This is a genomic window from Roseovarius sp. D0-M9, from assembly GCF_037083805.1.
Classification (GTDB): domain Bacteria; phylum Pseudomonadota; class Alphaproteobacteria; order Rhodobacterales; family Rhodobacteraceae; genus Roseovarius.
In genome coordinates this window covers 1-54,367 of sequence record NZ_JBAPKZ010000026.1, presented here as the reverse complement: position 1 = coordinate 54,367, position 54,367 = coordinate 1, and the positions used below count along the sequence as shown (strand labels likewise).

58 protein-coding genes and 2 pseudogenes (1 of these 60 cut by a window edge) are annotated in these 54,367 nt (G+C 63.5%); 27 read left to right on the top strand and 33 right to left on the bottom strand.

Features of this window, described 5'->3' with window-relative positions; all coding sequences use genetic code 11:
• Positions 1 to 527: the 3' portion of a sulfotransferase family 2 domain-containing protein gene (locus tag V8352_RS15875; RefSeq protein WP_336425278.1), read on the top strand. 121 nt of this gene lie to the left of the window's left edge; 527 of the gene's 648 nt are visible here — the last part of the coding sequence; its start codon lies beyond the left edge, outside the window; its stop codon occupies positions 525 to 527.
• A gap of 194 nt (positions 528 to 721) precedes the next feature.
• Complete coding sequence (locus tag V8352_RS15870; protein WP_336425277.1) at positions 722 to 1,357, top strand: Hint domain-containing protein; 636 nt, start codon at positions 722 to 724, stop codon at positions 1,355 to 1,357.
• Here V8352_RS15870 and V8352_RS15865 read toward each other — a convergent pair.
• The 3 genes from V8352_RS15865 to V8352_RS15855 all read right to left on the bottom strand — a co-directional run bounded on the left by V8352_RS15865 (position 1,318) and on the right by V8352_RS15855 (position 2,784).
• Positions 1,318 to 1,953, bottom strand: a complete 636-nt coding sequence (locus tag V8352_RS15865) for a glutathione S-transferase family protein (RefSeq protein ID WP_336425276.1) — start codon at positions 1,951 to 1,953, stop codon at positions 1,318 to 1,320. The two genes, V8352_RS15870 and V8352_RS15865, sit on opposite strands and share 40 nt — an antisense overlap.
• 104 nt (positions 1,954 to 2,057) lie before the next feature.
• Positions 2,058 to 2,270: a hypothetical protein gene (locus V8352_RS15860; protein WP_336425275.1), complete on the bottom strand. Its 213-nt coding sequence runs from the start codon at positions 2,268 to 2,270 to the stop codon at positions 2,058 to 2,060.
• A gap of 112 nt (positions 2,271 to 2,382) precedes the next feature.
• Entirely contained in the window at positions 2,383 to 2,784 is a 402-nt protein-coding gene (locus V8352_RS15855) for a MerR family transcriptional regulator (protein WP_336425274.1), read from the bottom strand.
• Positions 2,785 to 3,008: 224 nt separating this feature from the next.
• Between V8352_RS15855 and V8352_RS15850 the strand changes: the two genes are divergently transcribed.
• Positions 3,009 to 4,328, top strand: a complete 1,320-nt coding sequence (locus V8352_RS15850; protein WP_336425273.1) for an MATE family efflux transporter — start codon at positions 3,009 to 3,011, stop codon at positions 4,326 to 4,328.
• Positions 4,329 to 4,406: 78 nt separating this feature from the next.
• Here V8352_RS15850 and V8352_RS15845 read toward each other — a convergent pair whose 3' ends face one another.
• Genes V8352_RS15845 through V8352_RS15830 form a run of 4 tightly spaced genes read right to left on the bottom strand, consistent with a single transcriptional unit; the run spans position 4,407 to position 7,768 of the window.
• Positions 4,407 to 6,026: a hypothetical protein gene (locus tag V8352_RS15845; RefSeq protein ID WP_336425272.1), complete on the bottom strand. Its 1,620-nt coding sequence runs from the start codon at positions 6,024 to 6,026 to the stop codon at positions 4,407 to 4,409.
• A gap of 7 nt (positions 6,027 to 6,033) precedes the next feature.
• The gene (arsC, locus tag V8352_RS15840; RefSeq protein ID WP_336425271.1) at positions 6,034 to 6,384 is read right to left on the bottom strand and encodes an arsenate reductase (glutaredoxin); all 351 of its coding nucleotides are present in this window, start codon (positions 6,382 to 6,384) and stop codon (positions 6,034 to 6,036) included.
• Positions 6,375 to 7,433: a quinone-dependent dihydroorotate dehydrogenase gene (locus tag V8352_RS15835; protein WP_336425270.1), complete on the bottom strand. Its 1,059-nt coding sequence runs from the start codon at positions 7,431 to 7,433 to the stop codon at positions 6,375 to 6,377. The genes arsC and V8352_RS15835 overlap by 10 nt, the downstream gene beginning before the upstream one ends.
• Positions 7,430 to 7,768 carry a DUF952 domain-containing protein gene (locus V8352_RS15830; RefSeq protein ID WP_336425269.1) on the bottom strand — a complete coding sequence of 113 codons (339 nt, stop codon included), beginning with the start codon at positions 7,766 to 7,768 and terminating at the stop codon, positions 7,430 to 7,432. Before V8352_RS15830 ends, V8352_RS15835 begins: the two co-directional genes overlap by 4 nt.
• 169 nt (positions 7,769 to 7,937) lie before the next feature.
• On the opposite strand from V8352_RS15830, the gene V8352_RS15825 reads away from it, so the two are divergent.
• Complete coding sequence (locus V8352_RS15825; protein WP_336425268.1) at positions 7,938 to 9,161, top strand: class I SAM-dependent methyltransferase; 1,224 nt, start codon at positions 7,938 to 7,940, stop codon at positions 9,159 to 9,161.
• Positions 9,162 to 9,173: 12 nt separating this feature from the next.
• On the opposite strand, the gene V8352_RS15820 is transcribed toward V8352_RS15825, so the two are convergent.
• The 3 genes from V8352_RS15820 to V8352_RS15810 are packed head-to-tail and all read right to left on the bottom strand — an operon-like array spanning position 9,174 to position 11,281.
• Positions 9,174 to 9,710 (bottom strand): adenine phosphoribosyltransferase, encoded by a 537-nt coding sequence (locus V8352_RS15820; protein WP_336425267.1) that lies wholly within the window; start codon positions 9,708 to 9,710, stop codon positions 9,174 to 9,176.
• A 17-nt stretch (positions 9,711 to 9,727) separates the two neighbouring features.
• Positions 9,728 to 10,357 (bottom strand): LysE family translocator, encoded by a 630-nt coding sequence (locus V8352_RS15815; protein WP_336425266.1) that lies wholly within the window; start codon positions 10,355 to 10,357, stop codon positions 9,728 to 9,730.
• A gap of 24 nt (positions 10,358 to 10,381) precedes the next feature.
• Positions 10,382 to 11,281, bottom strand: a complete 900-nt coding sequence (locus V8352_RS15810) for an S-methyl-5'-thioadenosine phosphorylase (RefSeq protein WP_336425265.1) — start codon at positions 11,279 to 11,281, stop codon at positions 10,382 to 10,384.
• 183 nt (positions 11,282 to 11,464) lie between these two features.
• Between V8352_RS15810 and V8352_RS15805 the strand changes: the two genes are divergently transcribed.
• Positions 11,465 to 11,947 carry a GNAT family N-acetyltransferase gene (locus tag V8352_RS15805; protein ID WP_336425264.1) on the top strand — a complete coding sequence of 161 codons (483 nt, stop codon included), beginning with the start codon at positions 11,465 to 11,467 and terminating at the stop codon, positions 11,945 to 11,947.
• Positions 11,948 to 11,981: 34 nt separating this feature from the next.
• Positions 11,982 to 12,749 carry an EcsC family protein gene (locus V8352_RS15800; protein WP_336425286.1) on the top strand — a complete coding sequence of 256 codons (768 nt, stop codon included), beginning with the start codon at positions 11,982 to 11,984 and terminating at the stop codon, positions 12,747 to 12,749.
• Between the two features lie 35 nt (positions 12,750 to 12,784).
• Here V8352_RS15800 and ptsP read toward each other — a convergent pair whose 3' ends face one another.
• From ptsP to V8352_RS15775, 5 genes are all read right to left on the bottom strand, one after another.
• Positions 12,785 to 15,028, bottom strand: a complete 2,244-nt coding sequence (gene ptsP / locus V8352_RS15795) for a phosphoenolpyruvate--protein phosphotransferase (protein ID WP_336425263.1) — start codon at positions 15,026 to 15,028, stop codon at positions 12,785 to 12,787.
• A 50-nt stretch (positions 15,029 to 15,078) separates the two neighbouring features.
• A complete protein-coding gene (locus V8352_RS15790; protein ID WP_336425262.1) occupies positions 15,079 to 16,317 on the bottom strand; it encodes an aspartate kinase in 1,239 nt (412 codons plus the stop codon).
• A 193-nt stretch (positions 16,318 to 16,510) separates the two neighbouring features.
• A complete protein-coding gene (locus V8352_RS15785; RefSeq protein ID WP_336425261.1) occupies positions 16,511 to 16,939 on the bottom strand; it encodes an ACT domain-containing protein in 429 nt (142 codons plus the stop codon).
• Between the two features lie 81 nt (positions 16,940 to 17,020).
• Positions 17,021 to 17,458, bottom strand: a complete 438-nt coding sequence (locus V8352_RS15780; protein ID WP_336425260.1) for a DUF1178 family protein — start codon at positions 17,456 to 17,458, stop codon at positions 17,021 to 17,023.
• Positions 17,459 to 17,580: 122 nt separating this feature from the next.
• Positions 17,581 to 18,042, bottom strand: coding sequence for an NUDIX hydrolase (locus V8352_RS15775; protein ID WP_336425285.1), 462 nt, complete (start codon positions 18,040 to 18,042; stop codon positions 17,581 to 17,583).
• Positions 18,043 to 18,259: 217 nt separating this feature from the next.
• Here V8352_RS15775 and modA point away from each other — a divergent pair, with 217 nt between their 5' ends.
• The 3 genes from modA to modC are packed head-to-tail and all read left to right on the top strand — an operon-like array spanning position 18,260 to position 20,834.
• A complete protein-coding gene (gene modA / locus V8352_RS15770; protein WP_336425259.1) occupies positions 18,260 to 19,033 on the top strand; it encodes a molybdate ABC transporter substrate-binding protein in 774 nt (257 codons plus the stop codon).
• Complete coding sequence (gene modB / locus V8352_RS15765) at positions 19,033 to 19,716, top strand: molybdate ABC transporter permease subunit (RefSeq protein WP_336425258.1); 684 nt, start codon at positions 19,033 to 19,035, stop codon at positions 19,714 to 19,716. Before modA ends, modB begins: the two co-directional genes overlap by 1 nt.
• Complete coding sequence (gene modC, locus V8352_RS15760; RefSeq protein WP_336425257.1) at positions 19,713 to 20,834, top strand: molybdenum ABC transporter ATP-binding protein; 1,122 nt, start codon at positions 19,713 to 19,715, stop codon at positions 20,832 to 20,834. The genes modB and modC overlap by 4 nt, the downstream gene beginning before the upstream one ends.
• Before the next feature lie 75 nt (positions 20,835 to 20,909).
• On the opposite strand, the gene V8352_RS15755 is transcribed toward modC, so the two are convergent.
• The 6 genes from V8352_RS15755 to V8352_RS15730 all read right to left on the bottom strand — a co-directional run bounded on the left by V8352_RS15755 (position 20,910) and on the right by V8352_RS15730 (position 26,478).
• Positions 20,910 to 21,893, bottom strand: coding sequence for an ABC transporter ATP-binding protein (locus tag V8352_RS15755; protein ID WP_336425256.1), 984 nt, complete (start codon positions 21,891 to 21,893; stop codon positions 20,910 to 20,912).
• Entirely contained in the window at positions 21,890 to 22,888 is a 999-nt protein-coding gene (locus V8352_RS15750) for an ABC transporter ATP-binding protein (protein ID WP_336425255.1), read from the bottom strand. Before V8352_RS15750 ends, V8352_RS15755 begins: the two co-directional genes overlap by 4 nt.
• The gene (locus V8352_RS15745) at positions 22,888 to 23,796 is read right to left on the bottom strand and encodes an ABC transporter permease (RefSeq protein ID WP_336425254.1); all 909 of its coding nucleotides are present in this window, start codon (positions 23,794 to 23,796) and stop codon (positions 22,888 to 22,890) included. The genes V8352_RS15750 and V8352_RS15745 overlap by 1 nt, the downstream gene beginning before the upstream one ends.
• Positions 23,793 to 24,779, bottom strand: coding sequence for an ABC transporter permease (locus V8352_RS15740; protein WP_336425253.1), 987 nt, complete (start codon positions 24,777 to 24,779; stop codon positions 23,793 to 23,795). The genes V8352_RS15745 and V8352_RS15740 overlap by 4 nt, the downstream gene beginning before the upstream one ends.
• Before the next feature lie 155 nt (positions 24,780 to 24,934).
• The gene (locus V8352_RS15735) at positions 24,935 to 26,332 is read right to left on the bottom strand and encodes an ABC transporter substrate-binding protein (protein ID WP_336425252.1); all 1,398 of its coding nucleotides are present in this window, start codon (positions 26,330 to 26,332) and stop codon (positions 24,935 to 24,937) included.
• A complete protein-coding gene (locus tag V8352_RS15730; protein ID WP_336425251.1) occupies positions 26,323 to 26,478 on the bottom strand; it encodes a hypothetical protein in 156 nt (51 codons plus the stop codon). Before V8352_RS15730 ends, V8352_RS15735 begins: the two co-directional genes overlap by 10 nt.
• Before the next feature lie 306 nt (positions 26,479 to 26,784).
• Between V8352_RS15730 and V8352_RS15725 the strand changes: the two genes are divergently transcribed.
• From V8352_RS15725 to V8352_RS15700, 6 genes are all read left to right on the top strand, one after another.
• Positions 26,785 to 28,395 (top strand): ABC transporter permease, encoded by a 1,611-nt coding sequence (locus V8352_RS15725; protein ID WP_336425284.1) that lies wholly within the window; start codon positions 26,785 to 26,787, stop codon positions 28,393 to 28,395.
• A 207-nt stretch (positions 28,396 to 28,602) separates the two neighbouring features.
• A complete protein-coding gene (locus V8352_RS15720) occupies positions 28,603 to 29,244 on the top strand; it encodes an ATP-dependent Clp protease proteolytic subunit (RefSeq protein WP_336425250.1) in 642 nt (213 codons plus the stop codon).
• A 134-nt stretch (positions 29,245 to 29,378) separates the two neighbouring features.
• Positions 29,379 to 30,647, top strand: a complete 1,269-nt coding sequence (gene clpX, locus V8352_RS15715) for an ATP-dependent Clp protease ATP-binding subunit ClpX (protein ID WP_336425249.1) — start codon at positions 29,379 to 29,381, stop codon at positions 30,645 to 30,647.
• Between the two features lie 173 nt (positions 30,648 to 30,820).
• Positions 30,821 to 31,204 carry an NADH:ubiquinone oxidoreductase subunit NDUFA12 gene (locus V8352_RS15710; RefSeq protein WP_336425248.1) on the top strand — a complete coding sequence of 128 codons (384 nt, stop codon included), beginning with the start codon at positions 30,821 to 30,823 and terminating at the stop codon, positions 31,202 to 31,204.
• Between the two features lie 28 nt (positions 31,205 to 31,232).
• Complete coding sequence (mlaD, locus tag V8352_RS15705) at positions 31,233 to 31,694, top strand: outer membrane lipid asymmetry maintenance protein MlaD (RefSeq protein WP_336425247.1); 462 nt, start codon at positions 31,233 to 31,235, stop codon at positions 31,692 to 31,694.
• On the top strand, positions 31,694 to 32,047 hold the full coding sequence (locus tag V8352_RS15700) for a DUF2155 domain-containing protein (RefSeq protein WP_336425283.1): 354 nt from the start codon (positions 31,694 to 31,696) through the stop codon (positions 32,045 to 32,047). Before mlaD ends, V8352_RS15700 begins: the two co-directional genes overlap by 1 nt.
• On the opposite strand, the gene aat is transcribed toward V8352_RS15700, so the two are convergent.
• The 3 genes from aat to accB all read right to left on the bottom strand — a co-directional run bounded on the left by aat (position 32,002) and on the right by accB (position 34,612).
• Positions 32,002 to 32,661, bottom strand: coding sequence for a leucyl/phenylalanyl-tRNA--protein transferase (aat, locus tag V8352_RS15695; protein WP_336425246.1), 660 nt, complete (start codon positions 32,659 to 32,661; stop codon positions 32,002 to 32,004). The genes V8352_RS15700 and aat overlap by 46 nt on opposite strands.
• 100 nt (positions 32,662 to 32,761) lie before the next feature.
• Entirely contained in the window at positions 32,762 to 34,111 is a 1,350-nt protein-coding gene (gene accC / locus V8352_RS15690; RefSeq protein WP_336425245.1) for an acetyl-CoA carboxylase biotin carboxylase subunit, read from the bottom strand.
• Positions 34,112 to 34,120: 9 nt separating this feature from the next.
• Positions 34,121 to 34,612, bottom strand: coding sequence for an acetyl-CoA carboxylase biotin carboxyl carrier protein (gene accB, locus V8352_RS15685; protein WP_336425244.1), 492 nt, complete (start codon positions 34,610 to 34,612; stop codon positions 34,121 to 34,123).
• Between the two features lie 225 nt (positions 34,613 to 34,837).
• Here accB and queC point away from each other — a divergent pair, with 225 nt between their 5' ends.
• The 4 genes from queC to queF are packed head-to-tail and all read left to right on the top strand — an operon-like array spanning position 34,838 to position 37,096.
• Complete coding sequence (gene queC / locus V8352_RS15680; RefSeq protein ID WP_336425243.1) at positions 34,838 to 35,533, top strand: 7-cyano-7-deazaguanine synthase QueC; 696 nt, start codon at positions 34,838 to 34,840, stop codon at positions 35,531 to 35,533.
• A gap of 3 nt (positions 35,534 to 35,536) precedes the next feature.
• Complete coding sequence (locus tag V8352_RS15675; RefSeq protein WP_336425242.1) at positions 35,537 to 35,893, top strand: 6-pyruvoyl trahydropterin synthase family protein; 357 nt, start codon at positions 35,537 to 35,539, stop codon at positions 35,891 to 35,893.
• Positions 35,872 to 36,612 (top strand): 7-carboxy-7-deazaguanine synthase QueE, encoded by a 741-nt coding sequence (gene queE, locus V8352_RS15670; RefSeq protein WP_442971047.1) that lies wholly within the window; start codon positions 35,872 to 35,874, stop codon positions 36,610 to 36,612. Before V8352_RS15675 ends, queE begins: the two co-directional genes overlap by 22 nt.
• A 19-nt stretch (positions 36,613 to 36,631) precedes the next feature.
• The gene (queF, locus tag V8352_RS15665) at positions 36,632 to 37,096 is read left to right on the top strand and encodes a preQ(1) synthase (protein ID WP_336425240.1); all 465 of its coding nucleotides are present in this window, start codon (positions 36,632 to 36,634) and stop codon (positions 37,094 to 37,096) included.
• Between the two features lie 80 nt (positions 37,097 to 37,176).
• Here queF and acs read toward each other — a convergent pair whose 3' ends face one another.
• The 7 genes and pseudogenes from acs to V8352_RS15635 form a co-directional block, all read right to left on the bottom strand.
• Positions 37,177 to 39,126, bottom strand: a complete 1,950-nt coding sequence (gene acs, locus V8352_RS15660) for an acetate--CoA ligase (RefSeq protein WP_336425239.1) — start codon at positions 39,124 to 39,126, stop codon at positions 37,177 to 37,179.
• Positions 39,127 to 39,196: 70 nt separating this feature from the next.
• Positions 39,197 to 39,952, bottom strand: coding sequence for an ABC transporter ATP-binding protein (locus V8352_RS15655; RefSeq protein ID WP_336425238.1), 756 nt, complete (start codon positions 39,950 to 39,952; stop codon positions 39,197 to 39,199).
• Between the two features lie 62 nt (positions 39,953 to 40,014).
• Positions 40,015 to 40,149: a hypothetical protein gene (locus V8352_RS21995; RefSeq protein WP_442971049.1), complete on the bottom strand. Its 135-nt coding sequence runs from the start codon at positions 40,147 to 40,149 to the stop codon at positions 40,015 to 40,017.
• A 105-nt stretch (positions 40,150 to 40,254) separates the two neighbouring features.
• Positions 40,255 to 40,773, bottom strand: a pseudogene (locus tag V8352_RS15650) (ABC transporter ATP-binding protein); the annotation flags it as partial.
• Positions 40,774 to 40,785: 12 nt separating this feature from the next.
• Positions 40,786 to 41,979 carry a branched-chain amino acid ABC transporter permease gene (locus tag V8352_RS15645; protein ID WP_336425236.1) on the bottom strand — a complete coding sequence of 398 codons (1,194 nt, stop codon included), beginning with the start codon at positions 41,977 to 41,979 and terminating at the stop codon, positions 40,786 to 40,788.
• 4 nt (positions 41,980 to 41,983) lie between these two features.
• Positions 41,984 to 43,015, bottom strand: a complete 1,032-nt coding sequence (locus V8352_RS15640) for a branched-chain amino acid ABC transporter permease (protein ID WP_336425235.1) — start codon at positions 43,013 to 43,015, stop codon at positions 41,984 to 41,986.
• Positions 43,016 to 43,143: 128 nt separating this feature from the next.
• On the bottom strand, positions 43,144 to 44,517 hold the full coding sequence (locus V8352_RS15635) for a substrate-binding protein (protein WP_336425234.1): 1,374 nt from the start codon (positions 44,515 to 44,517) through the stop codon (positions 43,144 to 43,146).
• A 197-nt stretch (positions 44,518 to 44,714) separates the two neighbouring features.
• On the opposite strand from V8352_RS15635, the gene V8352_RS15630 reads away from it, so the two are divergent.
• The 5 genes from V8352_RS15630 to V8352_RS15610 all read left to right on the top strand — a co-directional run bounded on the left by V8352_RS15630 (position 44,715) and on the right by V8352_RS15610 (position 51,091).
• Positions 44,715 to 46,145, top strand: a complete 1,431-nt coding sequence (locus V8352_RS15630) for a short-chain fatty acyl-CoA regulator family protein (protein ID WP_336425233.1) — start codon at positions 44,715 to 44,717, stop codon at positions 46,143 to 46,145.
• A gap of 149 nt (positions 46,146 to 46,294) precedes the next feature.
• Complete coding sequence (locus V8352_RS15625; protein WP_336425232.1) at positions 46,295 to 46,666, top strand: response regulator transcription factor; 372 nt, start codon at positions 46,295 to 46,297, stop codon at positions 46,664 to 46,666.
• A 53-nt stretch (positions 46,667 to 46,719) separates the two neighbouring features.
• Complete coding sequence (locus V8352_RS15620) at positions 46,720 to 47,154, top strand: hypothetical protein (RefSeq protein ID WP_336425231.1); 435 nt, start codon at positions 46,720 to 46,722, stop codon at positions 47,152 to 47,154.
• A complete protein-coding gene (locus tag V8352_RS15615) occupies positions 47,154 to 49,844 on the top strand; it encodes an ATP-binding protein (protein WP_336425230.1) in 2,691 nt (896 codons plus the stop codon). The genes V8352_RS15620 and V8352_RS15615 overlap by 1 nt, the downstream gene beginning before the upstream one ends.
• A gap of 104 nt (positions 49,845 to 49,948) precedes the next feature.
• Positions 49,949 to 51,091, top strand: coding sequence for a FliM/FliN family flagellar motor switch protein (locus tag V8352_RS15610; RefSeq protein WP_336425229.1), 1,143 nt, complete (start codon positions 49,949 to 49,951; stop codon positions 51,089 to 51,091).
• Between the two features lie 114 nt (positions 51,092 to 51,205).
• Here the strand turns inward: V8352_RS15610 and V8352_RS15605 are convergent, their stop codons facing one another.
• Positions 51,206 to 51,421, bottom strand: coding sequence for a hypothetical protein (locus V8352_RS15605; protein WP_336425228.1), 216 nt, complete (start codon positions 51,419 to 51,421; stop codon positions 51,206 to 51,208).
• Between the two features lie 142 nt (positions 51,422 to 51,563).
• Between V8352_RS15605 and V8352_RS15600 the strand changes: the two genes are divergently transcribed.
• The 3 genes and pseudogenes from V8352_RS15600 (at position 51,564) to V8352_RS21985 (ending at position 53,578) form a co-directional block, all read left to right on the top strand.
• On the top strand, positions 51,564 to 51,824 hold the full coding sequence (locus V8352_RS15600) for a DUF2312 domain-containing protein (protein ID WP_336425227.1): 261 nt from the start codon (positions 51,564 to 51,566) through the stop codon (positions 51,822 to 51,824).
• A 1,142-nt stretch (positions 51,825 to 52,966) separates the two neighbouring features.
• A pseudogene (locus V8352_RS21990) lies at positions 52,967 to 53,356 on the top strand (PAS domain S-box protein); the annotation flags it as partial.
• Positions 53,357 to 53,374: 18 nt separating this feature from the next.
• The gene (locus V8352_RS21985; RefSeq protein ID WP_442971048.1) at positions 53,375 to 53,578 is read left to right on the top strand and encodes a PAS domain S-box protein; all 204 of its coding nucleotides are present in this window, start codon (positions 53,375 to 53,377) and stop codon (positions 53,576 to 53,578) included.
• Positions 53,579 to 53,592: 14 nt separating this feature from the next.
• Here V8352_RS21985 and V8352_RS15590 read toward each other — a convergent pair.
• Positions 53,593 to 54,367, bottom strand: a 775-nt coding sequence (locus V8352_RS15590) for a LysR substrate-binding domain-containing protein (RefSeq protein WP_336425225.1), incomplete at its 5' end; no start/stop codon positions are given.

Here is a 54,367-nt window from a genome sequence, read left to right as displayed (position 1 = left end):
CCAAGGCGCTGCGGCGGCGCGGGCGCCTGAAAGGCCTGCGGGCAAAGGGCCCACTGTGGAAGCACGCCAGCCTTGATGACATCGAGGGCGTCATGCCGCCTGAATGGATGCATCGGGCTTTTGTCTTTACCATTGTCCGCAACCCGTGGGATCGGCTGGTCAGCTATTACCACTGGCTGCGGGTGCAATCATTCGATCACCCCGCCGTCCGGGCGGCGCACGGCCACGGCTTTGCCGACTTCCTCGCGCTCCCCGAGATGCAGGCGTCAATCCGGGCTTTCCCCTACGGGCGGTATGTTCAGGCCAAGGGGCAGGACCGCTGCTGCCTCTTTATCCGGCTGGAGCGCTTTGCCGAGGATGCTGTGCCGCTGTGGGATCATCTGGGTTTCCAGCTGGCGCTGCCGCATCTCAATGCCTCGCAGCGCAGCGCGGACTATGCTGAATACTACGGCGCCGGGACGCGCCGCCTCGTCGAATCGCTTTGTGGCGAGGATATCGACAGGTTTGGATACCGGTTCGGCGCCTGAGCAAACGCACTGCCTCGTGCATAATCCGCGCATTGGGCCATGATGGTTCTCGATTGCGCCACAATGCCGCGCGCGCGCCGTCATAAGAACTGCAAGGTGCCGAAAAAACCGTGTTAACCTTGCCGCTCGCATGGCCGTCCATGGGGGGGCGTGCGTTCTGGTTTCTGAAAACCCTGCCGTTTGGGAAAGATGCGATGTTTCGATGGCTCGGCAATGACGTGGAGGCTGCGCCGGAGGTGGCCGCGGGCGTCGGCCAGACGGGACTCGCGGGGTCTGTGCGTGTGGCTGGCCCGTCGGGATGGCGCGCGGTGCGGGCTGTCGCGCCCGGCGATCTGGTGCTCACCTTTGATGCCGGGATGCAGCGCGTCGAAGAGATCCTGAGCGAGCCTGCCTGGCCGGGCCGCGGCCCCTGCCCTCACGCGCTCTGGCCAGTCGAGGTGCCAGCGGGCGCGCTGGGCAATCGCGAGGTCATGCATGTTGCACCCGACCAGCCCATCCTGATCGAAAGCGATGTGGCCGAGGCGTTGACCGGCGATCCCTTTGCGCTGGTGCCCGCGCGGGCCCTTGTGGACGCGCATGGCATCCACCGCGCGCCTCCGGCTGAAGGGGCCGAGGTCGTGACCCTTACCTTCGCGGCCGAGCAGATCGTCTTTGCCGGGGGCGGCGCGATGCTGCATTGCCCCGCAACGGCCTGCGACCTGCTTGAGGCGGGCGGCCGCGCGCCGCGCTACCCGCTTCTTGGGGGCCACGATGCGGCGCGCGCGGTGCAACAGCTTGATCGCGAGGCGGCTCAGGCGCGGTCGGCGGGGCTACCGGGCATCAAGTCATAGGGATGCTTCCAACCCGGCAATGCTTCGATCCGCGCCAGCCAGCGGTCGATGCTGGGCCACTCGGCGCGCTCGAACCCGAAGGGTTCGGGATAGAACAGATAGCCGCAGCAGCTGAAATCGGCGTGGGTTGGACCCTCTCCGACGATCCAGTCGCGCCCGGCCAGATGGGCGTCCAGTACGGCGTAGGCGGCGCTGAGCCGCCCTTGGGCAAAGGCGATCACATCGGCGTTCCGCTTGGCAGCGGGCAGGAAGTTCATCAAGAAGCGTGTCATGCCGGCCTGACTGCTCAGCTTGTGATTGTCCCACAGCACCCAGCGCATGACATCGCGCGCCTCGGCGGCAGTCGCGCCGCCGAATTTGCCAGACTTGTCCGTGATATGCATCTGGATGATGCCCGACTGCGTGATCACCTGATCGCCATCCACCAGCACCGGCACCTCGCCCATCGGGTTCAGATTGCGAAAGGCTTCGGTGCGCGTCTCGCCGTTGAAGAAATCGACATAGACCGGCTTCCAGTCGAGTCCGCTGAGCGCGAGCGGAAGCGCCGCCTTGTAGGCATTGCCGGACTCGCCCATGCAGTAAAGCTGAAGTGTCATGCGGATCCCTCTTCATTGGCCCGGCGTGGGCCCCTCATCGGCCATGACGCTGAACCGGAGGGCCGGGGGTGTCAAGGCAAGGGTCTTTGGCGCAGGCGCCCCGATCAGCGCTTGCGCGCGTCGAGTTCTGAATTGAAGAGGCGCAGGCGATGGCCGAAGGTATCCTCGTCGATCACGCTGTCGAAATTCTCGAACAGGAATGACAGCGCCTCGCCCTCGTCCAGCCCAGCCTCCTGCGCAAGACGGCGCAGACGGCGATAGCCGTCCTCGGTCATCGCGACGTTAAAGCGCCGCGTCATGCGAAAGCGTTTGGGCATCGGCGGGCTCCTTGGGGCGCGGTTCAGGCGGAATTCGCGGATCAGCCTGCCAATCCGCCCGGCCACCATAGCCCGCGCCCGCAGCGCGCGTCACCCCCTTCGCGCGCTCTGCCTATTCGGCCGCGTGCTGGGCTGCCTCGCGCTCGGTCACCATGCGGGCGACCCAATCCATCTGGGTGCGCAAATCCTCGATGGCACTGTCCAACTCAGCGCGCTGGCGGATCATGTCCTCCAGACGCTCGGACGCCAGTTCCTGCGTGCGCAGCATCTGGCTGTATTGCTGATCGCCCGCGTCATAGAGATCAAGCAGCTGACGAATCTGCTCGAGCGAGAATCCAAAGCGCTTGCCGCGCAGGATCAGCTTGAGCCTGGCGCGGTCGCGCCGGGTGAACAGACGCTTCTGGCCCTGCCTGATGGGGGCAAGCAACTCTTTCGCTTCGTAAAATCGCAATGTGCGCGGCGTAACCTCATAGGTATCGCACATTTCGCGGATGGTCATTGTCTCGCTTGTCATATGGGTGCGCGTCCGTCTTATTTCATTTGTACCGCGAGATAATATACCCAGCGTCAGATGCAACCTGCCGCCGTGCGCTGCGGCGAACCCGGCGTCACTTTTCCGTGTGTGCGCCCGTCCACGGGGGCTTGCACGTCACGTTTGCCGAGCCAATAAGAGGGCATGATGCCAACCTGCCCTGCCTTCCGCCACATGCCCTCCTGCGCGCCAGGCGGCCAGCGCCGATGATCGGCGCGGCTCACATCCGGCTGACGCATCGGCGTGTGATGCACATTGCATGGCCCATCGTGCTGTCGAATGCCACTGTGCCGCTTCTCGGCCTCGTTGATACCGGCGTGATCGGCCAGTTGGGCGAGGCGGCGCCGATCGGTGCCGTGGGCATTGGCGCGGTGATCCTGACGGCGATCTATTGGATGTTCGGGTTTTTGCGCATGGGCACCAGTGGCCTGACGGCGCAGGCGCGCGGCGCAGGCGATCGCGCCGAAGTGGCCGCGATGCTGACCCGCGCGCTGCTGATCGGGGGGGCTGGCGGGGCGCTGGTGCTGCTGGTCCATGTGCCGCTCTTTGCCGGGGCCTTTGCCATTGCGCCGGCCAGCGCCGAGGTCGAGCGCCTTGCGCAGGATTACATGGGTATCCGCGTCTGGAGCGCGCCTGCCATGATCGCCCTTTTCGGCATGACTGGATGGCTGATTGCGATGGAGCGGACGGGGGCCGTCCTTGTTATCCAACTTGTGATGAACGGGCTCAACGTCGCGCTGAATTTCTGGCTGGTTCTGGGCCTCGGGTGGGGCGTCGAGGGGGTGGCGTGGGCAAGTTTCGTGGCGGAATGGGCGGGGCTGATCGCCGCGTTCATCCTGTGCCGCGATGCGTTTCGCGTGCCTGACTGGTGCAACTGGGCGCTTGTCTTCGATATGGCGCGGCTGCGCCGCATGGCCGCGGTCAATACCGACATCCTGCTCCGCTCGGCCATGCTCGAACTGGTGCTACTGTCCTTTGTCTTTCTGGGCAGCGATCTGGGCGATGTGACACTGGCGGCCAATCAGGTGCTGGTGCAATTCTTGCATGTCAGCAGCTACATCATGGATGGCTTTGCCTTTGCCGCCGAGGCGCTGGTGGGTCAGGCCGTGGGCGCGCGGGCACGCGGCGCGGTCCGGCGCGCGTCGATCCTGACCAGCGAATGGGGTCTGGGGGCGGGCGCGGCTCTGGCGGTGTGCTTTGCGCTGTTTGGCGGCCCTGCGATAGACATGCTGGCCGCTGACGAGGGGGTGCGCGCGGCGGCGCGCACCTATCTGCCCTATATGGTGGCCGCGCCGCTTTTTGGCGCTGCGGCATGGATGCTGGACGGCATTTTCATCGGCGCGACCCGCACGCGCGATATGCGCAACATGATGGCGCTATCCCTCTTGGTCTATGGCGCCTCGGTCGTGGCGCTTGTGCCGCTTCTTGGCAATCACGGCCTCTGGATCGCGCTTCTCATCAGCTTTGCGGTGCGCGGCGTGACGCTGGGCGCGCGCTATCCCGCGCTGGAGCGGGCGGCAGGCTGAAGGCGAGGTGCGCGCATCGTTTTATATGGGGCAGCGCGCTCGGCCAAAGGCCGTGATCCGGGTTTTTGGCGGAGCGATTTAGTCGCTGGTGCGGATGCGCGAGCGCTGGACCAGCCAGATCGTCGTCAGCGGCAGCGCCACGGTCAGCACGCCCACCGTAATCAGAAGCAATCCCAGCTCGCTGTAATCGGCAGGCACGGTAATGTCGCCGGTCTCCGGGTCCGTCACCTCGCGCGTGACCAGAAAGACCTCGTTGAGGTATTTCGTCCCCAGCGCCGAGGCAGACAGGGCGAGATTACTGAATGAGGCCATGACAGCAAAGAACGTCGCCTTGAGGTTATCCGGCGCGTTGCGCGCGATCCACGCCAGCATCGGGATGAGGGCGATCTGGCTCAGCGGGCTTTCGGCGGCGGTATCCAGCACGGCGATGAAACGCGCATCGACAATGCCGAAGGTCAGCGGCGCCGTGATGTTCTGGATGCCATAGTAGAGCGCGATGTTCGGCAGCACCAGGATGCCCGAGATGATCGTCAGCGTCAGATAGACACGCGTCAGGCGGCGTTCGGCCATGTAGGGCCGCAAGACCAGCATCGCCACCAGCGTCAGAACTGCCGCGATCAGCCCCAGCACGGACAGGAACTGCGCATCAAAGCCGAGCCCGTCGATCACGAACCACGTGGCACCGGGCCCCGGCAGGGGCACCGCGCGAAAGACAAAGACGATCAGCGCGGTCCCCACCAGCATCCGCGCTTGCGACTGGCTCAGCGATTGCATCAATTGCCGCATCAAGAAGATCACGATGGCCATTGATCCGGCAAAAACGATCTCTTGGGCGAAAGGCACCTTGAGCAATCCGACCCCGAGCGACAGCACGACGAAGGCACCGCCGCCGATGAAATACCACGGGTTCACTTGCGTCGGCGGGCCGGGACGCGCGATCAGATGCGCGGTATCCTGGCCCAGCGCCTCGGCGCGCGCGATGGCGCGGCGGCGCTGCCACGCGGCCAAGATTACCCCCGAAACCGAGATGACCGGCACGATCATGGCGATGGCGTAGATGCGCGCATAGACATCCGCTTTCATCGCTTGCGGCAGATCCTCGACCCCGGCAAAGACGGTAATGTTGATCGCCGACACGATCAACGTCCCGCCGATCAACGCGATGCGGCCCAGCGTCTGCATCGTGGTGTGAAGCGCGCGGGACGTATGCTCGTCCAGCGGCTGGCCGGCGGCGTCGTGCGTCGGCACCGCCTCGACCGACATGGCATCGGCCACCGCGTCCTGAAGCACGAGGCCGCAGGGCATCAGCAGCGTCGCGCCGACGAACCACGCCTCGACCGGCATGATCGTGGCCATCGCCTCAGGGCTGGTGACGAGCAGGTACATCACGCTCAGGCTGCACGCGGCCAGCGCGGCGCCCAGCCAGACCAGCAATGCCTTCCATCGCCAGATGATGTCCACCAAGTGCCCCAGTGGCATCTTCAGCGCCCAAGGCAGCCCCGCCCAAAAGCCGAGCCCGGCGAGGAAGGCCGCTGAGAGGCCAAGGTATTCCTTGACGAAGAACGTGCCGACAATGCCGGTGATGGTCGAGACGCCGTAAGCCAGATAGACCATCAGCGGCGGCAGGTAGGACCACCGCATCTGCCGCGCAAGATCAAAGAGCGTGGCGTCGATCCATCTGGCGACGGGTGCGATCATCGCGGCCTCACATATCCAGAAGGCGCAGCACCGCCTCGGGCGGGCGGCCGAGCACGGCGCGCGTGTCCGTCATGGCAAGGGGCCGCTCGATCAGGATCGGATGCGCGGCCATCGCGGCGAAAAGGGCATCATCGCTTGCGTCACTGGTCAGCCCCGCCGCCTTGAACGCGGCCTCGCCGCTGCGCACCATGGCGATCACTGGCCCGCCCAAAAGTGCATGTGTGCCGCGCAACTCTGCCTCGCTGGGGGCGTCCTCCAGATAGCGGCGCAGGGTCAGCGCGCCGCGTGCCTCCAGAAGCGCGAGCGCCGCGCGTGATTTTGAGCAGCGTGGATTATGCCAAAGCGTTATCACAGCCATTCCGCGCGCCCCGTCCCCACGGCCTCGGCCACATTGGCAAAACCGTCCGCCTCCAGCAATCGGTCCAGCCCCCGTGCGATGCGCGGCACCAAGCCAAGCCCCTCGTAGACCAGCGCCGAATATAGCTGCACGGCGGATGCGCCTGCGCGGATCTTGGCATAGGCATCCTCGGGCGAGGCCACGCCGCCGACGCCGATCAGGGGCATCTTACCATCCGTCAACAGCGAGAGGCGGGCCAGAACGCGGGTCGACCGCTCAAAGAGCGGCGCGCCCGACAGCCCGCCGGCCTCGCCCCTATGCGCACTGGTCAGACCACAGCGGTCAAGCGTCGTATTGGTGGCGATGATCCCGGCCAAACCCGTGCTGCGCGCCACCTCGGCAATTTCGCCCAGCGCCGCATCATCAAGGTCCGGCGCGATTTTCAGAAAGACGGGGATGGGTTTCTCCAGCCAGTTGCGCGCCTCCATGACCCCGACCAGAAGCGCACGCAGCGCGGCGCCCCCCTGCAGATCGCGCAGCTTTTCGGTATTGGGGCTAGACACGTTTACCGTGGCAAAATCCAGATGACGCCCGCAATGCGCCAGCACGCGGGCAAAATCCTCGGCCCGGTCGTCGCTGTCCTTGTTGGCACCAAGGTTCAGGCCGACCACCGCGCGCTCGGGCCGCTGCGCCAGCCGCGCTGCCGCCGCCTCCATCCCAAGGTTGTTGAAGCCGAACCGGTTGATGACGGCGCGGTCCTCGGGCAGGCGAAACAGGCGCGGACGCGGATTGCCCACCTGTGCGCGCGGCGTCACCGCACCCACTTCGATCATGCCAAAGCCTGCGCGTGCGAGCGGCGCCAGCGCCTCGGTGTTCTTGTCAAACCCCGCGGCCAGCCCGACGGGATTGTCCAGCCGCAACCCCGCCACCTCGCAGGCAAGGCGCGGCGATGTCACACGGCCCGGCAGCGGCACCAGCCCGCTGCGCAGCGCCCTCAGGGCCAGCCCATGCGCGCGTTCGGGGTCGAGGCGGCGCAACAGGGCCAGGCCCATCCTCTCGGCCCCGCTCATTCGGCGCCTGCCGGAAACTGGTGCGCGCCATCCTTCAGCGGCAAGGGCTGTGCCCAGGCCACATCCGACAGGCGCAATTCACGGTAGAGATGCGGAAAGAGGGCGCCGCCCCGCGACGGCTCCCACTTCAGCGCATCGCCCAGCCGGTCGCCTTCTATGCCCAGCAGAAAGAGACCATCCGCTTGGGCAAAATGTTTGGCCGCCGTCTCGGGCGCCTGCTCGGGCGTCGACAGGTGCACATAACCATCGGCCACATCCACCGGCGCGCCCGCGCTGGTGCCGTCCCGGCGCAAGGCCGTCCACTCGTCTGCGCGAAATATCTTGTAGAGTATCATGCCTCCCTGATGCCGCGCTCCGCCGCCTTGGTCAAGCAATCCCGCAGGGGGCGCCACCCCCGGCTTTCATTGTTCTGGAAATACTCATTCCACAGCCTGCGGCGCGCGCAACCTTTGCAGGATGCGCGAAATCGGCCATACCCGATACATCATCATGAGGGCGCCCACCATGAGCCAGGTCAAATCGCAATACGAGGCCTATCCTTATCCCGCGCGCGACCCGGCGGACGAGGCCAAAAGGCTCATCACCGGCTCGCCTTCGCACCCGCTCGAGATCGACCATTTTCTCTTTTCAGGCGCGCGCGACTGGTCGCGGCCCCTGCGTGTTCTTGTCGCGGGTGGTGGCACGGGGGACGGGCTGATCCAGCTTGCGCAGATGATGACCCAGATGCGGCGCCCCCATGAGATCACATATGTCGACCTCAGCTCCGCCTCGCGCCGCATCGCCGAGGCGCGCGCCAAGGCACGGGGACTTGGCGGCATCCGCTTCGTCACGGGCTCCTTGCTGGATGCGCCCGATCTGGGGGCCTTCGACTACATCGACTGCTGCGGCGTGCTCCATCACTTGGCTGATCCGGCGGCCGGGTTTGCCGCGCTTCACGCGGCGCTTGCGCCCGAGGTGTGCGAGGCGGGTGGTGGCCTTGGCTTCATGGTCTATGCGCCGCATGGGCGCGCGGGCGTCTATCCGTTGCAGGCCGCCTTCGGCGCGCTTTTCGAGGGGCTGGCGCCCGAAGCGCGGCTGACTGCGGCGCGCGCGCTGGTGGCGCAGCTTCCCGGCGGGCATCCCTTTGCACGCAACCCCAACCTGGGCGATCACAAGGACAGCGATGCGGGCTTTTACGATCTGCTGCTGCATTCGCAGGACCGCGCGTTCGACGTGACCGAGCTTCTTGAGGTGCTGGCGCAGAGCGGCTGGGCGCTGGGCGGCTTTACCATCCCCGCGCTCTACGATCTGTCGCGCATCATGGGCGCGGCGGGGCAGGCCATGCCCGAGCATCTGGACCCGGCCCAGCAGATGGTGGTGGCCGAGCGTCTGCGTGGCACGATCAAGACCCATGTCGCCTATGCCCTGCCCAAGGGCTCGCATCATGCGCCGCCCACGGGACGCAAGACATCGTCCATCCCGCATCTCAAGGGGATCGAGGCCGCCCCCTTGGCGCAGGCCATCGCGCGGGGCGCAGCGCCCAAGCTGAGCTTTGCCGGGATCGACGCGGTGCTGCGCCTGCCGCGCGAGGCAGCCTCCCTGATTGCGGCCATCGACGGGCGGCGCAGCATCGGGCAGATCGCTGTCGCCAGCGGCATGGACCCGATCCGCGCGGGCGCCCTCTGGGCCACGCTTCACAAGGAATTGGGCGATTGGGGGTTACTGCTCTATTCCAGGGCGTTGGTTTGAAAGCACGCTGGCCTAGTCGCCGTCAAAGGCCACCAATGTGCGCACGTCCATCCCCATCGCCGTCAGCCGCGCGCGTCCGCCTAGATCGGGCAGGTCCACGACAAAACTACAGGCTGCGATCTGCGCACCCAGACGCTCCAGCAGGGCGATGCCGGCCTCGGCCGTGCCGCCCGTGGCCAATAGATCATCGACGATCAGCACCGTCTCGCCCGGCTCTATGGCGTCGTCATGCAGCTCGAACGTCGCCGTGCCATATTCCAGCGCATACTCTTGACGGATCACCGCGCCGGGCAATTTGCCTGCCTTGCGCACCGGAACAAAACCCGCGCCAAGCCTGCAAGCGACCGCGCCACCCAAGATGAAGCCGCGCGCCTCCAGCCCGATCACCTTGTCGATCCTCTTGCCCTCCCACGGCGCAGCCATCAGCGCGACAGTGCGGGCAAAACCCGAGGGATCGGCAAGAAGCGTGGTCACATCCCGAAACATGATCCCCGGTTCGGGAAAGTCGGGAATGGTGCGGATGAGCGCGCGGAGGGATGCGTCGGGCATGCTGTTCTGCTCCTCGCTCATGCCGCGCCCCGCCGCAGCGCTGCGGTCGTCAGCCCCATCGCGACGAGGGCGCCGCCGCCCGCGCGGGTCAGCCACGCAATGACGCGTGGCTGACCGATACGCGCGCGCATCCTGTCCGCCAACAGCGCATAGGCCAGCGTGTTGAGCGCAGCGAGCGTCACGAAGGTGGCGATCAGGATTGCGAACTGCGTAGCGAGCGGCGCCTCCAGCACCACGAACTGCGGCACGAAGGCGATAAAGAAGGCAATGGATTTCGGGTTGAGCGCCGTCACGGCGGCGGCGTGCCAAAAAACACCGCGCCCGGTCACCTGCGCGCCTTGCGGCAGATCGAGACCCGCGCGGGGCGCGCTGCGCATCAGCCGGATACCAAGCCAGACTAGGTAGAGTGCTCCGATCCACTTCAACGCGGTAAACAGCGTGGCCGAGGCCAGCACCAACGCCCCCAGCCCCAGCAGCGACGCCGTCATCGCCACCAGATCGCCAAGGGCCACGCCCCCCGCCGAGGCCAGCGCGACGCCGCGCCCTTTGCTCAGCGCATAGCTGAGCACCAGAAGGACGGTTGGGCCTGGGATCAGCAAAAGTGCGGTCGAGGCGGCCACGAAGGCTAGCCAGAGGTCAAGGGACATGGGGCGGCTCCTGTCCTGAAAGGATCATTCGGTCGCCCCATTCAGCACACGGCCCGCCACCGCGTCCAGCCTTTCCACCAGCGCCGGGTCGCGCGCCTCGGGCGCGGTCAGGATCGCATGGTCCAGCGCGCGGTCGCAGCCTTGCGGGCAGGGCGTGGTGCTGCCCGCTTGATCCGTCGCCAGAAAGGAGGGCAGCGCGCGCAGCATGTCCTTGGCGCGCGTCGCATTGCCTATGAGGGTTGCGATGATGGCGGTCACATCCACTTCGCCGTGATCGGGATGCCAGCTGTCGTAATCGGTGATCATCGCGACAGAGGCGTAGCACAGCTCGGCCTCGCGGGCGAGTTTGGCCTCGGGCATGCCGGTCATGCCGATCACGTCGCAACCCCACACCTCGCGGTAGAGCTTTGATTCGGCCAGCGTCGAGAACTGCGGGCCTTCCATGGCCAGATACGTCCCGCCGCGATGCACGCGGCTGCCGGTCGCCTCGGCGGCATCTGCGCAGGCGCTGCCGAGGCGCGCGCATGTCGGCTGCGCGACGCTGACATGCGCGGCGCAGCCCAGGCCAAAGAAGGATTTCTCGCGTCCGAAGGTGCGGTCGATGTATTGGTCCAGGACCACGAAATCGCCCGGTGCCATTTCCTCTCGGAACGAGCCGCAGGCCGAGGCGCTGACGACATCCGTGACGCCAAGGCGTTTCAGCGCGTCGATATTGGCGCGGTAGGGCACCGATGTGGGGGTGTGAACATGGCCGCGCCCGTGCCGGGGCACGAAGGCCATGGGCATGCCGTCCAATGTGCCGGTCAGGATGCGGTCCGATGGCGCGCCAAAGGGGGTGGTGACCTCGCGCCATTCGGCGCCTTCGAGCCCATCCATGTCATAGACGCCCGAGCCGCCGATCACGCCGATCATTCTGCCTGTCATGTCGCTCTCCTGCCGCTATGCTTTTGCTGCTCTGGCGCCAAGATGTAGGGCGGCGCGAGATGAATGAAAAGTACAGCGTATCCGCAGGGCTGGCGCGCCTGCCCCAAGGGCTTCTGCGCAATTGTGACCCGCCGCGCGTCATGCTAGCCAAGCCTTCAACGAAGTGAGTGGAGCGGCGCGCCAGTGGAACTCAGGCCCGAGACGGAGGCGGACTGGTGGGAGGTCGAGGCACTGCTCGACCTTTGCTTTGCGCCGGGGCGCGAGGCGCTGTCGTCCTATCGTCTGCGCGAGGGCATCCCGCCGGTGCCCGGCCTCAGCGCGGTGGCGCGTGACGAGGGGGATATCCTCGCCGGGGCGATACGCTATTGGCCGGTGCGCATCGGGGCGGCGACCGCGCTGCTGCTGGGGCCCATCGCGGTGCATCCGACCCATCAGGGCGAAGGGTTGGGCGCGTATCTGATGCGCAGCTCGCTGGCCACCGCGCGCGAGCGGGGGTGGGAGCGGGTGATGCTGGTGGGCGATGCGCCATATTATGGGCGCTTTGGCTTTGACCGGCTCGATCTTGTCGAGATGCCCCCGCCGACGAACCCCGACCGTGTGCTGGGCCTTGATCTGGTGCCGGGCGCCTGGGCGGGAATTGCCGGGAAAGTGACGCGCGCCGCTTGAATCCCGCCGCGTTTGCGCCGATCTTTACCCGATGATGGATCTTCTTGACCCCCCGATCGACAAGGCGGCTGTTGCCGCGCGGCTGGATGCGTTAGCGCGGCGCCATGCGCGTGCGGGCAATCTGGGCATTCAGGTGCTGAACGTCGTGGGCGGGCGCGCCGAGGCGCTGATTAACCGGCTGCCGGAGGATGTGCGCATCCGGCTGGAGAGCGGCACGACGCAGGCGCTCGAGATGGCGATGGGCGCGGCCCACCGCTCGCGCGGAGTGGTTGGCACGCAGCCCGGCTGGCTGAACCGCGCGGTGACGACGGCGATGGGCGCGGCAGGCGGTTTTGGCGGGCTGCCAAGCGCGATGGCCGAATTGCCGATCACCACCACGATCCTGCTGCGCGCCATTCAGGATGTCGCGGGCGAATATGGGTTCGATCCCGCCGAAGAGGGTGTGCGCTTTGACTGCGTGCAGGTCTTTGCGGCGGCGGGCCCGCTCGATCACGATGACGGCGCGGATCTGGCATTTCTGACCACGCGCGTCGCGGTCACGGGCAAGGCGATGCAGGCGCTGATTGCCAAGGTCGCCCCGCGCCTGAGCGTTGTGTTGGGGCAGAAACTGGCGGCGCAGACGGTGCCGGTGCTGGGCGCGGCGGCGGGGGCGGCGACGAATTACGCATTTACCAGTTATTACCAGCAGATGGCGCATGTGCATTTCGGGCTGCGCCGGCTCGCTATCGAGGCGGATATGACCCATGCCGAACTGCTGGAGCAGTTTCGCAAGCGCATCGAGGCGCCTGTGAAACGCCCCTGAACGTGGCTGAACCCGATTGAAAGGGCTGCGGTGCGCTAGAGCTTCTCGCGCAGATATTCCATCACCGCGCCGCGCACCGATTGATCGCCGCGCAGGCCGGCGGCGTCAATTACGCTGCGCAGCTCGTTCAGATCGGTGCGGCGCAGGATGGACTTGACCGGTCCGATGGAGGCAGGCCGCATCGAAAGGCTGCGCATGCCGATGGCGGCAAGGCACGCGGCCTCGACCGGGCGGCCCGCATCCTCGCCGCAAAAGCTGAGCGGGGTGTCAGTGGCCAGGCAGCGCTCGACGATGCCTTGCAAAAAGGTGAGGAAACTGACGTTGAGCGTGTCATATCGGCGTCTCACACGCTCGTTCTCGCGGTCGGCGGCAAAGAAGAACTGTTTGAGATCGTTGCCCCCGATCGAGAGGAAATCGACGCTGCGATAGAATTGATCGGGCGCGTAGGCGAGGCTGGGTGTTTCCAGCATCGCACCCAGTTTCAGCGTTTCGGGCAGGGGGTGGCCCAAAATACGCTCGCGCTCCATCGCCTTGTCCATTTCGGCGCGGCCTGCATCGAACTCTTCTCGCTGGGCGACAAAGGGGAACATGATCGACAGGGGCCGCCCGTTTGCACCCCGAATGAGCGCCTGAAGCTGCATCCGCATCACGCCCGGCTTGTCGAGGCCGACGCGGATCGCGCGCCAGCCAAGGGCGGGGTTTGGCTCGTCGGTGGCCTTCATGTAGGGCAGCACCTTGTCCGAGCCGATGTCGAGCGTGCGAAAGACAACGTCGCGGCCCTTCGCGGCGTCCATGACGCGCGCATAAAGCTCGCTCAGCTCGGCCCGCTTTGGCATCTTTGAGCGCACGAGAAACTGAAGCTCGGTCCGGAAGAGGCCAACGCCATCCGCGCCCGAGCCTTCAAGGCTGGGCAGATCGGCCATCAGCCCGGCATTCATCGAGAGCGACAAAGTCCGCTTGCAAAGCGTCGTTGCAGGCTTGTCCCGGATCGAAGCATAGCGCTCCTGCGCCTTGGCCTGCATCGCCATCTTGTCGCTGAAGGCGTTGAATACGGTGTCGTCAGGGCGCAGATGGACGACGCCCTGATCGCCGTCCACCAGAATAGGATCCCCATTCAGCGCTTCGGTGGTGATGTTCTTGGCGTGGATCACCAAAGGGATGGCCAGTGCGCGGGCGACGATGGTGGCATGGCTGCCGACCGATCCCTCCTCCAGCACGATCCCCTTCAGGCTGCGGCCATAATCCAGCAGCTCGGCCGGGCCGATATTGCGCGCGATCAGGATGGGATCGGCGGGCATTTCGGCGCCCGTCTCATTGCCTTGGCCGGTCAGAATACGCAGCAGGCGATTGCTGAGATCGTCAAGGTCATGCAGGCGGTCGCGCAAATACGCGTCAGCAACCTGTCCCAAGCGCGCGCGGGCGGTCGATTGCTCTTTCTCTACGGCGGCCTCGGCAGACAGGCCGCGCTCGATATCCTGCTCCATCCGGCGCATCCAGCCTTTGGAGTTGGCGAACATCCGGTAGGCTTCGAGCACTTCGAGCTGGTCCTTGTCGCCAAAGCGCGCGCTGGTGAGCATGCGGTCGACACCCACACGCAACTCGTCGACCGCCTCATTGAGGCGCTCCAACTCGCGGGTGGGATCTTCGGCGATGAGGTTGGTGACAACGACGCGCGGCTCGTGAAGCCAGACATGGCCCCGTGCCGTCCCCTCCTGCGCGGTGGAGCCGCGAAAGAGGACCGGATTTTGGTGGCGCGCCGACATGGCGGCGCCCTCGCCGATAAAGGCGCCCAGCTCGGCCATTTCGGCCAAGACCATTGCGATCACCTCGACGGCATAGATTTCCTCTTCGGAAAAGGTGCGCGCATCCTTGGACTGCACCACCAGCACGCCCAGCTTTTCGCCGAGGCGCTGGATCGGCACGCCCATGAAGGACGAATACCGCTCTTCGCCGGTTTCCGGCATGAAACGAAAGCCCCGTGTGCTGGGCGCATCGTCGGTGTTGATGACCTGGCCCGTGCGCGCCACGCGCCCCACAAGCCCCTCGCCCAGCCTCATGCGGGTTTCATGCACGGCGGAGGCATTGAGACCCTCGGTCGCGCACAGCTCCAGCGTGTCCTCGTCGCGGAAAAGGTAGATCGAGCAGACCTCGATTCGCATTTCCTCGGCGATCAGATGCGTGATCTGGTCGAGCCGCGCCTGCCCGGCTGCATCCTCGGCCATGACGGCGCGCAGGCGGCCCAGCATCTGGCGGCTGTCGGTGTGGAACTCATGGCTCATCAGCGTATCGCCTATCCACCGTGTCTGTCAGGAGAGGAGGGCCGATCGGCTCAGCCCGCCTTGTCCAACTGAAACGCATCATGCAGCGCCTGCACGGCGAGTTCCATGTATTTCCTGTCGATCAGCACGGAAATCTTGATCTCGGAGGTCGATATGACCTTGATGTTGATGCCTTCATCGCTGAGCGTCTTGAACATCTGTGCGGCCACGCCCGACTGGCTGCGCATGCCGATGCCCACTGCCGACACCTTGGCCACATCGGTGTCGGCCATGAGGTCGCCATACTCGATCTGGCCCGCGGCCACCGCATCCTTCATCGCCTTTTCAGCGCGCATCACCTGATCGGTGGGGCAGGAAAAGGTCATATCGGTCTGCCCGTCTTCCGAGATGTTCTGGATGATCATGTCGACATTGACGCCCGCATCGCTGAGCGGCCCGAAAATGGCGGCGGCGATGCCGGGGCGGTCCGCCACGGACAGAAGGGTCATCTTGGCCTCGTCGCGGGAATAGGCGATGCCGGTCACAACATTGGATTCCATGATTTCCTCCTCGGCGCAGACAAGGGTGCCGGCGTCATCTGATTGTTCCTCGAAACTGCTGAGCACGCGCAGCCTGACGTTGTAGCGCATCGCCAGCTCGACCGAGCGGGTTTGCAGAACCTTTGCGCCAAGGCTGGCGAGTTCCAGCATCTCCTCGAAGGCGATGCGGTCCAGCTTGCGCGCCTTGGACGAGATGCGCGGATCGGTGGTATAGACGCCGTCCACATCGGTGTAGATGTCGCAGCGCTCGGCGCCCATTGCGGCGGCAAAGGCCACCGCGGTGGTATCCGAGCCGCCCCGGCCCAGCGTGGTGATGCGGCCCTCGGGGCTGATGCCCTGAAACCCGGCGACGACGGCGACGCGCATGCCTTGGGCAAACTTGGCCATGATGTTCTCGGGCGGAATGTCTTCGATCCGGGCGGCGCTATGCGCGGTCGTGGTCTTGACCGGCACCTGCCAGCCCTGCCAGCTGCGCGCGGGGATATCCATTTCCTGCAAGGTGAGCGCCATCAGCCCCGCCGTGACATTTTCACCCGACGAAACCACGGCGTCATATTCGCGCGCATCATAGAGCGGCGATGTCTCGTTCACCCAACCGACCAGTTCGTTTGTCTTGCCCGACATGGCCGAAACGATGACTATGACGTCATAGCCCTTGGCCACCTCGACGCCGACGCGCTTGGCAGCGCGGCGGATGCGGTCGGGGTTGGCGACGGAGGTGCCACCGAATTTCATCACGAGAACGGGCATGTAAAGTGTCCCTTGGATATGTTCGCAGGCGGTTTACGCGGCGCGAGGTCCGAGAGCAAGAGCAGCGACAAATGGCTCCGCCGAAACGATGGATCACCGCTTTGGCGGAGCGCAGTGCAAAATGTGAAGGATACAGACATAGCCTGAATCTGATGCCACAGGTCAAAGACGTGGAACTTGAGGCCTGCCACGGTCAGTCGGAGCGCCGCACACGCCCATATCCGGACGCCTCTCGCACCATTTCGCCAAGGGCTGTCATTGCGTCCTCGGCGCGATCCGTCGGCACAAAAAGATGGTCGTGGTAATAGCCCGCAACGGGATTGACGCCCATCCCAAGGACCGCGAGCCGCGTCGTGACCTTGGACAGAAAGCCGACGGCATCAAGGGCCGAGTGGACATCCAAGGTAATCATGCGGCAGGCAAACACGTGGTCCAGCCCTGCGGCCTTGGCCTCAGTCTCGGTCACTATGATCGTCAGGCCCTCGCCCTCCTGCATGGTCATGCGCGGGGCAAGGCCGGGCGGGATGTTGCGATCCGGCAGAGTGGCAAAGACATAGGTTTCGGGGTCAAGAACCGGCGACATTTCGGCCAAGAGGCGTTTGAGGTCATGCTCGCCGGTCATTGCGCACCTGTTTTCTGGAGTTACTGCCAAGAACCATTCTATGCGCCGACTGTCCAGCTTGCGGTGGTCCGGCGTGCGGCATCAATTCACCTTGCGGGATGTGCGGAACGGCAGGGGCAGGACGGGCACGCCATCCTCGATCAGCTTGCGGGCCTCGGTCAGCTTGGCCTCGCCATGGATCGGCCTTGAGGGGGTTTCGCCCTCGTGCATCTGCCTTGCCTGATTGACGAAATCGGTGCCGACATAATCCGAATGCGCCTCGACCTTGCGGCGCAACTCGGCCATCGCCTGCTCGGCGGGGGTCGCGGGCGCGCTCAGGCTGTGGCGCTGGTCGGGGTCTGCCGCCTCGCCGCGTCCAGCGCGGACGCTGGGCGCCATCACGGATTTTTCGACATCCGTGGCGCCGCAGATCGCGCAGGCGACCATCTTGCGCGCGGCGAGCGTGTCATAGGCATCCGCAGACTGGAACCAGCTGTCAAATTGGTGCCCTTGCGCACATTTCAAAGAAAATTTTATCATCTTTCCAAGGCTCAACAGAGGCTACACGGTCTTTGGCTGCAAACTGCGTTAGTTCAAGCAAATGACGCAGCGCAACCGTTTTGCGACCGCAACTGCCCGGTAAATCAGGCCATGACTTGCTGTCAGGCCATGACTTGCCGAGGATCAAAATTGGCGATCAGATACGCCAAATCGGGCTCGTCCACGAGCGCCGCGGCCTTTTGGGGGCGCAGCCATTTGCGCTTGCGCTCGAATGCCTCTGGATAATCGTCGGTCATTTCGCGGACCTTGAGGGCATAGATCATGGTCACGCAGGGCAGATCGTCGCCATCCTCAAGCGCCTTGCGGTAGGAGTAGAGGCCAAGGCAACGTTCGAAAACACGGCCGCGCACGCCCGCTTCTTCCCATGCTTCGATTTCGGCGGCCTGTGCTGGTGTCTTGCCATCCATCGGCCACCCCTTGGGCACGATCCAGCGCCCGGTGCCTCGGCTGGTGACAAGCAGAACCTCAGGCTTGCCGCGTCGCATACGGAAGCAAAGTGCACCAAATTGGGTGCGCACGTCGCTCTTGTGAGCGTCGCTCAGATTTATTGGCTCAAGAGCCATGGGAGAGTTCATGCTCACCTTATAATTCTGTCTTGTGCTGCTGCTCGGGGTCAATTCGGTAAGTCGGTCGTTGTAACGGGGCTGTAGGTATTTACTGCCTTGTCTATACTATATATTGTTAAGATACCGAAAAAACAACTATCCGGCGCGCTCTGTGGTCTGCTTTTGGGTGGAATGACGGTCTTGTGGCGGCAGTGCACGGGCGAAGGGATGTGACATGCGCTGGTGTATCGTGTTGATCCGCCTCAGTTTTGTGCTGGCCTGGGCCGCCTGCTCGGTGGCAATGCTGCTGCCACTGCGCGCACATGCCGACGCGCCCGCCACTGTTTTTGCGGCGGCGTCGCTGCAAGGGGTGCTGTCGGATCTGGCCGAGGTTTATCCCGGCGGCGCGCGCGTGTCCGTCGGCGGGAGCGGAATGATCGCCCGGCAGATCGCAGATGGCGCGCCTGCAGATGCCGTCATCCTTGCCAATCTCGACTGGATGGACTGGCTGGAGGCGGAAGGCGCGGTCGATTCGGCAAGCCGCATCGGGTTGCTCGGCAACACTCTGGTGCTGATTGCTCCCGAGGATACCCCGGACCTGGATGCTGTCACCATCGCCAGCGTTACCGCCCGGCTGGATGGCGGGCGCATCGCCATCGGCCAGACGGCGGGCATTCCGGCGGGCATCTATGGGCGCCAATGGCTTGAGGCGGCGGGTCTTTGGGATGCGCTGCGCCCGCACCTTGCCGAGACGGACAACGTTCGCGCCGCGCTGGCGCTGGTCGCGCGGGGCGAGGCGCCCTTGGGTGTCGTCTATGCCACCGATGCCGCCGCCGAGGCGGGGGTGCGTGTGCTCTATACCGTGCCGGCGCAGATGCACGATCCGATCACCTATCCCGCCGCCGCGCTCACGGATGCCGGAGCGCGCTTCATCACATTCCTGCAAACCGCCGAGGCGAGAGATATCTTTGCCGCGCATGGGTTTGCGACATTGCAGCCGCTGCCCTGATGCTGGATGCGGCCGCACGCGATGCCGTGATGCTGTCGCTGCAGGTGTCGGCCATCGCGGTCGCATTCAGTCTGCCGTTTGCCATCGCTGTGGCATGGGTGCTGGCACGGCGGCAGTTCTGGGGCCACGCGGCGCTGAGCGCGCTGGTGCATCTGCCGCTGGTTTTGCCACCGGTCGTGACGGGCTACCTGCTGCTGCTGACATTCGGGCGCAGTGGCTGGGTGGGCGGCGCGCTGGCCGAGATCGGTATCGTTCTGGCCTTTCGCTGGACGGGTGCGGCACTGGCGGCTGCGGTCATGGGGTTTCCCCTGATGGTGCGCGCCATCCGCCTGTCGATCGAGGCAGTCGATCCCGGACTGGAGGAAGCAGCCGCGACGCTGGGTGCGGGGCGCTGGTCGGTCTTTTGCCGCGTGACGCTGCCGCTGATCGCGCCGGGTGTGCTGGCCGGTATGGTCATGGGATTTGCCAAGGCGATGGGCGAATTTGGCGCCACCATCACCTTTGTCGCCAATATTCCGGGCGAGACGCAGACCCTTCCTTCGGCCATCTACGCCTTCTTGCAGGTGCCGGGTGGCGAGGGCTCTGCGATACGGCTCGTCATTGCCGCGCTCGTGCTGTCCGTCGGGGCAGTTCTGATGTCCGAATGGCTGGCGCGGCGTATGGCGGCGAGGATCGCCGCATGAGGTTGAGCGTCGATATCAGGCACCGCATGGGTGATTTTGCGCTGGAAGCGGCGTTCGAGGCGGGTCCGGGCGTGACCGCGCTTTTTGGTCCCTCGGGGTCGGGCAAGACGACGATCGCCAAGGCGGTCGCAGGGCTGCTCACGCCGCAGGAGGGCCGGATCGCACTGGGCGCAGAGACGCTTTTTGATCGGCAGGGCGACCTCTGCCTGCCACCAGCCCGGCGCCGCATCGGTGTCGTCTTTCAGGACGGGCGACTTTTTCCGCATCTGACGGTGGCACAGAATATCGCGTTCGGGGCGCGCTATGCGCCCTCTGGCGCGGCGGGGCTGGAGGCGGAGGTGATTGAGCGGACGCTTGGCATCGGCGCGCTGATGGGGCGGTATCCCGCAAGCCTTTCGGGCGGCGAAAAGCAGCGCGTCGCCATCGCGCGCGCGCTGGCCATGCGGCCACGCCTGCTGCTGATGGACGAGCCTCTGGCGGCGCTCGACGGCCCCCGCAAGGATGAGATCCTGCCCTATCTGGAACGGCTACGCGACTCTGGGAGCGGACGGCCCGGCGACTCCGGGCGCGGCGTGCCCATCGTGTACATCACCCATGCGATGGCTGAAATCGCGCGGCTCGCGGACCGTATCGTGGTTTTGCGAGACGGGCGCGTGGTATGCGCCGGCGGCGTCACCGAGGTGCTGAGCGATCCGCTGATGGTGCCCATGATCGGGGTGCGCGAGGCCGGCTCGGTCCTGATGGCGCGCGTGGCCGAGAGCAATCCGAACGGCCTGAGCCGTCTTGTCGTCAGTGGCGGCGATTTGCGCCTGCCGGGGGTCAGCGCCGAGGTCGGCACCTCCGTTCGGATCAGGATATTGGCGCAGGATGTTCTTGTCGCGCTCGAGCGGCCCGTCGGCCTGTCGTCGCGCAATATCCTGCCCGCTGTGGTCGAGGCGGTGCATCGCGGGGAGGGGCCGGGCGTCGCCGTATCGCTGCGCCTCGGGCAGGACCGTCTCTTGGCGCGGATCACCGGGGACGCGATGGACGAGCTTGGGCTAGCGCCCGGCACGGCTTGTTACGCGGTTCTAAAGGCAACGGCGGTGGCGCGCGCGGACATCAGTCTGCGCGGTGCATAAGCTCATTCCCCAAGCAAGATGTCGCATTTGCGCGCAGAACATGGGCGCGCCTTTGTGTAATGAGGTAACCCCTTGTCACTCGGCCAAATGACACGCCGCCATGGTGCCTCTGTTCCCGACGGGGCGCAGCTGCGGGCGCTCGGCGCGGCAGATGTCCTGCGCGATGGGGCAACGCGGCGCAAACGGGCAGCCCGGCGGCGGATTGACCGGATCGGGCAACTCGCCCGGCTCGCGCGGCGCATCGAATGATCCGCCCTCAAGCCGGGGGATCGCATCGAGCAGAAGCTGTGTGTAGGGATGCTTGGGTTCGGCAAAGATCGCATCCGTTTGCGCCAGTTCCATGACCTGACCCAGATACATGACCGCGACGCGATCACCGAAATGCTCGACCACGCTGAGGTCATGCGTGATGAACATGTAGGTCAGATCACGCTCGTCCTGAAGGTCATTGAGCAGGTTGAGGATCTGCGCCTGGATCGACACGTCAAGCGCCGAAATCGGCTCGTCCGCGACGATGAACGCGGGGTTCGTCACCAGCGCGCGCGCGATGGCGATGCGCTGGCGCTGGCCGCCCGAGAACTCATGCGGCAGTTTGCGCTGCCAGCTTTGGTCGCAGCCAGTGGCATCCAGCACGGCCTCGACCTGCGCACGAACGTCTGCCCCGGATTTGCCCGGCATCAGATGGCGGATCGGCTCGGCCAGGGTCTGGAACACGTTGCGGCGCGGGTTGAGCGACGCATATGGATTCTGGAACACCATCTGCATGTCGGCGCGGATCGGCTTGCGCTCGGGCTCGTCCATTGTGTCTATGCGCTTGCCTTCGAAATAGATCTCGCCCGCCGAGGGTGTCAGCAGGCCCATGATGGCGCGGCCTAGGGTGGTCTTGCCGCAGCCCGACTCGCCGACGACGCAAAATGTCTCGCCTTTCTGAATTTGCACATCGACGCCCGAAAGGGCGTGGAGCACGGGCGTCTCCCGGCTCAGAAAATGCGTCGGCAGCTTGAAACGCATCTCGAGGCCGCGGGTTTCCACGATGGGTGTGGATTTGGGATCGATCATCTTGCGGTCTCCGCGTCCTCGGCCACGCCGCCCGATGCGGCGCCCTCGTGCATCGGGTGAAAGCAGGCAACACCATGCTCGAGCGGGGGCATGGTCGCACGGCACACGTCTGTCGCCCGCTCGCAGCGCGGATGGTAGGGGCAGCCCGACGGCAGGTTGGTGATGGGCGGCATGGAGCCGGGGATCTGGTAGAGTTTCGCGCCACGGGTCGAGTTCTGCGGCAGGGCCTTGAGCAGACCGACAGCATAAGGATGCTTGGGCGCGTTAATGATATCGCGGGTGCGCCCGGTCTCGACGCATTTGCCCGCATACATGATCATGATGCGCTCGGTCACCTCGGCGACGACCCCCAGATCATGCGTTATGAGCATCAGCGCCACGTCATTCTCGCGGCACAGGCGCAGGATCAGTGACATGATCTCGGCTTGGATGGTCACATCCAGCGCCGTTGTCGGCTCGTCCGCGATGATAAGCTCGGGATCGGTCAGCAGGGCGATGGCGATCACGACGCGCTGACGCAGCCCGCCCGAAAGCTCGTGCGGGTAGGCATCCATCCGGCTCTCGGCCGAGGGGATGGCGACCAGTTTCAACTTCTCCACGCTCAGGCGGTGCGCCTCGCGGGTGGAAATGCTGCGATGCGCCTTGAGCGTTTCGATCATCTGCTGGCCGATGCTGAGCACCGGGTTGAGCGTGACCATGGGATCCTGAAAGATCATCGAGACGCGATTGCCGCGAATGCGGCGGATCTGCCGCTCGGAAAGGGTCAGAAGGTTCTGCCCGTCGAAGGTGACGGAGCCTTGGGTGACGCGGCCCGGCTCGGCGATGAGGTTGAGGATGGCGAAGGCGAGCATGGACTTGCCCGCGCCGGATTCGCCTACGACGCCGAGGCGCTGGCCCTTTTCCAGCACCATGTCGACCCCGCGCAGCGCCTCGACTTCGCCCTTCTTGCCGCGCGGAAAGGCGACGTGCAGATCCTTGATTTCAAGAAGTGGCATCAGTCGTCCCCCCGGCGCAGTTTCGGGTTCAGCACGTCGCGCAGCCAGTCGCCCAGCAGGTTGAGCGCAAGCACCAGCGTGACCAGCACGATCGCCGGGTAGAGCGTGATCCACCAACTCCCCGAGAAGATGAATTCAAAGCCCGACCGGATGAGCGAGCCCAGCGACGGCTTGTCCGTGGGCATGCCCAGGCCAAGGAAGCTGAGCGCCGCCTCGGTCATGATTGCCTCGGCAACCTGGATGGTCGAGATGACAAGAATCGGCGTCATCGTATTGGGCAGGATATGGCCCCACATCACCTTGCGCGGGGGCAGGCCGATCACGCGGGCGGCGTCCACGTATTCCTTGTTTTTTTCGCCCAGCACCGAAGACCGCACCGTGCGCGCGAATTTCGGCCATTCGGCCACGCCGATGATGAGGATCAGCATGAAGATCGCGTAGTCGGCGTAGATGTTGGCGTCGAAGGCGGCCTGAAAGAGGGCCAGCGCGATGATGGCGATCATCAGCGTCGACAGGGACATCTGGATGTCCGCCATGCGCATCAGGAAGCTGTCGACCCAGCCGCCCCTGTAGCCTGCCCAAAGTCCCAGCGTGACGCCAAGGATGCCCTGCACGATGACGGCGCCAATGCCGATGATGAGGCTGATGCCCGTGCCGTAGAGAATGGTCGAAAAGACGCCGCGCCCCTGCGCATCGGTGCCAAGCCAGAACCGCTCGTCTCCGCCCTCGCGCCAGGAAGGGGGCATCTCGCTGTCCATGATGTTGAGTTGCATCAGGTCGTATGGGTTCTGCGGCGCGATGAAGGGCGCGAAAACGGCCATGATGATCATGAACGCAAGCACGATAGCCGCGCCAATGGCCACGGGATCGGAGGCGAAGCGTCTGAGAAATCCCTGCCAGGTGATCATGACTTGGCCCCCGGAAGTTTGACCATCGGATTGATGAGTGTGTAGACAAAATCGACGATGGTGTTGACCACGACAAAGATCAGCCCGACGACAATGATGTAGGCGATGATGAGCGGGGTATCGACGCGGTTTACCGCCTCGAGAAAGAGAAAGCCCATGCCCGGCCACTGGAACACGGTCTCGGTCAGGATCGTGTAGGCGATGAGTGTGCCGATCATCAGACCGCCCACCGTCACGACGGGCAAGAGTGTGTTGCGAAACGCATGGACGTAGCGCACGCGCGGCGTGCTCAGGCCCTTGGCGCGGGCAAAGCGGACATAATCGGTGCTCATCGCCTCCATCATCTCGGCGCGGATGAGGCGGATGAAGAGCGGCAACATGATCGAGCTGAGCGCGATTGACGGCAAGATGAGATGCGCCAGGCCATCCCATGTCAAAAAGCCGGTGTCCCAGCCCCAAGGCAGTTCGAGCGTGTCGCCGCGCCCGAAGGCGGGCAACCACTGAAGCTCGACCCCAAAAAGCCAGACCAGCAGGATCGCGGTCAGGAAGACCGGCACTGAAATGCCCACGATCGAGGCGGTCATGATCGTCTTGGCCAGCCACTTTTCGCGGTTGATGGCGCAATAGATGCCGCCGGGAATACTGAGTGCGAGAAAGATCACGACGGAGCCGAGGACCAGCTCGAACGTCGCGGGGAATTTATCCATGATCACGTCGAGGGCGGGCCGCTTGAAGAAGTAGGAGGTGCCCAGATCGCCCTGCACGGCGTTGCCGAGAAATCGGCCGTATTGCACGATGAAGCTGTCGTTCAGTCCCAATTCCTCGCGCAGTATGTCACGATCGGCCTCTGCCACGGACTGGCCGACGAGTTCGCGCAAGGGATCGCCCAGATTGTCCTGGATCGAAAATCCGATGAGCGAGATGACGAACATCACGATCACGGCCTGAATGACGCGCCGGATGAGGAATGCGATGATATGCATGATGTGTATGCGTCTCTGGCGGCTGCTGGAGGGGGCGCGGATGGCATGGAGGCCCGAAGATCCGGCGCCGTCTAGGCCGGGTTGGGGCGAGCGTCAATCCCAAGGGGCAGGGTGACGCAGCGGCGGGCCGGAAATTTCCGGCCCGCCAGACAGCCTTAGTCTTCGATGACGAGATCGCCCAGGTAGGGGAAATTCATCACGTTGAGGACCGGTTCGATGTCGACGCCATCGCGGGCGGCCCATGCAAGGTCTTGCCAATGCAGCGGAATATAGGCCGCATCGTCATAAAGGATCTGCTCGACCTCTTGCAGCATCTCGGCGCGCTTGTCCGGATCGGTTTCGGTCAGCGACGCCATGGTCAGCTCGTCGACCTTGGCGTTGGAATAACCGCCTGAGTTATACTGGCCTTTGCCGGTGTCGGCGTCGGGCGTCATGTTGAGGAACTCGTAGAAGTTGGCCGAATCCTCGGTATCGGCATGCCAGCCGATCATCATGATGTCTGCCGCGCGCTCGTCGAACTTGGGCCAGTACTGCGCCTTGGGCATGGTGGTCAGATCGACCTTGATCTTGATCTGGGCCAGCATGGCCGCTGCCGCTTCGCAAATCTTGTAGTCGTTCACGTAGCGGTTGTTGGGGCACATCATGGTGGCTGTGAAGCCTTCGGCATAACCTGCCTCTTCCATCAGGGCGCGGGCCTTTTCCACGTCGAAGCGCGGTAGCAGGTCCGGGTTGTGGCCCAGATACCCTTCGGGCGAATTCTGCGCCGCAACGGTGCCGAAACCCTTCATGATCTTTTCGACGATGCCTTCATTGTAGATGGCATGGTCCATGGCCAGACGGACCTTGGGATCGGCCAGTGCCTCGTTCCGATTGCCGTTGAGTTGCAGCGTGATGATACGCGTGCCCGACATCGTGATGAGGTTTGTCTCCTCGTTGTCATCGATGCGCTCAAGGTCGGTGGGCGGAACGGGCGCGATGAAATCGACATCGCCCGACAAAAGCGCCGCAACGCGGGTTGGCGCTTCCTTGATCGGCGTCAGGATCGCCGTCTGCACGTTGCCGGGGCTCTCCTCGTCCCAGTAATCGGGATTGCGCTTGAACACCATCCTGACGCCCTGCTCACGCTCGGTGACGGTGAAGGGGCCGGTGCCCGAGATGTTCTTGGAGGCAAAGCTGTCGCCATGCTTGGCGATCTCGGCGCCGCCTTCCTCATAGAACTCCTTGTCGAGGGGGAAGACATAGGTCGCGGTGTGCAAAACCAGCGGGCTCGGCCCGTCGGTCTTGATCTCGACGGTGTAGTCGTCGATTGCCTCGACGGACGTCCAGCCCGAAAAAATGCCCTTGAAATCAGCCGAGGATTTCAGGCGCTCGATGGTCCAGACGACGTCTTCGGCGGTCATATCGTTGCCCGAGTGGAACGTGACGCCCTCGCGCAGATTGAAGCGCATGGTGGTGTCGTCGACGCGCTCCCAGTCGCTGGCAAGGCGGCCATCGAAGCCCAGATCCTTGTTCCAGCGCACGAGCGGGTCAAAGACCATGTGGCTCAGCTGCAAGGTGCCGCCGGACAGCTGCTCGTGCGGGTCGAGCGAGACGGGTCCGCGTCATAGGCGAAGTTGAGCGTCTGCGCGGGCGCCAGCGTGGCTGCGCCCATCAAGAGCGCGGTCGCCGACGCCGTTGCGAGGTGTCGAAGTGTTTTCATGATTTTCTCCCAGATCTTGGTCGCGGTCGCTGCCGAACTTGTGGCGCCACCTTCGCGATGACGAGAAAGGTGTTCCAATTCCGGGCGCATGTAAAGGCTGCCGTTCCGGTAAGGGGCAAGTCGGCCGGAACAAAAGGGCGCTGGGCCTCGCGCGGCCGCGCCGGAATTTCGATGCGTGTCCGGCCGTTAGTCTGTGCGCGCCTGCGGCGCTGCGTTGCTTGACCCCCAGCACCGGCGGTATTAGTGATCAAAACGCTCAGGCATAGACGCCGGGCGGCAGGGGGCGTTTTCGTGACAGAACGGTTGATGTACCGGCTGGCGTGGCTTGTCGCGGCGCTATGCGTGGCACCTATTTTCGCAGCGGCGCTCGCGGCCTTCACTGGCGATCTGGCAACGTGGCGCGATGTGCTGTCGTCGGTGTTGCCGCGCTACACGGCGACAACGCTCGCTCTGGTGGTGATCGTGGGCAGCGGCGCGGCCATCATTGGCACGTCGACGGCATGGCTGGTCACTGTCTACCGCTTTCCGGGGGTGCGCTGGCTTGAAATCGCGCTGGCGCTGCCGCTGGCCTTTCCTGCCTATGTGCTGGCCTATGCCTACACCTCACTGCTGGATCATCCCGGCCCCGTGCAGACGCTGCTGCGCAGCGTGACGGGCTTGGGGCCGCGCGACTACTGGTTTCCCGAGATCCGCAGCCTCGGGGGCGCGGCAGTGATGCTGACCATGGTGCTTTATCCTTATGTCTATCTATTGGCGCGCGCGTCCTTTCGCCAGCAAAGCTCGAACGCCTTTCTGGTCGCGCGCACGCTGGGCCGCGCGCCGCTTGCGGCGTTCTGGGCGGTGGCCCTGCCGATGGCGCGGCCAGCAATCGTGGGGGGCACATTGCTTGTGGTGATGGAGACAATTGCCGATTTCGGCACTGTCGCCTTCTTCAACGTGCAGACCTTTGCCACGGGGATCTATCAGGCATGGTTCAGCCTTGGGGATCGCGCGGCGGCGGCGCAACTGGCGCTTTGCCTTCTGACGTTTGCGCTGTTGCTGGCAGGGCTCGAGCGCGCGCAGCGGGGCCGCGTGCGGCGTGCGGGACGCGGTGGCGCGCGCTTCGAGGTGCTGGCCAAGCCGCGCCTGACGGGCTGGCGGGCGTGGGGCGCGGTCGCCATATGCCTTCTGCCGGTTCTGGTCGGCTTTTTGATCCCGGCGGTGATGCTGAGCGTCATGGCTTGGGGGTCGGGGCAGAACATCCTGCAGGGCCGCTATATCGACCTGATGAGCAATTCGGTGCTGTTGGCGATGGTCGCATCGGTGCTGACGGTCCTCGGCGCGATCCTGATCGGGTTTCGCGCACGCACCCGTCCCAGCCGTACATCGCGCGGCCTCGTCGTGGGCGCGGGCCTTGGCTATGCGGTGCCGGGCGGTGTCATCGCGGTCGGTCTGATGGTGCCTCTGGCAGGGTTGGACAATGCGATCGACAGTTTCATGGAGGCTAATTTCGGGATTGATACGGGGCTGCTCATCACGGGCTCGATCTGGCTGATGGTCATGGCCTATATGGCGCGCTTCATGGCTGCGGCGCTCAACGCCTATGACAGCGGGATGGCCACGGTACCTGCCCACTACGACGCCATCGCGCGCAGCCTTGGGCAGGGCGCGGGGCGTCTGCTGTGGCGGGTGCACCTGCCGGTGGCGCGCACGTCGGTGCTGACGGCGCTTCTGATCGTCTTTGTCGACGTGATGAAGGAATTGCCCGCGACATTGATCCTGCATCCTTTCAACTTCGAGACGCTTGCGGTTCAGGCCTACCGCCTCGCCGCTGACGAGCGGTTGCGCGAGGCGGCGGTGCCGTCACTGGCGCTGGTCGCCTTCGGTCTGATTCCCGTGCTGATCCTCTGCCGGACATTGGGGCGCGAAAGTGCCTGAGCGGCGCGTCTCGGGCCGGGCCACTTGGATCAGCCCGCACGTCATGAAGCCTGTGATGGGCGCGTGCGCGAAAAGGGCAGCGGGCGACGGCGCGTCAGGGGGCTAATTCCCGCCGCTCCCCTTGCAGGCGCTGTGGCGCAGCACTAAGACTTCTTTAGGAATGATCCGCTAGATGGCGGACGGACATATCAGCATGCAAGGCGGATTATGACAGACCCAATGGACACCTACATGAATACCCTCGTGCCGATGGTGGTCGAGCAGACCAGCCGGGGTGAGCGGGCCTACGACATCTTCTCGCGTCTGCTGAAGGAACGGATCATCTTCTTGAGCGGTCCCGTTCATGATGGCATGTCCAGTCTGATCGTCGCGCAGCTTCTGCACCTTGAGGCGGAGAACCCGTCGAAAGAGATCAGCATGTATATCAACAGCCCCGGAGGCGTGGTGACATCCGGTCTGTCGATCTACGACACGATGCAATACATCCGGCCCAAGGTCTCGACGCTGGTCATCGGCCAGGCGGCCTCGATGGGCTCGCTTCTGCTGACGGCAGGCGCGCCCGGAATGCGCTTCTCCCTGCCCAACAGCCGCATCATGGTGCACCAGCCGTCGGGTGGCTATCAGGGTCAGGCGACCGACATCATGATCCACGCTGAAGAGACGCTGAAGCTGAAGAAGCGCCTCAATGAGATCTATGTCAAACACACCGGCCAGACGCTGAAAAAGGTCGAAGAGGCCCTGGAGCGCGACAATTTCATGTCGCCGGAGGACGCCAAGAAATGGGGCCTGATCGACGAAATCGTCGAGAACCGTATCAAGCCCGAAGACGAGGACAAGCCCGAGTCGTAAGGGCCGAAAGGGGCACCGGAAGGGGGATAATTTTGCGATTGTCGCCGCCGGGTGCCTGCCATAAGCTAAAGGCAATGGCGGTCCGATCCCCGGATCGGGCCCCGATTTGCAACGCACCGCCCGAAAGGTAGATCATGTCGAATAGTTCAGGCAGCGACAGCAAGAATACTCTCTACTGCAGCTTCTGTGGCAAAAGTCAGCACGAAGTGCGCAAGCTGATCGCGGGGCCGACCGTTTTCATCTGCGATGAGTGTGTCGAGCTTTGCATGGACATCATCCGCGAGGAAACCCGCAGCGCAGGGCTCAAATCCTCCGAAGGTGTGCCCGCCCCACGCGAAATTTGCGACGTTCTGGACGACTATGTGATCGGTCAGTTTACCGCCAAGCGCGTTCTCTCGGTGGCCGTGCACAACCATTACAAGCGTCTGAACAATTCGGGCAAGTCCGGCGATATCGAGCTTCAGAAATCCAACATCATGCTGATCGGCCCGACCGGCTGCGGCAAGACATTGCTGGCCCAAACGCTGGCACGCATCCTCGACGTGCCTTTCACGATGGCGGACGCGACCACGCTGACCGAGGCCGGTTACGTTGGCGAGGATGTCGAGAACATCATTCTCAAACTGCTTCAGGCGTCGGAATACAATGTCGAGCGCGCGCAGCGCGGCATCGTCTATATCGACGAGGTCGACAAGATCACGCGCAAGTCCGAGAACCCGTCGATCACCCGCGATGTGTCGGGCGAGGGCGTGCAGCAGGCGCTGCTGAAGCTGATGGAAGGCACGGTTGCCGCCGTGCCGCCGCAGGGCGGGCGCAAGCATCCGCAGCAGGAATTCCTTCAGGTCGACACGACCAACATCCTCTTCATCTGCGGCGGTGCCTTTGCCGGTCTGGACAAGATCATCGCGGCGCGTGGCAAGGGATCGGCCATGGGTTTTGGCGCCGATGTGCGGGACAAGGACGATCGCGGCATCGGCGAGGTGTTCAAGGATCTTGAGCCTGAGGATCTGCTGAAGTTCGGCCTCATCCCCGAATTTGTCGGCCGTCTGCCGGTTATCGCAACGCTCGAGGATCTGGACGAGGATGCGCTCATCACGATCCTGACCCAGCCCAAGAATGCCTTGGTCAAGCAATACCAGCGCCTCTTCGAGCTTGAGAATGCTCAGCTGACCTTTACCGACGACGCGCTGACCGCCATTGCCAAGCGTGCGATCAAGCGCAAGACCGGTGCGCGTGGCCTGCGTTCGATCCTTGAGGATATCTTGCTCGACACGATGTTCGAGTTGCCGAGCATGGAAAATGTCGAGGAAGTGATCGTCAACGAAGAGGCAGTCGCATCCGGCGCCAAGCCGCTGATGATCTACGCCGAGGCTGCCAAGAAAGAGGGCAAATCGGCGGGCTAAGAGGCCTTGGACCGATGTGCGACAGAGGGGCAGGCCGTTGGGCCTGCCCTTTTGCATTGAGCCAAGCGGCAAGCCGCTTTTGCCGCACGCGCTGACATCATTCCTGCGCCTGTGCCACTGGACCTTTGCGACTTGATGCGCCATATCAGGTGCAACACTCCGAGGAGGACGACATGGGCATTCTCAACTCGCTGCTGCGCGCCGTCACCTGGTGGCACGGCCAGACCCTCAACACTCAGCTTTATACTTGGCGCCGAGGCGTCAAGGTGGGCGAGGATTCGCAGGGCAACATCTTCTACAGGTCCAAGGATGGCGACCGCCGCTGGGTCATCTACAATGGCGAGGCCGAGGCGAGCCGCGTCAGCCCCGAGTGGCATGGATGGCTGCACCACACCTATAAGGAGCCGCCCACCGAGGCGCCACTGCCCCATCAAACGTGGGAAAAGCCGCATCTGGAGAATTTGACCGGCACCGCGCTGGCCTATGCACCCGCCGGCTCGATTAGGCGTAGCCAACCCAAGCCGCGCAGCGATTACGAGGCGTGGCGCCCCGAGTAGGGCGACCCCACCCCAGCAGAGAGCGAACATGGCTGAGAACAAGAGCGAAATCATCGCGGGCGCCGTCGTGCTGGCCGTCGCATTGGGCTTTGTCGTCTATGCGGGCAAGCTGACCGGCGCATCTGCGGGCGGCGATACCTACGAATTGAGCGCCAGCTTTCGGTCGGCCGATGGTATCACCGTGGGCACGGATGTGCGCCTTGCGGGCGTCAAGGTGGGGCGCGTGACGTCCATGGCGCTCGACCCTGCCACCTACCGGGCGGGCACCACAATTGCCGTTGCAAATGGCATTGACGTGCCCGAGGACAGTGCGCTGGCGATCTCTTCCGAAGGTCTTTTGGGCGGCAACTATGTCGAGATCCTGCCGGGCGGTTCGCCCCTCTATTTCGAGCCGGGTGATCAGATCGAATTCACCCAAGGTTCTATCAGTCTTGTCTCGCTCTTGATGAAATTCGTCGGCGGCGACAGCGATCAGGCCCCATCCCAATGATGCGGCTGGCGGCCCTGGCGCTGGCTGTGCTGCCAATGACGGCAGCAGCGCAGGAGGCCACCGAGCTTGGCACGGGCGCTGTGCTCCGCGGGCTCGAGAAGGTGTCTGGCGACATCACTGACATGACATTGGGCCCCGGCGAAGAGGGCCAGATCGGGTCGCTGACCGTCGAGTTGCAGGAGTGTCGTTATCCGCAGGGCGATCCTGCGGCAGATGCTTTTGCCTTCCTCACCATCCGTGACAGTGACGCAGAGACCATCTTTTCCGGCTGGATGTTCGCGTCATCGCCTGCGTTGAATGCGCTGGATCATCCCCGCCTCGATGTCTGGGTGCTGCGCTGCAGGACAGAGTGAGGCGATGGATCGACGGGCAGGCTGTGGATGCTTGCGGGTCGGTTTATGGCCACCGCCAATTCCGCGCGATAAGCCGCACGGCTGATCTCGATTGCGCCCAGGCTTGCCAGATGATCGGTGAGGAACTGCGTGTCAAAGAGGCGAAAGTCACAGCGCCTCAGGTGATCCACCAGATGAGCCAGCGCCAGTTTCGAGCCATCTGTGGCGCGTGAGAACATGCTCTCACCAAAGAACGCGGCGCCCAGGGTGACGCCGTAGACGCCGCCAATCAACTCGCCCCCCGCGCGGATTTCCATCGAATGAGCGTGCCCTAGCGCGTGAAGCATGATGTATTGGCTGCGGATCTCGCTGTTGATCCATGTCTCTGGCCGGTCTGCGCAGGCATCCACCACGCCTGCGAAATCGTGGCTTAGCGCAACAGAATAGTCGGCGCGCCGCATCCGCTTGGACAGGCTGCGCGACACGTGGATGCCATCCAGTGGCATCACGCCCCGCTGGCGCGGATCGACCCAGAAAATCTCGGGGTCGTCGCGCCCTTCGGACATTGGAAATATGCCCGAGGCATAGGCATTCAACAAAAGGTCGGGCGTCAGCGAAAAATCCGTGTCCTTCATGCGCTGCCTCGCAAATGCGGCCTGATGCGATCCGCCAAAAACCTCGGTCACGGCTTTTGGCGGTACGCAGTGCTCAACACGATCAATGCGCGCCCTGCTTTTAGCCGCGCAGGTTTGTCTCCAGCCAATGCTCCAGCCAGTGAATATTGTATCCGCCGGTCTGTATATCCTCTTCCTGCAACAATGCGTGGAAAAGTGGCACGGTGGTGTCGACGCCATCGACGATCAACTCGCCCAATGCGCGGTTGAGGCGCGCCAGCGCGGCGGGCCTGTCAGGCGCATGCACGATCAGCTTGCCGATGAGGGAATCGTAATAAGGCGGGATGCTATAGCCGTCATAAAGCGCGCTATCCATGCGCACGCCCAGACCGCCGGGTGCGTGAAACTGGGTGATCCGGCCGGGGCGCGGCGAAAACTCCGGCAGCTTTTCCGCGTTGATGCGCACTTCGATGGCGTGACCGTTGATTTTCAGATCATCCTGCTGAAACTCCATCTCGAGACCGGCTGCCACGCGGATCTGCTCGCGCACCAGATCGACGCCAAAGACGGCTTCGGTCACGGGGTGTTCCACTTGCAGGCGCGTGTTCATCTCGATGAAGTAGAACTCGCCGTTCTCGTAGAGAAATTCGATCGTGCCGGCGCCGGTGTAGTTGATGCGCGCAACCGCGTCGGCGCAGATCTTGCCGATGCGATCCCGCTCATCGGGGGTGATCGACGGGCCGGGGGCCTCTTCAAAGACCTTCTGGTGACGCCGCTGAAGCGAGCAATCGCGCTCGCCCAGATGCACGGCACGTCCCTTGCCATCGCCAAAGACCTGAATTTCGATGTGGCGCGGCGTGGTCAGGTACTTCTCGATATAAACTTCGTCATTGCCAAAGTTCGATTTGCCCTCGGCGCGCGCGGTCTGGAACGCACGCTCCATCTCGGCTGCGGAATTGGCCACTTTCATGCCCTTGCCGCCACCACCGGCAGTCGCCTTGATGATGACGGGATAGCCGATTTCGTCGCCGATGCGCTGCGCATCGGCGAGGGTCGGAACGCCGCCTTCGCTGCCGGGCACGCAAGGCACACCCAGCTGCCGCATCGTGTCCTTGGCCGTGATCTTGTCGCCCATGACGCGGATGTGCTCGGCGGTGGGGCCGATGAATGTCAGGCCATGATCCTCGACGATCTGCACGAATGCCGCGTTTTCAGACAGGAACCCGTAGCCGGGGTGGATCGCCTGCGCGCCAGTCACCTCGCAGGCCGCGATGATCGCGGGGATCGACAGATAGCTGTCGGTGCTGGCGGGCGGGCCGATGCAAACGCTCTCATCCGCCATGCGCACATGCATCGCGTCGGCGTCAGCGGTGGAATGGACGGCGACGGAATGAATGCCCATCTCGCGCGCTGCGCGGATGACCCGCAGGGCGATTTCGCCCCGGTTGGCGATCAGGATCTTGTCGAACATGGGTATACCTTACTCGATGATCATCAGGGGCGCGCCGTATTCCACGGCGCCGCCATCCTCGACGAGGATGCGCTTGACCGTGCCACCGCGCGGGGCGGGGATATGGTTCATTGTCTTCATCGCCTCGATGATCAGCAGCGTGTCGCCTTCGTTGACCTGATCGCCGACCGACACGAAGCTGGGCGCTCCCGGCTCGGCCTGGGTATAGACGGTGCCGACCATGGGCGAGGTCACTGCGCCCGGATGGCTCGCCGGGTCTTCGCCCTGTGCGGCTGCGACGGGCGCCGGGGGCGCGGCGCTTGGCGGAGCGGATTGGGGCATGGGCTGCGGCATATACTGCTGCGGTGCGGCCGCCTCGTTCCGGCGACTCACGCGCACGTTAAGACTGTCATCCTCGCCGTAGTCGCGCTTGACCTGGAGTTCGGTCAGATCATTATCGTTCAGCAACTCGGCCAGCGCCTTGATAAAGGCGACATCGTCGTCATGCGTGGTTTTGGGCATCGGTGATCCTCAAACGGCTTGCGCCCGGCATGGCGCAGTGTGATTTTCGCTGCTTATATGGTATGCGGGCGCCATAGAAAACCGGGTTTGTGCGGACTGTGGGCCATGGGCGGCGCGTCGCCATCTGCGGCCCCTGCGACCGCGCGGGTTGCCTTGGCTGCGCTGCGGGCTTAAATGCCCCTCACTATGCGGTCGCAGCCTACCCGCTCAAAACAAGGACGAGATATGAAAGTCATGGTCATCTGCTCCGGCGGGATGGACTCGGTCGCATTGGCGCATCGCTATGCGGCGACGGGCGCGTTGCACGCGCTTTTGTCGTTCAACTACGGCCAGCGCCACGCCAAGGAGCTGGACTATGCCGCCGCCTGTGCGCGGCGCCTCGACGTGCCGCATCACGTGATCGACATCTCTGCCATCGGCGCGGCCCTTGGCGGCAGCGCGCTGACGGACGATATCGACGTGCCCGACGGGCATTACGCCGAAGAAACGATGCGGATCACGGTGGTCCCCAATCGCAATGCCATCATGCTGGCCATCGCCTTTGGCATGGCTGCCGCGCAAAAGGTGGACGCGGTTGCCACCGCCGTGCATGGGGGCGATCACTTCATCTATCCTGATTGCCGCCCCGATTTTATCGCCGCCTTTCAGGCGATGGAGGACCGCGCGATGGACGGCTATGCAGATGTCCGGCTGCTGACCCCCTATGTGAATGGCAGCAAGGCCGATATCGCCGCCGACGGGGCGAGGCACGGCACGCCCTTTGCCGAGACGTGGTCCTGCTACAAGGGCGGCGATCTGCACTGCGGGCGCTGCGGCACCTGCGTCGAGCGGCGCGAGGCGTTTCATCTGGCGGGCGTCGATGACCCTACGGTCTATGCCGATCCCGAGTTCTGGCGCGGCGCCACTGGCAACGAGGAATAGCGCATGTATCGCATCACCAAGGAATTCCACTTCTCGGCGTCGCATCAGCTGTTTGGTTTGCCCGACGATCACCAATGCGCGCGCCTGCACGGTCACAATTATATCGTCGTGGTCGAGCTGGTGTCCGATACGCTGAACCCGCATGGTTTTGTGCGCGACTATCTCGAGCTGTCCCCGCTCAAGCGCTACATTGATGACGAACTGGATCACCGCCATCTCAACGAGGTGCTGGGCGATGATTGCGTGACGGCCGAGCGGATGGCCAAGCACCTTTATGACTGGTGCGCCGCCCGCTGGTCTGAGACTGCGGCGGTGAAGGTCAGCGAGACGCCCAAGACATGGGCCGAGTATCGCCCGTGAGCGACGCCATCCGCATATCCGAGATCTTTGGCCCGACGATTCAGGGCGAGGGTGCGCTGATCGGTGTGCCTACGGTATTCGTGCGCACGGGCGGCTGCGATTTTCGCTGCGTCTGGTGCGACAGCCTGCACGCGGTGAACAGTGAATACCGCCATGACTGGACCCCGATGAGCGCGGTCGCGGTGATGGACGAGGTGCGCCGACTGTCGCGCGGGGTGCCTTTGACCGTGACACTCTCGGGCGGCAATCCGGCGATCCAGCCCATGGGCGAGCTGATCGAGGCGGGCCGGGCCGAGGGCTATGGCTTTGCCATCGAGACGCAAGGCTCGGTCGCGCGGGACTGGTTCGCGCAGCTCGACATGCTGGTGCTCAGCCCCAAGCCGCCGTCGTCCGAGATGGAGACCGACTGGCAGATCTTGCAGGACTGCGTGGACGCGGCCAAGGGCGCGCCCACCGTGCTCAAGATCGTCGTCTTTGACGAGGCCGATTATGCCTATGCGCAGGACGTGGCGGCGCGCCATCCCGCGCTGCCGATCTACTTGCAGCCCGGCAATCACACGCCGCCCCCGCCCGAAGATGACAGCGCGACCGTCGATCAGGACGGGATCGACGAACGGATGCGCTGGCTGGTGGACCGGGTGATCGCGGATCGCTGGCACGCCGCGCGCGTGCTGCCGCAGCTGCATGTGATGCTATGGGGAAACAAGCGCGGCGTTTAGGGCCGCCAGAGGAGGCGAGATGAGCGAGAATATCTATCAGGATCTCAAGCAGCTTGGCGCGAACACCGCGCTGCCCGACGATCCGGCCACGGCCGAGCTGGAGCGTGTGAAAAATCCGCAAGGCGACGTGCTCTACAATGTGCGCTTTGTTGCGCCCGAGTTCACGTCGCTTTGCCCGATGACCGGCCAGCCCGATTTTGCGCATCTGGTGATCGACTATGTGCCGGGTGACTGGCTGGTCGAGTCGAAGTCGCTCAAGCTTTATCTGGGCAGTTTCCGCAACCATGGCGCGTTTCACGAGGATTGCACCGTCACGATCGGGCGGCGCATTGCGGAGTTTACCGAGGCTAAATGGCTGCGCATCGGCGGCTATTGGTATCCGCGTGGGGGCATTCCGATCGACGTGTTCTATCAGACCGGCGAGATGCCTGCCGGGGTCTGGATTCCCGATCAGGGCGTGCCGCCCTATCGCGGGCGCGGCTAAGATCTTTCACGCCAAAGCCTTGCTGCAAAAATTGAGCAACATTGCGCGCCCCGCGGGATCATCCGGCGGGGCGCATCTGGTTACTTCTTGTTCATCCGGTTTTCGATCAGATCATCCACCACCGACGGGTCGGCCAGCGTGGAGGTGTCGCCCAATGCGCCAAAGTCATCCTCGGCGATCTTGCGCAGGATGCGCCGCATGATCTTGCCCGAGCGTGTCTTGGGCAGGCCCGGAGCCCATTGGATCAGGTCCGGCTTGGCAATGGGGCCGATTTCGGTGCGCACCCACTTCTCCAGTTCCTTGCGCAGATCCTCGGTCGCCTCGACCCCGTTCATCAGTGTGACATAGGCATAGATGCCCTGACCCTTGATGTTGTGCGGGTAGCCGACAACGGCGGCCTCGGCCACGTCGGCATGGGCGACAAGAGCCGATTCCACCTCTGCCGTGCCCATCCGGTGCCCCGAGACGTTGATGACATCATCGACGCGGCCCGTGATCCAGTAATAGCCATCCGCATCGCGGCGGCATCCGTCGCCGGTAAAGTAATAGCCTTTGTAATCCGAGAAATACGTCTTCTCGAACCGCTCGTGATCGCCGTAGACGGTGCGCATCTGGCCGGGCCAGCTGCTTTTGATGCACAGAACGCCGGAGGCTTCAGGCGTGGTCTGCTCTTCGCCGGTTTGCGGGTCGAGGATAACGGGCTCGATCCCGAAGAAGGGCTTGGTGCAGCTGCCGGGCTTGGTGGGTGTCGCGCCGGGCAGGGGGGTCATCAGGTGGCCGCCGGTTTCGGTCTGCCACCACGTGTCGACGATGGGGCAGTTGCCCTTGCCGACGACATCATTGTACCAGTTCCACGCCTCGGGGTTGATCGGCTCACCCACGGTGCCCAGCACCTTGAGATCGCTCAGATCGCATTTCTCGACGTATTCCTTGCCCTGACCCATCAGCGCGCGGATGGCGGTGGGCGCGGTGTAGAACTGATTGACCTTGTGCTTTTCGCAGACCTGCCAGAAGCGGCTGGCATCGGGATAGGTCGGCACGCCTTCGAACATCAGCGTGGTGGCACCATTCGCCAGCGGCCCGTAGATGATATAGCTGTGGCCCGTGACCCAGCCGACATCGGCGGTGCACCAGAAAACATCGCCCTCGTGATAATCAAAGACATATTTATGCGTCAGCCCCGCATAGAGCAGATATCCGGCCGAGCTGTGAACGACGCCCTTGGGCTGACCGGTGGAGCCGGACGTGTAGAGAATGAACAGCGGATCCTCGGCATTCATCGGGCGGGCCGGGCACTCGGGGCTGACATGCTCCATCTGCGCCTTGACGTCGACATCGCGCCCGTCGACCCATGTGGTCTGCCCGCCGGTATGCTTGACCACGAGGCAGCGCACCTTGTCGTTGCAATGCAGCAGGGCGGCATCGGTATTCGACTTCAGCGCCGTCTTGCGGCCGCCGCGCGGGGCCTCGTCGGCGGTGATGACCACCTTGGCGCCCGAATTGTTGATCCGGTTGGCCAGCGCGTCGGGCGAGAACCCGGCAAAGACGATAGAATGCACCGCGCCGATGCGCGCACAGGCCAGCATGGCATACGCAGCCTCGGGGATCATTGGCAGATAGATCACCACGCGGTCGCCGCGCATGATGCCTTGGCTCAGGAGCACATTGGCAAAGCGGCACACCTTTTCGTGCAGCTCCTTGTAGGTGATGTGCAGGGACGGTGTGTCTGGGTCGTCGGCCTCCCAGATGATGGCGGTCTGATTGCCGCGCGTCTTGAGGTGGCGGTCGATGCAGTTTGCCGCGACGTTCAGAACGCCATCCTCGAACCAGCGGATGTCGACGTTGCCGTGCTCAAAAGAGGCGTTCTTGACCTTGGTAAATGGCTCGATCCAGTCAAGCTTTTGGGCATGTTCGCCCCAGAACGCATCGGGATCCTTGATCGAGGCGGCATACATCTTGTCGTAAGTGTCGGCGTCGATATGCGCGGATTTTGTGAACTCCGGGGCGGGGGAATATGTTTTGTCGGACATGAAAGTGACTTTCTGTAGTGAGTGATCGTGGCTGGACGCAGCGGGGCACATGGTGCGCCGCAGGCGGCGCCTAGATCGCCAGGTATTCCGCGCGCAGCTTTTCGTCGTTCAGCACCTCGGCCGCGCTACCGTCAAAGACGATGCCGCCGGTGTCAAGGATGACGGCCCGGTCCGAAAGGTTCAACGCGCGCACGGCGTTCTGCTCCACAAGGATGGTGGTGATGCCCTGATCCTTGATGATGCGCAGCGTCTTTTCGATCTCGTCCACGATGACAGGGGCAAGGCCCTCGTAAGGTTCATCCAGCAGCAGCACCTTGATGTCGCGGGCCAGGGCACGCGCGACCGCCAGCATCTGCTGTTCGCCGCCCGAGAGGGTGACGCCCTCTTGCGTGCGGCGCTCGGCAAGGCGGGGGAACAGATCGTAAATCCGATCGAGCGACCAGCCGATGGGCGGCGCGATCTGCGCTAGCTGCAGGTTTTCCTCGACCGTGAGGCCGGGGATGATGCAACGATCCTCGGGAACGAGGCCGATCCCGGCGACGGCAGCCTCATGGCTTTTCATCTTGTGCAGGGGTTGGTGGTCCAGCCAGATTTCCCCATGATTGAGCTGGGGGTTGTCCATGCGGGCGATGGCGCGCAGCGTCGTCGTCTTGCCCGCGCCGTTGCGACCCAGAAGGGCGAGGATCTCGCCCTCATGAACGTTGAAGCTGATATCCTGAACGATATAGCTTTCGCCGTAGTAGGCCTGCATTCCCCAGACCGACAGAAAGGCGGGTGCTGTCGCGGCGTGGTTGGCGTTCTTGGTGAAATCGGGTTGTGCGGTCATATCTGTTGTCCTTTTGCGGGCATCGGGGCGGTGTCCGGCCCATGTCTGGCGGCGCGCGCCCGTCAGGCTGCGGTTTCGCCCAGGTAGGCTTCGCGCACCTTGGGGTGGCCCTTGATCTTGTCCGGCGTGTCCTCGACCAGGGGGCTGCCCTGTGCCAGCACGGTGATCCGTTCGGCCAGGCTGAACACCACGTGCATGTCATGCTCGATGATGGCGATGGTGATGTCGCGCTCGTCCTTGATCTGTTTCAGCAGATCAATCGTGTTGTTCGTGTCGGCGCGGGCCATGCCCGCCGTCGGCTCGTCCAGCAGCAACAGGCGCGGCTCTTGCGCAAGACACATGCCGATTTCGAGGCGGCGCTTGTTGCCTCGGCTCATCGAGGCCGAGTGATTGTGCCGCTGGTCGGCCAGGTTCAGGCTTTCCAGCATGTGCTCTGCCTGCTCGACCACTTCGCGCTCGCTGCCGACGCTTTCGATGGCATGCATGCGAAAGGCGCCATCGCGCTTGGCAAAGATCGGGATCATCATGTTTTCCAGGACCGTCAGATCACCGAAGATCTCGGGCGTCTGGAACACGCGGGAAATGCCCATCTGATTGATCTCGTAGGGCTTGCGCCCCAGCACCGACTGGCCGTCAAAGCTGACCGAGCCCGTGTCCGGGATCAGCTTGCCCACCAGCACGTTCAGGAGGGTGGATTTGCCGGCCCCGTTGGGGCCGATGATCGCGTGCACGGAGTTCTCCGCGACGCTGAGGTTCACATCCCCCAGCGCCTGAAGACCGCCGAAACGCTTGTTGACGTTCTTGACTTCTAGAATGCCCATGGCTGCGTTTCCTTATTCGGCCGGAGATGTTTGCTTGGAGGATTTCTTGGCCTTCTTGCCTTGGAAGATGCGGCGGATGCGCTGCCCTCCTTCGACGAGACCGCCGGGCAGAAAGATGACGACGAGCATGAAGACGATACCCAGCGTCAGATGCCAGCCCTTGCCGATGAAGGGATAGATCAGCGCGACAGTCAGATCCTCAAGACCGTCCGGCATCCAGTAGAACCACTCATGCAAGATGCTACCGTTGATCTTGGAGACGATGTTTTCCATATATTTGATCAGACCCGCGCCCAGGACCGGGCCGATCAACGTGCCCGCACCACCGAGGATTGTCATCAGGACGACCTCACCAGAGGCGGTCCAGAACATCCGCTCGGGCCCCACTTGGGTGTCCATCGCCACCATCAGGCCACCGGCGAGGCCGGCATACATACCCGAGATCACGAAGGCCGCCAGCGCATAGGGTCGCGCGTTGAGGCCCGTATAGGTCATGCGGGTGTTGTTGGACTTGATCGCGCGCAGCATCATGCCAAAGGGCGAGCGGAAGATGCGGATCGACAGATAGAAGGCCAGCACAAGGGCGACTGCCGCGATATAATAGCCCGCGTTGAAGGTGAACTGCCATGCGCCGACGATCATGTCGTAACTGTCGGTCATGTCGAGGCCAAAGAGGTTGGCGCTTGCGCGTTCGCCCTGCCCGAGAACACCGTCAAGGACACGTGCATCATTGAATCTGAGTTGCAGACCTGTCTCGCCGCCCGTGATTGGCGTCAACACCGAATAGGCCAGCGCATATGACATCTGCGCGAAGGCAAGGGTCAGGATGGCAAAGTAGATGCCCGAACGCCGCAGCGAGATGAAGCCGACGATCAGGGCAAAGAGGCCCGCAATGATGATCGACATGATGATGCCGGGGATGATGTTGGTCGTCAGCAGCTTCATCATCCAGATCGCGGCATAGCTGCCCACCCCTAGGAAGGCTGCGTGACCAAAGCTGAGATAGCCGGTCAGGCCGAAGAGGATGTTGAACCCGATGGCGAAGATTCCGAAGATCACGAAGCGCTGCATCAGATCGGGGTAGCCCGCGTTGAACTGTGCCATTCCCGAGTTGACGGGAAATGGGTTCAACAGGAAGGGGGCGAGCAGCGCGAGGGCTGCGACGATCACCAGCAACATGGCGTCTTTGCGTGTCAGTCCCAGCATGGTCTTATTCCTCCATCACGCCCTTGCGGCCCATAAGGCCACGAGGACGTGTCAGCAAAACGATGATGGCCACCAGGTAGATGACGATCTGATTGATCCCGGGCAGTGCCTCGAGAACGGCGGACATCGAGGCGAAGCTCTCGAGAATGCCCAGGAGAAATCCGGCCAGCACGGCGCCCGGAAGGCTGCCCATGCCGCCCACGACGACCACGACAAAGCTGAGCACGAGAAAATCCATGCCCATGTGGTAGTTGGGGCTGTTGATGGGCGTATACATCACACCCGCCAGGCCGGCGACGGCAGCGGCGATGCCGAACATGATGGTGAAGCGCTTGTCGATGTTGATGCCCAGCAGGCCCACCGTCTCGCGGTCGGCCATGCCGGCGCGCACGACCATCCCGAAGGTGGTAAAGCGCAGGAAGGCAAAGACACCGCCGACAATCACAAGGGCAAAGGCGAAATAGACGAGGCGCCAGTAGGGGTAGATGATCGAGTTGGCCTGCATCCCCAGAAATTCACCAAAGTCGAACGAGCCGCGAAACGCCTCGGGCGCCGGGGTCGGGATCGGGTTGGCACCATAGAAATACTTGATGATTTCCTGAAGGACGATGGCAAGGCCAAAGGTCACCAGAATCTGGTCCGCATGCGGGCGTTTGTAGAAATGCTTGATCAGCCCGCGCTCCATGATGACGCCGATGGCGATCATGACAGGGATGGCAAAGAGGATCGAGATCGGCACGGCCCAGTCGATCATGAAATCGCCCGCGCTCTCGCCGACAAGACGGTATATATAGGGCACCTCGACTGTCATCGGATTGCCCAGAAAGTCGGTGCGCGACTCGTCCACGATCTCGTGGCTGAACGTCAGAATGCGGCTGAGCGTGACCGCGCAGAATGCGCCGATCATGAACAGGGCGCCGTGGGCAAAGTTCACCACCCCCAGCGTGCCGAAGATCAATGTCAGGCCGAGGGCGATCAGCGCATAGGCCGATCCCTTGTCCAGTCCATTGAGGATTTGCAGGATTATCGCATCCATCGTCTGCCTCACATGTCAGAAATCAGTCCAGCCAATCTCAGTGGCCAGGTCGGGCCCGGAACGAGCCATCGCGCAGGAAAGAGGTGTGTGGCCCGCCCCCGATACCTCGGAGGCGGGCCGTCATGCTCTTATGCGCCGGAGTTGCACTCGCCGAGCGATGCCTCGGAGCCGCCGAACTCGGGGGCATCGGGGGCATAGGTCACCTGATCGGCAGGGGTAACCTCGACGATTTCGACCAGGTCGAATTCGTTCTCGGGGTCTTCCTTGCCGCGCACCACCACAACGTCCTTGAAGCACTGGTGGTCTTCGGCGCGGTAGAGGGTCGGCCCGTTGCCCAGACCGTCGAACTCGAAGCCTTCGAGTGCTTCGACGACTGCGCAGGGGTTGAAGCTGCCTGCGCGCTCGACCGCATCCGCATAAAGCAGGGTCTGAACGTAGCAGGTATGTGCCGCCTGGCTGGGCGGGAAGCCGTATTTCTCGCCGAAGGATTTCACGAAAACATCGGTGCCGACATAGCGGTCACCCTTTTCGCGCTCCAGTTTCCAGTCCCAGTTCTGCGAGCCAAAGATTCCCGCGATGCTCTTGCCGGCGCCGCGCGCCATAAGCTCGGAGTAGAGCGGCACGATGATTTCGAACTGCTTGTCGTTGACCATCTTGTCGCGCAGACCGAACTGGACGGCGTTGGTCAGCGAGTTGACCATGTTGCCGCCGTAGTGGTTCAGAACCAGCACATCGGCGTCCGACTGAAGGACGGGTGTGATATAGGCGCTGAAGTCCGTCTGGGTCAGCGGGGTCTTGACCGCGTTTACGGTCTCCCAGCCCATGGCTTCGGTCGAGTTGCGGATCGCTTCCTCGGTGGTGTAGCCCCAGTTGTAGTCCGCGGTCAGGTGATACGCCTTGCGGTCAGAGCCATAGGCGTTCGCCAGAACGGGCGCGAGGGCCGCGCCGGACATCCAGCTGTTGAAGAAGTGGCGGAAGCCGTTGGCCTTGCGGTCCTTGCCGGTCGTGTCGTTCGAGTGTGTGAGGCCGGCCATGAAAATGACGCCGGCGTCCTGGCAGAGCGCCTGCACGGCGACAGCCACACCCGAGGACGAACCACCGGTGATGATGATGGCGCCGTCTTTTTCGATCATCGACTTGGCCGAGGCGCGTGCTGCGTCGGACTTGGTCTGGGTGTCGCCGGAAACGTACTCCACCTTCTTGCCCATGATGCCGTTGCCTTGCAGCGCCTTGGAGCTGAAGGTGTTCATCATGCCGCCGTCGCCTTCGCCGTTCAGATGCTCGACCGCGAGCTCATAGGCGCGCAGCTCGTCGGCGCCCTCATCGGCATAGGGCCCGGACTGTGGCACATTGAAGCCCAGCGTGACGCTGCTGGCTTCGCTGGGATCATTGGTGAAGGCCGCGACGCTGCTGGCCGTGAAGATGGTCGGAACCGCGAGGCCCGCGCCCGCGACGGCGCTCGTCTTGAGCATACCGCGACGGGTGAAGTTGGATGTGGACATTGAATCCTCCCTTTATGATCAATCTCGACAAACGCCTCCTCCGCGCATTGCCGTGACCGCACTTTGTGCAAAAGGATTATGACACGACGAAAGAAAAATTCTCAACAACTGCCTTTTGCAAAACAATTATTTTGTAAAATTGTGCACAGGACTTTTGATTTTCGTGTAAAGATCGGTCAATCGCATTGGAAACCGCATTGAAACGAAACGAAAATGACACTGGCCCCGCCGCCACGCAGGGTGATGAGGCAGGCACGATCACCGGCACGCGCATCCGCGCGCGCCGGATGGAGCGGGGTTTGGCTCAGGGCACACTTGCGCGGCAGGTGGGCATATCGCCCTCCTATCTCAATCTGATCGAGCATAATCGCCGCAGAATCGGTGGCGGAATACTGCTGCGTATTGCCGCCGCGCTTGAGGTCGATGCGCAGGCGCTGGCCCATGGGGGCGAGGCCGCGCTGATGGACGGTCTGCGCGAGGCGGCAGGCGACATGGCCAGAAGCGGCGCGCCCAACGCTGCTGGGGACGCGCCCGCCGATGATACGCTGCCCCCGCCCGAGTTGGATCGCCTCGAAGAGTTCGCCGGGCGCTTTCCCGGCTGGGCGCATCTGGCTGTTGCAACGTTACGCCGTGCGCAAGGCGAGGCGCGCCGCGCCGATGCGCTGGCCGATCGTCTGGCGCATGATCCGCATCTGGCCGGATCGCTGCACGAGGTCCTGTCGGTCGTGACCGCCATCCGGTCCACGGCGTCGATCCTGGCCGATACCAGCGGGCTGGAGCCGGAATGGCAGGCGCGATTTCACCGTAACCTTGGCGAGGATAGCCAGCGGCTGGCCGAAGGGGCCGAGCGGCTGGTGCGATACCTCGATGAGGGGCCCGGCACGGGCCGCGACATCCTGTCGCCGCAGGACGAGATGGACAGCTTTCTGGATGCTGCCGGTCATCGGTTTGACGCGCTGGAGAAGGGCGGTGATCCGGCCGATATCCTCAGGGATGCAGGCTTGCGCCCCGGCACCGGCGCGCATGAGTTGATCGCCGCCGCGCTGGCGCGCTATGCGGCCGATGCCGCTGCGCTGCCCGAGGCAAGGCTGCACGCGGCTCTGGCGCGGCACGGCACCGCGCCACTGGAGCTGGCGCGGGATCTGGGCGCGCCGCTGCCTTTGATCTTTCGCAGGCTGGCGGCCATGCCCGAGGATCTGGTGGGCCCTGTGGGGCTGGTCACTGCGGATGCCTCTGGGGCTATTCTGGGGCTGAAGCCGCTGGAGGGCTTTGCGGTGATGCGTCTGGCCGGGGTCTGCGCGCTCTGGCCGCTTTTTCGCGCCGGCGCGCAACCGGGGATGGTCCTGCGCCAGCGCCTGCTTCAGCCCGAGCGCGATGCGCGTCCGGTGCTGGCGCTGACCGCCGCCGAAGAGGCGGTGCCCGGCGGCTTCAATTTGCCGCCGCTTTTGCGCAGCTACATGCTGCTTTTGCCGGACCGGGACGCGAGCGGTTGGCTTGCGCAGGGCGAGGATGGCGCGCCGGTGCCCGTGGGCACCTCGTGCCGGATCTGCCCAAGGCGCGCCTGCGCAGCCCGGCGCGAGCCGTCGATCCTGCCCGATGCCGATCCGGGCAGCGCGCCCGCCAGCTAAGTCATATACGTCATATGGGCTTTTGACATAAGCCCATCCAATCGCCAATAGTTACGTTTTGCAGCCACCGATTGGGGGCCGCCAAGAATGTCCGCAGAGCGCACCGGAGGAGAGGTGCGCCCCGCGCGGACAGCAGGGAGGGGATGCGGATGGCAAGGCAGGTCTTGCTGATCGAGGACGAGCCGAACATCATTGAGGCCATCAGCTTCATCTTGTCGCGCGATGGCTGGCAGGTGCGCAGCCATACGGGCGGCGCAGGCGCGATGGATGCGGTGCGCGAGCGGCGCGCCGATCTGATTATCCTCGACGTGATGCTGCCGCATCGCTCGGGGTTCGAGATATTGGCCGATATCCGCGCCGATCCGGAACTGGGCGCGACGCCTGTTCTGATGCTGACGGCGCGCGGCCAGCGCAAGGACCGCGAGATGGCCGAGCGCGCGGGCGCCAGCCGCTTCATGACCAAGCCCTTCTCCAACACTGAGATGCTGGAGGCTGTGCGCGCCCTCGCAGGGCAGGCATGAGCAAGCCGCCGCGGCCTGCCGCAGGGCAAGCGCCCCGGCCTTCAGGCGAGCCCATGACGGATTCTGACGCCGCGCCCGCAGCATCCGAGGCATTCGGCGCGCGCCAGCCGTCAAAATCGAAGGCGGGTTACGCGCTCTTCGTGGCGCGCAGCACGTATCGCCAGCGCCGGATGATTGACGCTGCGGGACTGCTGCCCATCTTGGGCGCATTGCTCTTTGCGCTGCCGCTGCTGTGGTTGGGAGACAGCACGCCCGAAGGGCAAGGGGGGCAAGGCGCAGGCGCGCGCACCTCGCATGTCATGATCTATGTCTTTGTCGTCTGGGGCGGTCTGACGATCTTGTCGGCGGTGATCACGCGCGGGCTGCATTCGGTGGCCGGTGCAGGCGATGGTGATCCGCCAGAGCACGAAGACCCGGACCATGGCGGTGAGGCCAGCCAAGCAGGCAAGGATGCGCCCCATGATGGCGGCGGGGCGCGGGTGCGCTGATGGCGACGCTCAATGTCCTTGCGGCGGTCTGCGTCGTTTATGTGATCTTTCTCTTCACCGTTGCCTTTGCCGCTGATCGCGCCGCACGGCGGGGGCGCGGCGCATGGCTGCGCTCGCCCCTGGTCTATACGCTATCGCTTTCCATCTATTGCACGGGATGGACATTTTACGGCGCGGTGGGCTTTGCCGCGCGCTCGGGCATGGAATACGTCACGATCTATCTCGGCCCGACCCTGGTGATGATCGGCTGGTGGTGGACCCTGCGCAAGATGGTGCGCGTGGGCCGCAGCCAGCGCATCACATCCATCGCTGACATGATCTCGTCCCGTTATGGCAAGTCCAATACGCTGGCGGTTTGCGTGACGATTATCGCGGTGATCGGCACGACGCCCTACATCGCCCTGCAATTGCAATCGGTCACGCTGGCCTTTGCCGCCTTCTCGCCGCAGGGTCTCGAGGGGGGGCGTTCGGTGCAGTCGATTGCGATCTACGCCGCGCTGGGCCTGACCCTTTTCACCATTCTCTTCGGCACCCGAAACCTTGATGCCAACGAGCGTCATCACGGCGTCGTCATCGCCATTGCCGTCGAAGCGGTGGTCAAACTGATCGCGCTCATCGCGGTTGGCGTCTTTGTCGTCTGGGGCCTAGAGGGCGGCCTTGCTGCCACGCTGGCGCGCATCGACGCCTCGCCCATCGCCGACTTCGACGTCTCGGGTAGCCGCTGGACCGCACTGACGCTGCTCTCAGCGGCGGCGTTTCTGTGCCTGCCACGCATGTTTCAGGTCATGGTGGTCGAAAATGAGGACGAGGGCCATTTGCGCACCGCCGCCTGGGCCTTTCCGCTCTACCTGATGCTGATCAGCCTCTTTGTCGTGCCCATCGCCGCCGTTGGTTTGCAGGTGATGCCGGCAGGGTCCAACCCTGACCTCTATGTGTTGAACCTGCCGCTCGTGGCAGGGCAGGACGGGCTGGCGATCCTTTCGTTTCTCGGGGGGTTTTCCTCGGCCACGTCGATGGTCATCGTTGCGGCCATCGCGCTGTCGACCATGGTGTCGAACCATATCGTCATGCCCATATGGCTGCGCGCCACTGGGGGCACGGCGATGATGTCTGGCGATGTGCGCCAGGTTGCCCTGTTGGCGCGGCGGCTGTCCATCGCGGCTGTCGTGATGCTGGGGTATTTCTATTTCCGCATGTCTGGCGGGGGCACGGCGCTGGCGGCCATCGGCCTTGTCGCCTTCGGAGGTGTCGCACAGTTTCTGCCCGCATTGATGGGCGGCCTGATCTGGCGCGGCGCCACGCGCAGCGGGGCGCTGGCGGGGCTGGGTGTGGGATTTGTGCTGTGGATCTACTGTCTTTTCCTGCCGAGCTTTGGCGTCGGGGTGGTCCTGCCGCAGCACGTCTTTGACCAGGGGCTCTTCGGGCTCTCATGGCTGCGCCCGCAAGCGCTGCTGTGGACCGGGGGTATGGATCCGCTGGTGCATGCGGTCATGTGGTCCGTGGGACTGAACACGGCGGCCTTTTGCATTGTGTCGATCCTCAGCTTTCCGCGCCCGGTCGAGCGGCTCCAGGGGGCGCAATTCGTCAATGTCTTTGAACATTCGCGCGGGCCGGGCACATGGACCGGCGGGCGCGGCCAATCGGAGGATCTCTTGATCATGGCGCAGCGCATCATGGGCGCCGCCGAGGCGCAGGAGCTGTTCAGCCGCGCCGCGCGCCGTCAGGGCCTGACCGGCTACCTGCCCGAACCCTCCCCCGACTTTCTCGAATGGCTCGAGCGGCGGCTGTCAGGCTCGGTCGGCGCCGCGACAGCACATGCCATGATCAGCCAGATCGTCGGGCGCACCACCGTCTCGGTCGAGGATCTGCTGGCGGTGGCGGATGAGACGGCGCAGATCATGGAATACTCCAGCCAGCTCGAGGCGAAATCGGCCGAGCAGGCCAGAACCGCGCGGCAGCTGCGCGAGGTCAACGAAAAGCTGACCCGCCTCTCGGTGCAAAAGGACGGCTTTCTAAGCCAGGTCAGCCATGAGTTGCGCACGCCCATGACGTCGATCCGGGCCTTTTCCGAGATCCTGCGCGAGGGTGAGCTGAGCGGTGACGAACAGAAGAAATACGCCTCGATCATTCACGCCGAGTCGCTGCGGCTCACGCGGCTGCTGGATGATCTGCTGGACTTGTCCGTGCTCGAATCCGGGCAGGTGGTGCTGAATGCGCAGACAGGCACGCTGGCAGAGGTGCTTGATCGCGCCGTCGCAGCAACGGTCGGCAGCGCACCGGCTGGAAAATCAGGCGCGCGGTCCGACACCCTGGACATCCAGCGCGACGCGGAGGCCGAGCAGGTGCGCCTCAATACCGACATGGACCGGCTGGCACAGGTGTTCATCAATCTCATCGCCAACGCGCGCAAGTATTGTGACGCGGAGACCCCGGTGCTGCGCGTGCGGTCCGAGACGGGCGAGGCCGGCCTGACGGTGGATTTCATCGACAACGGGACAGGCATCGCCATCGAAGATGAGGCGCTGATATTCGAGAAATTCTCGCGGCTGGGGGCCACGCGGGCGCCGGGAGCGGGCCTTGGCCTTGCCATTTGCCGCGAGATCATGCTGCGCCTTGGTGGCACGATATCCTATTTGCCGGGGCAGGGCGGCGCGGCGTTTCGCGTGACGCTCCCGCGCGAGGCGCTCTGACGCGCCGTTTTCTGGCAAAAGGTCGTTCGGTCGAAACCTTTTGGTAACCCAAGGCGCGTTACGCTCTGTGCCACGGCAACAGGCAAGGGATGGCGGCAGAACGCATGGCACCTCAGAGCGGCAATACGGTCATCCACCGCAAGGCGCGCGCCTCGCGAGAGGAGTATCAGGCGCGTGCGATGTCTCCGGCCAAGGCATTGCGTCTGGCGCTTGCCCAGGCGTCGGACATGCTGTTTGATCTGCCGATGGTCGTGGCTGCGGTCGAACAGGTCGAGATTTCGCAAACCGCGCTCAGGGCGGAATTTGCGGACGGCGGCCTGATGGTGCTGCTGGATGGTCCGCGCGGTGCGCGCGGGGCCGTGTGCGTCGATACCGCGCTGCTTGCCGCGCTGATCGAAATTCAGACGACGGGGCGCGTGACCGGGCGCGGAACGGGCGGACGCGCCGTCACGCGCACCGATGCGGCCATCGCGGCACCGCTGATCGACGCGGCACTCAGCGGTGCCGAGGCCAAGCTGGAGGGGGATGCGCAAGAGCCGGGTGGTGGGGTGCAATCTGTGCCGCATTGGGCGGCGGGCTATCGCTTTGGCGTGATGATGGACGATGCGCGCGGTATGGCATTGGCCCTGAGCGCGCCCGCCTTTCACGTCTTTCGCATGATGGTCGAGGTGGGTGATGATGGCCATCCCGGCGCTGTCACCTTTCTGCTGCCGGTGCCCGAGACGCCCGCGAGGCCCGTGTCTGACCCCAAGTCCTCCGCCTTGCAGCGCACGCTTGAGCAGAGCGCGATGAATGCGCCGGTCAGTCTTGAGGCCGTGCTGGGCCGTGTCACACTGCCGCTCGAAAAGGTGTGCAAGCTGGAGGTGGGCGGACTGCTGCCCTTTTCGGCGGAGCCGAATTTGCAGGTGCGGCTGGAGGCCAGTCAGAAACACGTCGTGGCAGTCGCAAAGCTGGGCCAGCTCAATGGTGCGCGGGCCGTGCGCCTGATTCCCGAGGCCAAGGACGCGCCGCCGGCTCCGTCCGCCAGGCAATCACTCGCAGGAGCGGGGCAAGCAGCGGGCCCCGGCCGATCGGGCGAGATCCCGGGCGCGCCTGCCGTCGATGTGACGCGGATCGCTGACATTGCCGATATGTCGGGCACCGCGCCCAAGGAGGAATGTGCCCTGCTCCCGAACGCGGCCACGCCAGTGCGCGCTGCCGCTGCCAGCGGTGCCCCAAGAGAGATGTCGGATCACGGTGTGGAGTGATGCCTGCCCTGCCCTGCGCGCTCGGCGTGCTGCATCTCGGCTCTTTGTGCTGCAATGCAGTATGGGTTTAGGAATGTGGGTTTGGTGCTTGGCTGGATCTGATGAACGCCAACGTCAGCGCAGCAAGATACCGATGACCACCATCATCAATCCGATCACGGACAGAAAAAGCGCGCCAGTGTTCACGGGCAGCACCTTTTTCAGAACCTCGCGCATTTCAGCGTCCTCGAGCCGCGCGCGCCGCGCGGTCCACACGCGCGCCACGCACCAGATCAGACCGACCAGACCGACAAGAGAGACGGCCGCGCCGCTCCAGATGAGTATTTGCATGACTTCGGTCCTTGGCTAGAGGTCAAGATGTGTGTCTCGTTGCCCTCTAGCGTGCCGCGACGCCAAGCTCAAGTCGCCGGGGCTTGCGGGATGGCAGGGGCCGCTGTAGTCACGGGCATCTTTGAGGATGCGGAGTAGATCCATGGACGACCAGACCCCAGATGCCACCTATCGCGTCACCGCAGATGAACTGCGCCAGTTCATCGAGCGTATCGAGCGCCTCGATGCGGAAAAGAAGGACCTGGCCGAACAGCAAAAGGAAGTCATGGCCGAGGCCAAGGCGCGCGGCTACGACACCAAGGTCATGCGCAAGGTGATCGCCCTGCGCAAGCGCGACAAGGACGACATCGCCGAAGAAGAGGCGGTGCTTGAGATGTATAAAGAAGCGCTTGGCATGCAGTGAATTCATTGTAAGCATTTGATATTTATAAAGAAAATGTCATTTTTTGTGCGGTCCCTGAAATGGTGTTGTGCAGGGCCTGTTTTTTGCCGAAAACTTGGTGCTTCTCAAGGTGTCCTCGGTGCGCGAGGCACTCTTTGGAAGGTATTGGATAACCGTCGGAAATTATTTATGAAAATATGATCCATAAGAACTTTTGGGCAAATCCGAGGCGACAATTTCCCTATATTTCAACTACATGAAAGTTCCGTGCTCCTGTGCCAAAGGCATGATTTCATGTGCCATGACCTTTGTGTCATTTTGTTTTTTCGGAACACCTTGGAGCGATCGTATGGATCGAAGCAAGTTACTGTTTTTGAATTAAAAAAATTGACTGTGCCATCGTGTCAAACAAATGGAAATTCGCGTGCAGTCGACCGGTGTGCTGCAAGTTTCTCGTCAACGTCCCCTTGAGAATGTTAGCGGATGAGAGAAATTTTTTCTTCTTGGTGCCAAGTTTTCTGTGTCACATGCTCGGGCGTGTGCTGCCCAGAAAAGCTGGTGCGCGGTCAATTTTTCCACGATGCGGGGCGCTTGGAATTTCTGCAAAGCATTCGCGAAGCCAGCTGGAAATTCCGACGCTTGAGGCTGGAAATCTCATGCCGTGGCGCTTCGAAGAATTCCTGCGAAAATTATCGGGAAGGCGTTGTTTCCCGGATGCCGGCACTGCGGACCTTCCGGCCGTTCGCTGCCGGCACCTCCCCTCATGCTTTGCTGACGCGGCATCCGATAAGTGGGCGGATTCCGGTCATTCGCTGCAAGTGCAAAGTGTCGGGTTTCGATTGTCAGAACTGACATTCAGGCGATCATCAAAGCCCGCGTTCTTCCGCACTGCCGCATGCCCTTGGCGTTCCGGATGGCGGAGGCCCAGTCGACGACGGCCAGCGACGCCAGTGCGAAATTCGCCCGGAAAAAAGGGGCAGGCTAACTGCCCAGCCCATTAGGTCAGTTAGCTTCTCGGCCTGGCTCGGTATACTCATCATTTATACTAATTTTGGCTTCTACCCGAATTCTGGCGACTGGACGCACGGAAGCCGGCGCCACCTCATCATCACATCGTCAGCAACTCCTTTGCGAACGTGATCCGAAAGGACGCCTTCAATCCCATGCGAATTACCATTCTCAACGAATCCGACACACGATACCGCGGCCTTCTCGAAGCCGCTCCTGACACCATGGTTGTCGTCAACGCAGTCGGCGAAATCGTCCTTGTCAATTTGCGGACGGAGAAACAATTCGGTTATCGCCGCGACGAACTTGTAGGCCAGCAGATCACGGCAATCATTCCACAAGGTTTTGCGGAGCGACTGATCGCCGATGGCACCCGGTCGGCGGCTGAGGCACTTACCCAGCAGATCGGTACCGGGATCGAACTCTTGGCGCGGCGCAAGGACGGCAGCGAATTCCCCATTGAGATGATGCTGAGCCCGCTGGAAAGCGACGATGGCATTCTTGTCACCGCGGCGATCCGCGACATCACCCTGCGCAAGGCCGCGGAACTGAACCTGGTTCAGATGGAGGCCCGATATCGCGGGCTGCTGGAAGCGGCGCCCGATGCCATGGTGGTGGTGGATGAAGACAGCGACATCATCCTGGTGAACGCTCAGGCCGAAAAGCAGTTCGGATATCTGAAATCTACGCTCGAAGCCATCGCGGCCGGACACCCGCAACAGCGCATCGACGAGTTGCTTCCCTGGAATTTCCGGCCGTCAAACTGAAATCCCAGCGCTCTTCAGGCACCGCTTACGCTTAACCGCCCAGCCTCAGCGAATTCCACGAGACGGTCTACAACGTAGCGGATTCTGGGGCTGAGCTGTCCTTGCCGGGCCCAGACGATGTGGACATCAACTGTGCCCTGCGAATGGTCTTCCAGAATGGGAACCAGGGTTGCGGCGTTTAGATGCTCGCGCAAGACCGAGGACGGCATCTGACAGATCCCGAAGCCCGCGACCGACGCCGCTATGATGGCATCGCCGTCGCTGAATTGATGTGTGGGCGGAGGTGTAATTCGCTGTGTATGGCCGTTTTCCTGAACAAGCCAAGTCACGGGGGGCCCCCTTCGCATCCCTACAATGTTCCAGTGGTTCTGCAGGTCGGAGAGCGACCGGGGCACACCTTGCTCCTGTAAATAGGAGGGCGCGGCGCAGATCATGAGCCTTTGACTTGCAAGCTTGCGCGCGATCAGCCCTTGCGTGTCCGGTAGGGGGCCGAACCGGATCACCAGATCGACATCGTCATGTAGCGGGTCGATGACGGCATCGGTGAAGGACAGCGTCAGGCTCAGGCCCGGATGGGGCTTCGCAATCTCCAACAGCATCGGTAACAGGATGCGGCGTCCGAAGGCCACAGGCATATCGACGCGCAGCCTTCCGCCGATGACTAGGTTACTGGAGGTCAGGGTGAGAACGGCGGTGCGAAAGTCGGCCACGGTAGCGGCGGGATGAGCCTGCTGCGGGCGGCGTAAAAGTCGTCCACCTTTACCCTTTCTGGTGACAGGGAGGGCGGGA

What these genes read in the sequence shown, in the direction of transcription:
- V8352_RS15870 (WP_336425277.1), top strand. Translation starts at nt 722, where the DNA reads ATGTTTCGATGGCTCGGCAATGACGTGGAGGCTGCGCCGGAGGTGGCC.
- V8352_RS15865 (WP_336425276.1), bottom strand. Translation starts at nt 1,953, where the DNA reads ATGACACTTCAGCTTTACTGCATGGGCGAGTCCGGCAATGCCTACAAG.
- V8352_RS15860 (WP_336425275.1), bottom strand. Translation starts at nt 2,270, where the DNA reads ATGCCCAAACGCTTTCGCATGACGCGGCGCTTTAACGTCGCGATGACC.
- V8352_RS15855 (WP_336425274.1), bottom strand. Translation starts at nt 2,784, where the DNA reads ATGACAAGCGAGACAATGACCATCCGCGAAATGTGCGATACCTATGAG.
- V8352_RS15850 (WP_336425273.1), top strand. Translation starts at nt 3,009, where the DNA reads ATGATCGGCGCGGCTCACATCCGGCTGACGCATCGGCGTGTGATGCAC.
- V8352_RS15845 (WP_336425272.1), bottom strand. Translation starts at nt 6,026, where the DNA reads ATGATCGCACCCGTCGCCAGATGGATCGACGCCACGCTCTTTGATCTT.
- arsC (WP_336425271.1), bottom strand. Translation starts at nt 6,384, where the DNA reads ATGGCTGTGATAACGCTTTGGCATAATCCACGCTGCTCAAAATCACGC.
- V8352_RS15835 (WP_336425270.1), bottom strand. Translation starts at nt 7,433, where the DNA reads ATGAGCGGGGCCGAGAGGATGGGCCTGGCCCTGTTGCGCCGCCTCGAC.
- V8352_RS15830 (WP_336425269.1), bottom strand. Translation starts at nt 7,768, where the DNA reads ATGATACTCTACAAGATATTTCGCGCAGACGAGTGGACGGCCTTGCGC.
- V8352_RS15825 (WP_336425268.1), top strand. Translation starts at nt 7,938, where the DNA reads ATGAGCCAGGTCAAATCGCAATACGAGGCCTATCCTTATCCCGCGCGC.
- V8352_RS15820 (WP_336425267.1), bottom strand. Translation starts at nt 9,710, where the DNA reads ATGCCCGACGCATCCCTCCGCGCGCTCATCCGCACCATTCCCGACTTT.
- V8352_RS15815 (WP_336425266.1), bottom strand. Translation starts at nt 10,357, where the DNA reads ATGTCCCTTGACCTCTGGCTAGCCTTCGTGGCCGCCTCGACCGCACTT.
- V8352_RS15810 (WP_336425265.1), bottom strand. Translation starts at nt 11,281, where the DNA reads ATGACAGGCAGAATGATCGGCGTGATCGGCGGCTCGGGCGTCTATGAC.
- V8352_RS15800 (WP_336425286.1), top strand. Translation starts at nt 11,982, where the DNA reads ATGGATCTTCTTGACCCCCCGATCGACAAGGCGGCTGTTGCCGCGCGG.
- ptsP (WP_336425263.1), bottom strand. Translation starts at nt 15,028, where the DNA reads ATGAGCCATGAGTTCCACACCGACAGCCGCCAGATGCTGGGCCGCCTG.
- V8352_RS15790 (WP_336425262.1), bottom strand. Translation starts at nt 16,317, where the DNA reads ATGCCCGTTCTCGTGATGAAATTCGGTGGCACCTCCGTCGCCAACCCC.
- V8352_RS15785 (WP_336425261.1), bottom strand. Translation starts at nt 16,939, where the DNA reads ATGACCGGCGAGCATGACCTCAAACGCCTCTTGGCCGAAATGTCGCCG.
- V8352_RS15780 (WP_336425260.1), bottom strand. Translation starts at nt 17,458, where the DNA reads ATGATAAAATTTTCTTTGAAATGTGCGCAAGGGCACCAATTTGACAGC.
- V8352_RS15775 (WP_336425285.1), bottom strand. Translation starts at nt 18,042, where the DNA reads ATGGCTCTTGAGCCAATAAATCTGAGCGACGCTCACAAGAGCGACGTG.
- modA (WP_336425259.1), top strand. Translation starts at nt 18,260, where the DNA reads ATGCGCTGGTGTATCGTGTTGATCCGCCTCAGTTTTGTGCTGGCCTGG.
- modB (WP_336425258.1), top strand. Translation starts at nt 19,033, where the DNA reads ATGCTGGATGCGGCCGCACGCGATGCCGTGATGCTGTCGCTGCAGGTG.
- modC (WP_336425257.1), top strand. Translation starts at nt 19,713, where the DNA reads ATGAGGTTGAGCGTCGATATCAGGCACCGCATGGGTGATTTTGCGCTG.
- V8352_RS15755 (WP_336425256.1), bottom strand. Translation starts at nt 21,893, where the DNA reads ATGATCGATCCCAAATCCACACCCATCGTGGAAACCCGCGGCCTCGAG.
- V8352_RS15750 (WP_336425255.1), bottom strand. Translation starts at nt 22,888, where the DNA reads ATGCCACTTCTTGAAATCAAGGATCTGCACGTCGCCTTTCCGCGCGGC.
- V8352_RS15745 (WP_336425254.1), bottom strand. Translation starts at nt 23,796, where the DNA reads ATGATCACCTGGCAGGGATTTCTCAGACGCTTCGCCTCCGATCCCGTG.
- V8352_RS15740 (WP_336425253.1), bottom strand. Translation starts at nt 24,779, where the DNA reads ATGCATATCATCGCATTCCTCATCCGGCGCGTCATTCAGGCCGTGATC.
- V8352_RS15730 (WP_336425251.1), bottom strand. Translation starts at nt 26,478, where the DNA reads ATGAAAACACTTCGACACCTCGCAACGGCGTCGGCGACCGCGCTCTTG.
- V8352_RS15725 (WP_336425284.1), top strand. Translation starts at nt 26,785, where the DNA reads ATGTACCGGCTGGCGTGGCTTGTCGCGGCGCTATGCGTGGCACCTATT.
- V8352_RS15720 (WP_336425250.1), top strand. Translation starts at nt 28,603, where the DNA reads ATGACAGACCCAATGGACACCTACATGAATACCCTCGTGCCGATGGTG.
- clpX (WP_336425249.1), top strand. Translation starts at nt 29,379, where the DNA reads ATGTCGAATAGTTCAGGCAGCGACAGCAAGAATACTCTCTACTGCAGC.
- V8352_RS15710 (WP_336425248.1), top strand. Translation starts at nt 30,821, where the DNA reads ATGGGCATTCTCAACTCGCTGCTGCGCGCCGTCACCTGGTGGCACGGC.
- mlaD (WP_336425247.1), top strand. Translation starts at nt 31,233, where the DNA reads ATGGCTGAGAACAAGAGCGAAATCATCGCGGGCGCCGTCGTGCTGGCC.
- V8352_RS15700 (WP_336425283.1), top strand. Translation starts at nt 31,694, where the DNA reads ATGCGGCTGGCGGCCCTGGCGCTGGCTGTGCTGCCAATGACGGCAGCA.
- aat (WP_336425246.1), bottom strand. Translation starts at nt 32,661, where the DNA reads ATGAAGGACACGGATTTTTCGCTGACGCCCGACCTTTTGTTGAATGCC.
- accC (WP_336425245.1), bottom strand. Translation starts at nt 34,111, where the DNA reads ATGTTCGACAAGATCCTGATCGCCAACCGGGGCGAAATCGCCCTGCGG.
- accB (WP_336425244.1), bottom strand. Translation starts at nt 34,612, where the DNA reads ATGCCCAAAACCACGCATGACGACGATGTCGCCTTTATCAAGGCGCTG.
- queC (WP_336425243.1), top strand. Translation starts at nt 34,838, where the DNA reads ATGAAAGTCATGGTCATCTGCTCCGGCGGGATGGACTCGGTCGCATTG.
- V8352_RS15675 (WP_336425242.1), top strand. Translation starts at nt 35,537, where the DNA reads ATGTATCGCATCACCAAGGAATTCCACTTCTCGGCGTCGCATCAGCTG.
- queE (WP_442971047.1), top strand. Translation starts at nt 35,872, where the DNA reads ATGGGCCGAGTATCGCCCGTGAGCGACGCCATCCGCATATCCGAGATC.
- queF (WP_336425240.1), top strand. Translation starts at nt 36,632, where the DNA reads ATGAGCGAGAATATCTATCAGGATCTCAAGCAGCTTGGCGCGAACACC.
- acs (WP_336425239.1), bottom strand. Translation starts at nt 39,126, where the DNA reads ATGTCCGACAAAACATATTCCCCCGCCCCGGAGTTCACAAAATCCGCG.
- V8352_RS15655 (WP_336425238.1), bottom strand. Translation starts at nt 39,952, where the DNA reads ATGACCGCACAACCCGATTTCACCAAGAACGCCAACCACGCCGCGACA.
- V8352_RS21995 (WP_442971049.1), bottom strand. Translation starts at nt 40,149, where the DNA reads ATGCACGTGGTGTTCAGCCTGGCCGAACGGATCACCGTGCTGGCACAG.
- V8352_RS15645 (WP_336425236.1), bottom strand. Translation starts at nt 41,979, where the DNA reads ATGCTGGGACTGACACGCAAAGACGCCATGTTGCTGGTGATCGTCGCA.
- V8352_RS15640 (WP_336425235.1), bottom strand. Translation starts at nt 43,015, where the DNA reads ATGGATGCGATAATCCTGCAAATCCTCAATGGACTGGACAAGGGATCG.
- V8352_RS15635 (WP_336425234.1), bottom strand. Translation starts at nt 44,517, where the DNA reads ATGTCCACATCCAACTTCACCCGTCGCGGTATGCTCAAGACGAGCGCC.
- V8352_RS15625 (WP_336425232.1), top strand. Translation starts at nt 46,295, where the DNA reads ATGGCAAGGCAGGTCTTGCTGATCGAGGACGAGCCGAACATCATTGAG.
- V8352_RS15620 (WP_336425231.1), top strand. Translation starts at nt 46,720, where the DNA reads ATGACGGATTCTGACGCCGCGCCCGCAGCATCCGAGGCATTCGGCGCG.
- V8352_RS15615 (WP_336425230.1), top strand. Translation starts at nt 47,154, where the DNA reads ATGGCGACGCTCAATGTCCTTGCGGCGGTCTGCGTCGTTTATGTGATC.
- V8352_RS15610 (WP_336425229.1), top strand. Translation starts at nt 49,949, where the DNA reads ATGGCACCTCAGAGCGGCAATACGGTCATCCACCGCAAGGCGCGCGCC.
- V8352_RS15605 (WP_336425228.1), bottom strand. Translation starts at nt 51,421, where the DNA reads ATGCAAATACTCATCTGGAGCGGCGCGGCCGTCTCTCTTGTCGGTCTG.
- V8352_RS15600 (WP_336425227.1), top strand. Translation starts at nt 51,564, where the DNA reads ATGGACGACCAGACCCCAGATGCCACCTATCGCGTCACCGCAGATGAA.
- V8352_RS21985 (WP_442971048.1), top strand. Translation starts at nt 53,375, where the DNA reads ATGGAGGCCCGATATCGCGGGCTGCTGGAAGCGGCGCCCGATGCCATG.